38 protein-coding genes (1 of these 38 only partly in view) are annotated in these 42,457 nt (G+C 71.1%); 8 read left to right on the top strand and 30 right to left on the bottom strand.

The window, feature by feature from the left end:
- Positions 1-41 precede the first annotated feature (41 nt).
- Positions 42-587: a hypothetical protein gene (locus ACYU7L_RS21510; protein WP_460800868.1), complete on the bottom strand. Its 546-nt coding sequence runs from the start codon at positions 585-587 to the stop codon at positions 42-44.
- A gap of 121 nt (positions 588-708) precedes the next feature.
- Here ACYU7L_RS21510 and ACYU7L_RS21505 point away from each other — a divergent pair, with 121 nt between their 5' ends.
- Complete coding sequence (locus ACYU7L_RS21505) at positions 709-1,464, top strand: LysM peptidoglycan-binding domain-containing protein (protein ID WP_460800866.1); 756 nt, start codon at positions 709-711, stop codon at positions 1,462-1,464.
- Positions 1,461-1,979, top strand: a complete 519-nt coding sequence (locus tag ACYU7L_RS21500; protein ID WP_460800863.1) for an Rv3235 family protein — start codon at positions 1,461-1,463, stop codon at positions 1,977-1,979. The genes ACYU7L_RS21505 and ACYU7L_RS21500 overlap by 4 nt, the downstream gene beginning before the upstream one ends.
- Positions 1,980-1,994: 15 nt before the next feature.
- Here the strand turns inward: ACYU7L_RS21500 and ACYU7L_RS21495 are convergent, their stop codons facing one another.
- The 16 genes from ACYU7L_RS21495 to ACYU7L_RS21420 form a co-directional block, all read right to left on the bottom strand.
- Positions 1,995-2,144 (bottom strand): hypothetical protein, encoded by a 150-nt coding sequence (locus ACYU7L_RS21495; RefSeq protein ID WP_460800861.1) that lies wholly within the window; start codon positions 2,142-2,144, stop codon positions 1,995-1,997.
- A gap of 212 nt (positions 2,145-2,356) precedes the next feature.
- The gene (locus ACYU7L_RS21490) at positions 2,357-2,899 is read right to left on the bottom strand and encodes a signal peptidase I (protein ID WP_460800859.1); all 543 of its coding nucleotides are present in this window, start codon (positions 2,897-2,899) and stop codon (positions 2,357-2,359) included.
- An 85-nt stretch (positions 2,900-2,984) separates the two neighbouring features.
- Positions 2,985-3,440: a hypothetical protein gene (locus tag ACYU7L_RS21485; protein ID WP_460800857.1), complete on the bottom strand. Its 456-nt coding sequence runs from the start codon at positions 3,438-3,440 to the stop codon at positions 2,985-2,987.
- A gap of 196 nt (positions 3,441-3,636) precedes the next feature.
- A complete protein-coding gene (secA, locus tag ACYU7L_RS21480; protein WP_460800855.1) occupies positions 3,637-6,444 on the bottom strand; it encodes a preprotein translocase subunit SecA in 2,808 nt (935 codons plus the stop codon).
- Between the two features lie 82 nt (positions 6,445-6,526).
- A complete protein-coding gene (locus ACYU7L_RS21475; RefSeq protein WP_460800853.1) occupies positions 6,527-7,771 on the bottom strand; it encodes a winged helix-turn-helix domain-containing protein in 1,245 nt (414 codons plus the stop codon).
- 7 nt (positions 7,772-7,778) lie between these two features.
- Positions 7,779-8,462, bottom strand: a complete 684-nt coding sequence (locus tag ACYU7L_RS21470) for a response regulator (RefSeq protein WP_460800852.1) — start codon at positions 8,460-8,462, stop codon at positions 7,779-7,781.
- Between the two features lie 163 nt (positions 8,463-8,625).
- Positions 8,626-9,258: a ribosome hibernation-promoting factor, HPF/YfiA family gene (gene hpf / locus ACYU7L_RS21465; protein WP_460800850.1), complete on the bottom strand. Its 633-nt coding sequence runs from the start codon at positions 9,256-9,258 to the stop codon at positions 8,626-8,628.
- 497 nt (positions 9,259-9,755) lie between these two features.
- Positions 9,756-10,481: a ComF family protein gene (locus ACYU7L_RS21460; protein WP_460800848.1), complete on the bottom strand. Its 726-nt coding sequence runs from the start codon at positions 10,479-10,481 to the stop codon at positions 9,756-9,758.
- 62 nt (positions 10,482-10,543) lie between these two features.
- Entirely contained in the window at positions 10,544-12,307 is a 1,764-nt protein-coding gene (locus tag ACYU7L_RS21455) for an LpqB family beta-propeller domain-containing protein (protein WP_460800845.1), read from the bottom strand.
- Positions 12,304-13,902, bottom strand: coding sequence for an MtrAB system histidine kinase MtrB (gene mtrB, locus ACYU7L_RS21450; RefSeq protein WP_460800843.1), 1,599 nt, complete (start codon positions 13,900-13,902; stop codon positions 12,304-12,306). Before mtrB ends, ACYU7L_RS21455 begins: the two co-directional genes overlap by 4 nt.
- Before the next feature lie 44 nt (positions 13,903-13,946).
- Positions 13,947-14,639, bottom strand: coding sequence for an MtrAB system response regulator MtrA (gene mtrA, locus ACYU7L_RS21445; RefSeq protein ID WP_460800841.1), 693 nt, complete (start codon positions 14,637-14,639; stop codon positions 13,947-13,949).
- Positions 14,640-14,698: 59 nt separating this feature from the next.
- Complete coding sequence (gene ahcY, locus ACYU7L_RS21440) at positions 14,699-16,144, bottom strand: adenosylhomocysteinase (RefSeq protein ID WP_460800838.1); 1,446 nt, start codon at positions 16,142-16,144, stop codon at positions 14,699-14,701.
- Between the two features lie 75 nt (positions 16,145-16,219).
- Positions 16,220-17,221, bottom strand: coding sequence for a DUF808 domain-containing protein (locus ACYU7L_RS21435; protein WP_460800836.1), 1,002 nt, complete (start codon positions 17,219-17,221; stop codon positions 16,220-16,222).
- Positions 17,218-18,276: an SIS domain-containing protein gene (locus ACYU7L_RS21430; RefSeq protein ID WP_460800834.1), complete on the bottom strand. Its 1,059-nt coding sequence runs from the start codon at positions 18,274-18,276 to the stop codon at positions 17,218-17,220. The genes ACYU7L_RS21435 and ACYU7L_RS21430 overlap by 4 nt, the downstream gene beginning before the upstream one ends.
- Before the next feature lie 39 nt (positions 18,277-18,315).
- A complete protein-coding gene (locus tag ACYU7L_RS21425) occupies positions 18,316-18,486 on the bottom strand; it encodes a Trm112 family protein (protein WP_460800832.1) in 171 nt (56 codons plus the stop codon).
- On the bottom strand, positions 18,483-19,859 hold the full coding sequence (locus tag ACYU7L_RS21420; protein WP_460800829.1) for a phosphomannomutase/phosphoglucomutase: 1,377 nt from the start codon (positions 19,857-19,859) through the stop codon (positions 18,483-18,485). Before ACYU7L_RS21420 ends, ACYU7L_RS21425 begins: the two co-directional genes overlap by 4 nt.
- 339 nt (positions 19,860-20,198) lie before the next feature.
- Here ACYU7L_RS21420 and ACYU7L_RS21415 point away from each other — a divergent pair, with 339 nt between their 5' ends.
- Positions 20,199-21,683 (top strand): HNH endonuclease signature motif containing protein, encoded by a 1,485-nt coding sequence (locus ACYU7L_RS21415; RefSeq protein ID WP_460800827.1) that lies wholly within the window; start codon positions 20,199-20,201, stop codon positions 21,681-21,683.
- Between the two features lie 135 nt (positions 21,684-21,818).
- Here ACYU7L_RS21415 and ACYU7L_RS21410 read toward each other — a convergent pair whose 3' ends face one another.
- Positions 21,819-22,199, bottom strand: a complete 381-nt coding sequence (locus ACYU7L_RS21410) for a DUF3499 domain-containing protein (RefSeq protein ID WP_460800824.1) — start codon at positions 22,197-22,199, stop codon at positions 21,819-21,821.
- Positions 22,200-22,248: 49 nt separating this feature from the next.
- Here ACYU7L_RS21410 and ACYU7L_RS21405 point away from each other — a divergent pair, with 49 nt between their 5' ends.
- On the top strand, positions 22,249-22,746 hold the full coding sequence (locus ACYU7L_RS21405; RefSeq protein ID WP_460800821.1) for a metallopeptidase family protein: 498 nt from the start codon (positions 22,249-22,251) through the stop codon (positions 22,744-22,746).
- A gap of 31 nt (positions 22,747-22,777) precedes the next feature.
- Here ACYU7L_RS21405 and ACYU7L_RS21400 read toward each other — a convergent pair whose 3' ends face one another.
- The 3 genes from ACYU7L_RS21400 to ACYU7L_RS21390 all read right to left on the bottom strand — a co-directional run bounded on the left by ACYU7L_RS21400 (position 22,778) and on the right by ACYU7L_RS21390 (position 27,471).
- Positions 22,778-24,220 carry a DUF5719 family protein gene (locus ACYU7L_RS21400; protein ID WP_460800819.1) on the bottom strand — a complete coding sequence of 481 codons (1,443 nt, stop codon included), beginning with the start codon at positions 24,218-24,220 and terminating at the stop codon, positions 22,778-22,780.
- Positions 24,217-27,147, bottom strand: a complete 2,931-nt coding sequence (locus ACYU7L_RS21395; protein WP_460800817.1) for a glycosyltransferase family 2 protein — start codon at positions 27,145-27,147, stop codon at positions 24,217-24,219. Before ACYU7L_RS21395 ends, ACYU7L_RS21400 begins: the two co-directional genes overlap by 4 nt.
- Before the next feature lie 69 nt (positions 27,148-27,216).
- Positions 27,217-27,471, bottom strand: a complete 255-nt coding sequence (locus ACYU7L_RS21390) for a WhiB family transcriptional regulator (protein ID WP_460800815.1) — start codon at positions 27,469-27,471, stop codon at positions 27,217-27,219.
- A 246-nt stretch (positions 27,472-27,717) separates the two neighbouring features.
- Between ACYU7L_RS21390 and cofD the strand changes: the two genes are divergently transcribed.
- From cofD to ACYU7L_RS21375, 3 genes are read left to right on the top strand one after another with little or no spacing between them, the layout of a single operon-like run.
- Positions 27,718-28,719 carry a 2-phospho-L-lactate transferase gene (gene cofD / locus ACYU7L_RS21385; RefSeq protein WP_460800813.1) on the top strand — a complete coding sequence of 334 codons (1,002 nt, stop codon included), beginning with the start codon at positions 27,718-27,720 and terminating at the stop codon, positions 28,717-28,719.
- Complete coding sequence (gene cofE / locus ACYU7L_RS21380) at positions 28,716-29,738, top strand: coenzyme F420-0:L-glutamate ligase (RefSeq protein ID WP_460800810.1); 1,023 nt, start codon at positions 28,716-28,718, stop codon at positions 29,736-29,738. The genes cofD and cofE overlap by 4 nt, the downstream gene beginning before the upstream one ends.
- 40 nt (positions 29,739-29,778) lie before the next feature.
- On the top strand, positions 29,779-30,519 hold the full coding sequence (locus tag ACYU7L_RS21375; RefSeq protein ID WP_460800808.1) for a DUF3105 domain-containing protein: 741 nt from the start codon (positions 29,779-29,781) through the stop codon (positions 30,517-30,519).
- 5 nt (positions 30,520-30,524) lie between these two features.
- Here the strand turns inward: ACYU7L_RS21375 and ACYU7L_RS21370 are convergent, their stop codons facing one another.
- Positions 30,525-31,682 carry a mannose-1-phosphate guanylyltransferase gene (locus tag ACYU7L_RS21370; RefSeq protein WP_460800806.1) on the bottom strand — a complete coding sequence of 386 codons (1,158 nt, stop codon included), beginning with the start codon at positions 31,680-31,682 and terminating at the stop codon, positions 30,525-30,527.
- Between the two features lie 50 nt (positions 31,683-31,732).
- Here ACYU7L_RS21370 and ACYU7L_RS21365 point away from each other — a divergent pair, with 50 nt between their 5' ends.
- Positions 31,733-32,440 (top strand): TIGR03089 family protein, encoded by a 708-nt coding sequence (locus ACYU7L_RS21365; RefSeq protein ID WP_460800803.1) that lies wholly within the window; start codon positions 31,733-31,735, stop codon positions 32,438-32,440.
- A 10-nt stretch (positions 32,441-32,450) separates the two neighbouring features.
- Here ACYU7L_RS21365 and ACYU7L_RS21360 read toward each other — a convergent pair whose 3' ends face one another.
- The 8 genes from ACYU7L_RS21360 to ACYU7L_RS21325 form a co-directional block, all read right to left on the bottom strand.
- Positions 32,451-35,303, bottom strand: coding sequence for an FG-GAP-like repeat-containing protein (locus ACYU7L_RS21360; RefSeq protein WP_460800800.1), 2,853 nt, complete (start codon positions 35,301-35,303; stop codon positions 32,451-32,453).
- Between the two features lie 197 nt (positions 35,304-35,500).
- A complete protein-coding gene (locus ACYU7L_RS21355) occupies positions 35,501-36,277 on the bottom strand; it encodes an ABC transporter ATP-binding protein (RefSeq protein WP_460800798.1) in 777 nt (258 codons plus the stop codon).
- Positions 36,278-37,165 carry an ABC transporter permease gene (locus ACYU7L_RS21350; protein WP_460800796.1) on the bottom strand — a complete coding sequence of 296 codons (888 nt, stop codon included), beginning with the start codon at positions 37,163-37,165 and terminating at the stop codon, positions 36,278-36,280. It lies immediately after the preceding gene.
- Positions 37,158-39,215 (bottom strand): glycosyltransferase, encoded by a 2,058-nt coding sequence (locus ACYU7L_RS21345; protein ID WP_460800793.1) that lies wholly within the window; start codon positions 39,213-39,215, stop codon positions 37,158-37,160. Before ACYU7L_RS21345 ends, ACYU7L_RS21350 begins: the two co-directional genes overlap by 8 nt.
- Entirely contained in the window at positions 39,212-40,405 is a 1,194-nt protein-coding gene (gene glf, locus ACYU7L_RS21340; protein ID WP_460800790.1) for a UDP-galactopyranose mutase, read from the bottom strand. Before glf ends, ACYU7L_RS21345 begins: the two co-directional genes overlap by 4 nt.
- 36 nt (positions 40,406-40,441) lie before the next feature.
- Positions 40,442-41,347, bottom strand: coding sequence for a glycosyltransferase family 2 protein (locus tag ACYU7L_RS21335; protein WP_460800788.1), 906 nt, complete (start codon positions 41,345-41,347; stop codon positions 40,442-40,444).
- A complete protein-coding gene (locus ACYU7L_RS21330) occupies positions 41,344-42,264 on the bottom strand; it encodes a glycosyltransferase (protein ID WP_460800785.1) in 921 nt (306 codons plus the stop codon). The genes ACYU7L_RS21335 and ACYU7L_RS21330 overlap by 4 nt, the downstream gene beginning before the upstream one ends.
- 82 nt (positions 42,265-42,346) lie before the next feature.
- On the bottom strand, positions 42,347-42,457 hold the final stretch of the coding sequence (locus ACYU7L_RS21325; protein WP_460800782.1) for an LCP family protein. The gene runs 1,374 nt beyond the window's last position; the window shows 111 of its 1,485 coding nt (coding positions 1,375-1,485); its start codon lies beyond the right edge, outside the window; the stop codon is at positions 42,347-42,349.

Raw genomic sequence — 42,457 nt, 5'->3', positions numbered from 1 at the left:
CCCCACGACGCGCTCTGGCGCGGCCTGGGGCACACGACCCGTCACTGCTCAGGACTCTGCACCGCCGCCAGCCCGGCGTGGGCCACCAGCAGCCGTCGGGACGAGCGCCCCTCCCCCGTGACGGCCTCCACGAAGTCGTGCCCCACCCGGGCCAGCGTCACCTCGTATCTGCTGCCGTCGACCAGGTGCACCACGCACCGCTCCCCCGCCTCGGCGAGGCGACGCAGGGCCGATCCCAGACCGAGCCGGTGGATCGGCGACCACGCCTCCTCGGGCACGGAGCGCTCCGAGGCTCCGTGTACGGCGAGCACGGCCCCGGTACGCACGACCCAGTCCTGGCCCGGTCCCTGCAGCAGGAACCAGCCCGGCCCCACGCGCTGCAGCACGCCTCGGACCGACCCCACCCCGAGCAGCGACACCCCCACCTCCCGGTCGAGGGAGGCCATCAGCCGGCTGTCGAGCTCGACGCGCTGATACTCCGCGCGCATCCGGTCGGCGAGCTCGAGCTCGCGCTCCGCGTGGAAGAGCGAGTCCGCCTGGGACTCCAGGTCGTCGAAGAGCGCGAACAGCTGTTCCTCCCACGTCATGGGTCGACCCTTTCATGCGCCCAGCGCACCCTTCCGGCGATTCTGCTGTGGACAAACGTTTGACGAACCCCGCGAATCGTCTTTGAATGAGGCAAACAGACGCAAACGAAAGGTTTGAACGGTGTCTCGGGATCACGTTCGCGCCCCTCTCGCGCGCTGCCTCTCCGTGTGGCTGGCCGTGACGGCCCTGGCCGGCGGCCTGTCGCTGGTGGCGGTGCCGGAGCTCGCCGCTGCCCGGGATGCCTGGACCCACGGCGCGCTCGCGACCCAGCGCTTCGACACCCTGCTGGTGTGGCTGGCGGCCGCCGTCGCCGTCGGCTGCCTGGTCTGGCTCTGGCTGGTGACCACGTCGGTGGCGCTGGGCGCCGCCCGCGGACGGGGAGCGACCAAGGTCATCGCCTGTCCGGCCGCCCTGCGCCGGCTGCTGCTCGCGGCCTGCGGCGTCGCCCTCGCGAGCGGTCTCGCCGCGCCCGTGAACGCCGTACCCACGCATGTGCACGGGGACGGCGGTGGCCCCTCGGCGTTGGAGGGACTGCCGCTGCCGGAGCGGCCCGCCGATCCCTGGGGCGCCCCCCAGCATCTGCGGCCTCCTCCGTCAGAGCTCCGCGACGGTCCTGGGGCGGGTGCCCGGCGGGGGCCGCATGCCGACGCCGACGCCGACTCCGACGCCGACTCCGGGCGGGCCGCCCGGGTGGTCGTCCACAGCGGCGACACACTCTGGGGCATCGCCGCCGACACCCTGCCCGACGACGCGGGCCCCGCGGCGGTCGACGAGCGCTGGCGTGCGATCTACGCCGCCAACGCCGAGCGCGTCGGCACCGACCCCGACCTCATCCTTCCCACCACCCACCTGCGGCTCCCCAGGAGGATCCGATGACTCCCTTCCACGACAAGGTCACCCCGCTGCCCGGCCCCGTTCCCATCGCGAGCGTCCAGGGCACCCTGGCCCTCGACCTCCAGCCGCGCCTGGACCCTCCGGAGGTCCACCGCAGCGCCGTCGGTCGCGCCGGGGGCGACGTCATCTCCATCGACCTGCCGGTGCGCCGCGACCTTGAGAAGTGGGCCCGGCGCTACACCCAGGCCGTGGTCGAGATCGTGCACGGCGACCGTCCCGTCTCCCAGCTGGTGCGCTGGACTGCGCCCCGGGTGCACGAGGACCTCGCCCGACGGGCCGTGCTGGTGGCCCAGGCCGGTCTGCACCGGGCCGGACACGGGCGAGGACGACGACCGGACCTGCGCCCGCAGGTCGAGAGCATCCACAGCTGCTTCGTCTCGCGGGAGATCGCCGAGGTCAGTGCCCGCGTGAGGTACGGCGGTCGCTCGCGCGCCGTCGCCGCCCGCTTCGAGATCCTCGGCGGGCGCTGGCAGTGCACCGCGCTGGAGTTCGCCTGAGGGTGCCCGGCAGCGTCACTCGTCCACCGACGGCTCCAGCGTCCCCTCCTTGGTGGCCTCCCCGAGCTCGGGCCCCTCGTCGGTTCCCGGCACCTCGTCGGTTCCCGGCACCTCGTCGGTCTCCGGCGCCTGATCGCTCTCCGGCGCCTGGTCGCTCCTCGGCATGTCGTCCACCTCCGGGGCTGGCGGGGGATCACTCGCCGGCGAAGTGGGCAGGGATGTCGCGGGCAATCCCTCGGCGACGACCCTCCAGGTCTGGATCGGGCTGGCTGCGACCTCGAGGTGCGCAGCTGCAGCAGTCGAGTGAGGGGCCAGCCCCGGCAGCAGGAGCAGGCTCGCCACCGCGGCGCCGAGCGCCGTCACCGGCGCGCTGTGTCTCATCTTCTCGCCCCGGCGCGGGTCGCCCGGTGCGTGGCATGGCCGGCACCCACGCTCCTACGCGGGCGCGGACGTGCGTCGAGCGTGAGGACGACAAGCGTGATGAGCCCAGCAGCGAGGCCGATCACCCGGGGGTCACGCGGGAGATCGAACAGCCATGCGGAGTCCGGGACGTGGAGCCAGGCACGTCCGACGACGTCGGCGTCGGTCGGGTGCCACGGGTCGGGATCGGGGTTGTTGTCACCCTGGAGGACGTAGCCGGAGGCGCCGTCACCCCCGATGATGCGGTGGATGACCTGGCCTGTGCCGGTCCCGTTGGCGACCTCGAACGCCACGATGTCGCCGGCGCTGTAGGTGTCCTGTCGGCGCGTCACGACGAGGTCACCGGTCCGGTAGGTGCCGTCCATGCTGTGCCCGGAGACCAGGATGTACGCCGCTGGGCCATGGAACGCGGTCGGTGCCAACGTGAGGAACCAGCCCCCCAGGAGCGCGAGCACTAGCACGTTGCCGAGCATGCGTCCGCTCAGCAGATGGCGTCTCATGGCCGCCTCCTCGGGTGGAATGTCCAGAGCCAGATCGTGGTGGCGTCCCGGGTCGGGACGCCACCGGGTGATCAGGTGCGAGCGGTCACGGGTTGGTGTTGGAGCCGTCCACGGTCATGCCGGGGTAGCCGCCGTCCACGCTGATCCGGATGGCGTTCAGGTCCGCGGTGGGAACGCCGCTGCCGGGCGGGCCCGCGTAGGCCAGGCGGATGTACTGAGTGCCCGCCCCCAGGGCCGGGTCCAGTCGCTCGGACTTGAAGCGAGCGAGCTCGGTCCCGCCCGGCGACAGGGCAATCAGGTGGACGGCCTGTCCCTGGCACTCCGAGTCGGTCAGCTTGATCAGGGCGCTGTCCACGTAGGGCGGGTTGGTGTGGTCGTTGTGCCCCCACTCGACCACGCTCGCGCTGGTGGCGCACTGGAGGTCGTAGGTGTCGCCGGACTGGATGGGGGCGGCGCTGACACCGCCGACGAAACCGGCGGCCGAGGCGGCGCCGACCGCGGCGAGCACCGCGACGACGGGAACTGCGATGAGCTTCTTCATTGGTTCTCCTTGACGGGTAGCGAGGGAGGGTCCCCCGTGGCCACCTCCCTCTCGCCACGAGAAGTAAGGTGCGGACCCAATCTCCGCCCGAGCAGGCCTCACCGGCATCGTCGAATCTGGGTAGCCCAAGCAAAATGGACGAGGCCCCCTCCCTCCACGCCTGTGGAGGGAGGGGGCCTCGTTGCCCAGCCGGGACTCAGCCGTTGACGCGGGTGGTCAGGCCGGTCGGCCCACCGGGAGCGCCGTGGCACTTCTTGAACTTCTTGCCCGAGCCACAGGGACAGTCGGCGTTGCGGCCGATCCCGGCGTAGGGGTCGTCGGCCTCCTCGGTGACCACCTCGACGTCGCCGTCCTCCGTCGGCGCCGAGTAGGTGAGGTTCTGCGGGGCCGCCGGCTTGTCCAGGCCCTTGGCGCGGATCTGCGGAGCCTCACGCGGCTTCTCGAGGGCGACCGCGGGAGGCTGGCTGTCAGCCGAGTCCTCCTCGAGCTCCAGCTCGTCGTCCGGCTCCTCGTCGACCTGCACCTCGAGGTTGAACAGGAAGCCGACGGCCTCCTCCTTGATGGCGTCCATCATGACGGCGAACATGTCGAAGCCCTCACGCTGGTACTCCACCAGCGGGTCACGCTGCGAGTAGGCCCGCAGGTAGATGCCCTCGCGCAGGTAGTCCATCTCGTAGAGGTGCTCGCGCCACTTGCGGTCGATCACGGACAGCAGCACGCGCCGCTCGAGCTCGCGCATCACCTCCTCGCCGACCTCCGCCTCACGCTTGGCGTAGGCGCTCAGAGCGTCGGCGCGCAGGTCCTCGATCAGCCGCTCACGGCTGAGGTTGGTGCGCCCACCCGCGTCCTTCTCGAGCTGCTCCAGATCGAGCGAGACGGGGTAGAGCTGGCCGAGCGCGGTCCAGAGGCCGGCGAGGTCCCAGTCGTCGGGGTAGTCGGAGGTGGCGCCCCTGACGTAGCCCGCCACCACGTCGTCGATGAAGGCCCGCACCTGGTCGGCGAGGTCCTTGCCCTCGAGGACCGCCCGGCGCTCGCCGTAGATCACCTCACGCTGCCGGCTCATCACGTCGTCGTACTTGAGGACGTTCTTGCGCGACTCGAAGTTCTGCGACTCGACCTGCCCCTGGGCATTGGCGATCGCGCCGGTGACCCGCTTGTTCTCGATCGGGACGTCGTCGGGGACCTTGAGCACGGTGAGCACCCGGTCGACCCAGTCGGACTTGAACAGCCGCATCAGCTCGTCCTGCAGGGACAGGTAGAAGCGGGACTCCCCCGGGTCGCCCTGGCGACCGGAGCGACCTCGCAGCTGGTTGTCGATGCGGCGAGACTCGTGACGCTCGGTGCCGACGACGTAGAGCCCACCGAGCTCCTTGACCGCCTCGTGCTCCGTGGCGACCTGTTCCTTGATCCGCTCGACCACCTCGGGCCACGCGGCGTCGTACTCCTCCGCGGTGTCCCCGACCGGCTCCAGGCCCTTCTTGCGCAGCTCCTGGTCGGCGAGGAACTCCACCGAACCACCGAGCATGATGTCGGTGCCTCGACCGGCCATGTTGGTGGCGACCGTGACAGCTCCGCGGTGACCGGCCATGGCGACGATGGCGGCCTCGTCGGCGTGCACCTTCGCGTTGAGGACCGTGTGCGGGATGCCCTTCTTCTTCATCAGGTCGGAGAGGTGCTCGGACTTCTCGACCGACACCGTGCCGACGAGGACCGGCTGGCCCTTGTCGTGGCGCTCGGCGATGTCCTCGACGACGGCGAGGTACTTCGCCTCCTCGGTGCGGTAGACCAGGTCGGCCTGGTCCATGCGCAGCATCGGCTTGTTGGTCGGGATCTGGACCACGCCGAGCTTGTAGATCTTGTCGAACTCGGACGCCTCGGTCATCGCCGTGCCGGTCATGCCGGAGAGCTTGGAGTAGAGACGGAAGTAGTTCTGCAGGGTGACCGTCGCGAGCGTCTGGTACTCCTCACGGACCTCCACCCCCTCCTTGGCCTCGATCGCCTGGTGCAGGCCGTCGTTGTAGCGACGACCCGCGAGCATGCGGCCGGTGTGCTCGTCGACGATGAGCACCTCGCCGTTCATGACGACGTACTCCTTGTCGTTGCGGAACAGCTCCTTGGCCTTGATGGAGTTGTTCATGAACGAGATCAACGGCGTGTTGACCGAGTCGTAGAGGTTGTCAATGCCCAGGTGGTCCTCGACCTTGGTGATGCCGGGCTCGAGCACGGAGATCGTGCGCTTCTTCTCGTCGACCTCGTAGTCGACGTCCTTGGTGAGCTTGCGCGCGATCTTGGCGAACTCGCCGTACCAGCGCACCTCGTCCTGAGTGGGACCGCTGATGATCAGCGGGGTCCTGGCCTCGTCGATGAGGATCGAGTCGACCTCGTCGACGATCGCGTAGTGGTGGGGGCGCTGGACGCACTCCTCGATGGAGCTGGCCATGTTGTCGCGCAGGTAGTCGAAGCCGAGCTCGTTGTTGGTGCCGTAGGTGATGTCGCAGTTGTAGGCCTCGCGCCGCTCGTCGGGACGCATGCTCGGCAGGATGACGCCGACGCTCATGCCCAGGAAGTGGAAGACGCGGCCCATCATCTCGGACTGGTACTTCGCGAGGTAGTCGTTGACGGTGACGACGTGCACGCCCTTGCCGGGCAGGGCGTTGAGATAGGCCGGCATGGTCGCGACCAGGGTCTTGCCCTCACCGGTCTTCATCTCGGCGATGTTGCCCAGGTGCAGGGCCGCGCCACCCATCACCTGGACGTCGTAGTGACGCTGTCCGATGACCCGCTTGGCGGCCTCGCGGACGGTGGCGAACGCCTCGGGCATCAGGTCGTCGACCGTCTCACCCTGCTCGAGCCGCTCGCGGAACTCCACAGTCATGCCGCGCAGCTCCTCGTCGGTCATCTTGACGAAGTCGTCCTCGATCGCGTTGACGGCGGATGCGACGGCCTCGAGCTGTCGCAGGATCTTGCCCTCGCCGATGCGGAGGATTCTGTCGAGGATGGCCACGGGCTGAACTCCTGGATGGTGGACTGGGCGCAGCTGGTGCCGCACGGTGCGGTCGCCGCGACACGGCGATCCAGCCGTCATGCTACCCAGCGGGACCCACCGGGCCCGATCGCGGTGCTCGCGAGCCCCCCAGCGCCCACTCCAGAGCCGGCGCCAGGTCCCCACGCGACTCCACCACGACCTCCGTGAGGCCGAGCCAGCCGGCCAGCTGGGTCAGCTCGGCGGCCAGCTCCTCGGCTGTCTCCGCGGGAGCATGGTCCTCCGCGAAGGCGCCGCGCACCAGGAGACGACCGCCTGCGCGGTCCGCCTTGAGATCGACCCGCGCGACGATCCGATCCCTAAGCAGGAACGGCAGCACGTAGTAGCCGTGCACCCGCTGGGCGGCGGGGACGTAGATCTCGATCCGGTAGCGGAAGCCGAACAGCGCCTCGGTCCGGCTGCGCTCCCAGCACAGCGGGTCGAAGGGGCTCAGCAGGGCACGGGCCCGCACCTTGCGCGGCAGCCGAGCGTCCCGGTGCAGGTAGGCCGGGCGTCGCCACCCCTCGACGGAGACCGGGAGCAGCTCCCCCTCCTCGACCAGCTCCGCGATCGCAGGCCCGACCGCCCCCGCCGACAGACGGTAGTAGTCGCGCAGGCACTGCGCCGATGCGATCCCGTGCGAGCGGGCGGCGCGCCGCACGAGCTCACGGTTGGCCGTCGTCTCGTCCGGCACCGGCAGCGCCAGGACGGGTGCGGGCAGGACTCGCTCGGGAAGGTCGTAGACCACCTCGAACTGCCGGTTGCGCGAGGCGATGGCCACCTCGCCCACGAGGTAGAGGTAGTCGAGCACCTTGCGTGCCTCGGACCAGTTCCAGCCCCAGTGATCACGCGAGCGGGGCCGGCCGTCGTCCAGGTCGCGGGCGGTCACAGGTCCCCGCGCGCGGACCTGCTCCAGCACCGACGTCTCGAGCTCGGGGCGCGCCGCCATCACCGACCACTTGCCACGGCGGGCCCGGTAGTGCTCGCGCCGATGGTGCATGACCGGCCACAGGTCGACGGGCATGAGGGCCTGCGCGTGCGCCCAGTACTCCACCATCCGTCGGGGCCGGCGCTCGGACGCACGGTGCAGGAGGTCCACGTCATAGGCGCCCATCCGCGAGTAGAGCGGCATGTAGTGCGCCCGGGCGAGGACGTTGACGGAGTCCACCTGCAACACGCCGGTGCGCCGCATGGTGCGGTCCAGCGTGCGCATGGTGGGACGCGCGTGGCGCGGGTCCAGGAAGCCCTGAGCAGCGAGCACGACCCGGCGCGCCTGTGCCTGCGACAGGCTGGTCTCGCGCGCGCTCATCCGGTGCTCACGGCAGATCGAGCAGCTTCTCCCGGACGGCGTACATCACGGCCTCCATGCGGGAGTGCAGCTGGAGCTTCTCCAAGATGTTGCGCACGTGGTTCTTGACGGTGTTGTCGCTGATGAACAGCTGACGGGCGATCTCGCGGTTGTTCAGCCCGCGAGCCACCAGCCGCAGCACCTCGAGCTCGCGGTCGGTGAGTCGCAGGCCCGGCACCTGGCTGCGCTCGGGGCGCGACATCTGCTTGAACTCGTCGATGAGCTTGACCGCCATCGAGGGGCTGATCAGTGAGTGTCCGTCCGCGACCACTCGGACGGCCTGGGCGACCTCCTCGATCGAGGAGTCCTTGAGCAGGTAGCCCGCGGCACCGCTCTTGACCGCCTCATAGAGGTCGGCCTCCTCGTCGGAGACCGTGAGCATGATGATCTTGGCCGAGGGGACGGCCTCCTTGATGGCCAGGCACGCCTCGATCCCGGAGCGACGCGGCATCCGCACGTCGAGCAGCACCACGTCGGGCACGACCTCGGCGGCCAGATCGGTGCCCTCGATGCCGTCGCCTGCCTCGCCCACGACCTCGATGCCCTGCTCCACGCCGAGCAGCATCGTGAGGCCGCGTCGGAAGAGCTCTTGGTCGTCGACGACCAGGACGCGTATCGCGTCTGGCTCAGCGGTGCCGCGTTGGTCGTTCACAGAGGCATCATGCCCGTCCGCGGGGCCCGAGGACCACCCGACTCCCCCAGAGGTCGCAGTTCGGGGGTCGTGGCATCGGTGCAGAGGAGCGGGGCGGCCCCGTGGGACCACCCCGCTCCTGGGTCGCCGGAGGACCCGGCTGCGGCTTCGGCCGCTGTCAGCCTCAGCCGACGTCGGGTGCCAGAGCTGCTACCTCGAGCGAGATCACGCCGTAGTCATAGCCGCGTCGCCGGTAGACGACCGAGGGACGCTCGCTCTCCTTGTCGACGAACAGGTAGAAGTCGTGTCCCACCAGCTCCATCTCGTAGAGCGCCTGGTCCAGCGTCATCGGGGTCGCCGGGTGCGTCTTCTCCCGCACCACGAGAGGCCCGTCTCCGGTGACGGTGATCGGCCCGACCTTGCGCTCGGTCACCTCGGTGTCATCGTCCTCGGGGCTGTGCGGGATCGCGTCCGCCATGGCCTCACCGACCGAGACCGGCGTGTGCCGTCCACGGTGGACCCGACGCCGGTCGGCGGCGCGACGCATCTGAGTGGCCATCTTGTCGATGGCGAGGTCGAGGGCTCCCATCTTGTCGTCGGCCGCGGCCTCGGCACGGATCACAGGTCCCTTGGAGAACGCCGTCAGCTCGACCCGCACGCCGCGCTCGGCCTGGCGCGGGTTGCGCTCCTTCTCCACCTCGACCTGAACCCGCTGGATGCGGTGATCGTGCTTCTCCAGTCGGGCGAGCTTCTCCTCGACATGACTGCGGAACCGATCCGACACCTCCAGGTGCCTTCCCGTGACCACGACGTCCATGGTGAACCTCCCGTGCTTCTCATGTAGCAACCGATATGGCTGTTCTCCCCCGGGCACGCCCCTCAGGGACAGGCCGAGACCCGGACCGCGCACGGCCCGATGCCCGGGGGTTGGATGGAGTCCGTCCGGCCGACCTGGTCTTCGACCCCACAATCGCCTGCTGAGGCTCTCGCAGCTTGATGCCACTAGCCACCTTCTCCCGCCCGTCGCCGTATCTGACGGCGGGGGCGAGGCAGGACTTACTTCTAAGCCGCACCGTGATCAGCTGCCCGAACACCTCGGATCCCCGGAGGGACGAGGCGCGCGAGCGAGCCTTACGTGGACCGTTTTGCCTGCGACTGGCATCGGCTAGCCACCACGACGTTCGGGCTGCCCCGAGCGTCTGAGTGACGCAACCACGGACCCGAACGGACTCCATAACGTGACGTTAGTCCGTCGGACGGCCGGAAGAAAGGACGGGTGTCTGAATGTCGCCGGTGACCGTTGTCACCGGCGTCTCAGGGCCCGCGCCCGGCGCCTCCGGGAGGGGCCGGCGGATGACGTCTGCGGGTTGCGGCGACGGTCGCGATGCCGAGGACTCCCACGCCGACGGCCTCCAATGCCCGCTGGGCCTCGCGTGCGGTGGCGCCCGTTGTGAGCACGTCGTCGCAGACCACGAATCGGGCCCTCGGATGCTGGTGGGCCAGGCGCCGAAGCGACCGCGTGGGGCAGCACAGCGACCCGGCGAGGTTGGCGGCCCGCTCCTGGGCGCCGAGCCCCGACTGGTCCGCCACGCCCCGCCGTACGACGAGCACCCGGCGCGCCGTGACGTCATGGCCGCCCGCCCGCAGGAGGTTGGCCGCCTCTCGCGTCAGCGACCAGGTGGGCTCGTGACCGCGTGCGCGCACGACCGCTCGTCGCGAAGGCACCGGGACCAGCACCACCGGCCCCGAGCCGGGGCCGTTGTCGATCACCGCGAGCACCGCCCCCGCCAGCAGCCGGGCCAGAGGCCGACGCAGCGCCAGGCGCCGGTGCTCCTTGAGACCGACCACCATCTGCCGCACCGCATCGGCATACTCCGCCGCTGCCCAGGGCGGCGCGAGCCCGGGCGGCACGGGCGTGGGCCAGGCGGAGAACGCGCCGGCGGGGAGCTGGTCGGCGCACCCTCGGCACAGCAGCCGGCCCGGCCGCTCGCAGCCGACGCAGGAGGATCCGGTGAGCAGGTCGGCCAGCGCGTCGATCACGCAGCCATCGCAGCCCAACGGCGCAACCCGCACAAGGCACACCTCACTCCCTGGGGAGGGACTCAGCCGACGTAGGTGAGGGCGACGAGCTCCGGGTCGATGGTCGTGGTGCTGCGCTCGCGGTCGCTGAGATCCACGACCCCGGCGCCGGTGGCGACGTAGAGGGTCTCGCTCCGGTCGGGCGAGCTGACCAGACGCCGGACGTCCTCGCGGATCAGGAACGGCGCCGACTGGTCGTCGAGGCTCCCCGGGGACCCGTCGGCCGAGATCGTGCGGATCTCGGCGAGGTCCTCGGTGACCGCGTGCACGATGGCCAGATCGGTCGGTGTGCGCCACCCGAGGTCGCGAACGTCGAGAGGGTCGTCCTTCTGCCAGCCGATGCGCTGCGCGGGGGTGGCGCGCAGCACACTGCCGCGCTCGTCGCTGACGATCCTGCTGACCATCACCGAGTCGCCCGCCGCGGCGTCGAGCACCGCGACCAGACGGGTCCCGTCCCGCGACACGACGAAGTCGCTGACCTGCTGTCCGCTGATCCCGGGGACGTCGACGGCACGTCGGCGACCGTCGAAGACCACCGACACCTCGGCGCCGCGCCGGGTACGGTCGACCAGCCAGATCCGGTCCGCGAAGTCCCAGGCCGGCTTGAGCAGGTCGGTGCCGTCGGCCGCGGGGGTGGTGACCGGCCCGTCCTCGTTGAGAGAGGCAAGGAGCGCTCGGGTCCCGTCCCGGCTGATGCCGGCGACGTGCGTGCCCTGGAGGTCGACGGCGAAGTCACGCAACCGAGCTCCCGGAGCGCTGAGCGGCCCGTCGAGCGACTCGTCCTCCGTGCCGGGCGTCGCCAGGACGACGCGTCCCTCGCGCAGTCCGAAGATCTGAGCACTCGCGGTGAGCACCGTGGGTGACAGCTCGGTCCCGGAGGTGACCGGGAACTCGCTCGTGCCGTCCGGCGCCGTGACCGGCTCGCCGCCCACCAGGAGCCGGATCGAGCGGATGCTGGGATCCTGACGCAGGGTCCAGGCCAGCTGGGCGAGCACGAGCTCCGAGCTCTCGGGCGTCAGCGCACCGGGCTCCCCCTGCAGCGACACCTCCGCCACGCCGGTGCTGCTCACCGGCACCGACAGCTCCCAGCGGGTCCCGCTCGGGAAGAAGGTCCGCGAGACATGCGCAGGCCGACGTGCCGGGCCGTTGACGAGCCCGCGAGTCAGCGTCGTCGCGAGCTGCTCGCCCCGCGGGACATAGACGGGCTCGGGCACGAGGATGCGTGCCGTCGGGTCGAGGAAGTAGAGCGAGACCTGGCGGAAGCGCTGCTCGAACCACGAGGCGGGGACGACGAGCGCGTCCGGCGCCTCGGCGATGCGCCACTGACCCTCCTCGACGACCATGGCGAAGCGGAGCCGCCGGCGCTCGGCGGGGAGTGGACCCAACCAGGCTCCGCGTGCGTCCAGGTGGTGGGCACCGCTCAGGTCGACCTCGATGACACCCGCGCCGCTCGGGGTCGCGGCGCCCTCGTAGAGGATCGTCTCGAGCTCGGGGTTCCAGACGCCGCGGGCGTCCTTGGCCAGGAACTTGCGCGCCACACCTGTCTGCACCGGAGTGGCCGTCATCGCCTCCATGAAGTGGGTGACGATCTCAGCCGCGGACTCGCCGGGCTGCGGCGGTCGCGGCTCATAGCTGACGCCGGGGACGTCGGCACCCTGGGTCTCGGCGGTCGCGTCCCGGACCGGTCCGCTCTCGGGCAGGGTCACGCAGCCGCTCAGCAGCGCCCCGAGCAGGAGCGGGACGAGCACGAGCACGGCACCGCGCAGACGACGGTCACGCGCCCTCATCCGGTCCTCACCTGCTCCGGCTGGGGGACCAGCGGTAGCGGGCTCTGGCGCAGCGTGGCGCCGGCACGACGAGGCAGCGTCAGCCGGAACTGCGCCCCCTGCCCCGGCCGGCCCCAGGCCTGCAGCCAGCCGCCGTGCAGGTGGGTGTCTTCCAGGGCGATCGAGAGCCCCAGCCCCGTTCCGCCGGTGGTGCGGGCGCGCGCAGGGTCGGCGCGCCAGAACCGGTTGAACACCATCGCGGACTCCCCTGGTGCCAGCCCCACCCCGTAGTCGCGGACCGCGATGGCCGCCGCGTGCTCGTCGCCTGCCACGAGCACCACGATGTCGCCCGTCTCGGCATGGTCGACGGCGTTGGTCACCAGGTTGCGCACGATCCGCTCGACACGCCGTACGTCCGCCTCGGCGAGACAGGGACCCGCAGGCGCCTGCACGACCACGCGGGTGCCGCGCCGCTGGGTGAGGGGCTGGACCGAGTCGACGACACGGTGGGCGACGTCGACGAGGTTGACGTCGTCGAGCTCGAGCACCGCCGCCCCGGCGTCGAAGCGGCTGATCTCGAGCAGGTCGACGAGCAGGGTCTCGAAGCGATCGAGCTCCTTCTGCAGCAGCTCTGCGGCTCGCGCGGTCACCGGGTCGAAGGAGTCACGCGCGTCGTGGAGCACGTCGCCGGCCATCCGCACGGTCGTGAGGGGGGTGCGCAGCTCATGGGAGACGTCGGAGACGAAGCGGCGCTGCATCCGGCTGAGCTCTTCGAGCTGACGGATCTGTCGCTGCAGGTTGGAGGCCATCTGGTTGAACGACGTCGCCAGCCTCGCGAGGTCGTCCTCGCCGGTGACCTTGAGCCGCTCCTGCAGCTGACCGGCCGCCAATCGCTCCGCCACCTGGCGAGCCAAGCGGATCGGCGTCACGACCTGGCGGGTCACCAGCCACGTCAGCGCGGCGACGAAGACCAGCAGCAGCCCGGCCGCGGTCAGCAGCGCCCGCGTCACCAGGCTCAGCGTCTCTGCCTGCTCGGTGAGCGGGAAGAGGTAGTAGAGCGTGTAGGTCTCCCCGTCGGCCGGCAGGATCACCTGGGCGCCGACGGCGACGCCCGGCCCGCTGGAGGTGGTGCCCGCCTCGTCGGTGGTCAAGATCCTCGTATAGGCCCAGGCGGTGCCGCTCTCCTCCCGGAAGTGCTCCTGGAGGCCCGCGGGGACGCTGGCCGGGTCCAGGCCCTTCGTGCTCAGGGTCCCCCCGTCGGAGAGGTCGTCCCCGGTCTCCGAGGGTGGCGCCAGCACGACGGCGAAGCCGCGCCCGGCTCCGCGCAGGATGATCGGCTCGACGAGCTGGGCCCGTTGGCCCGCTGCGTCGATGTCGGTGCCGGGCACGGCCGCCAGTCGCTGATCGGCCTCGTCGGTCTCGTTGGCGGCCTCGGCCAGGACCTGATCGACGCGCTGCTCGAGCAGCCCCTCACGCGTCTGCTGGAGGAGGAACCATCCCACAACGCTGACCACCACGGCCGAGAGCACGACGGTGCTGGCCACGACGCGGGCCTGGATCGACCGACGCCAGAACGTCAGTCCCCGCCGGACGGCGGGAGGGATGCGCGCAGCCATGACGCAAGAGTGACAGGTCGTACGACGTGAGCGGGGCGATCCGCTCAGGCCGTACCGGCCTTGTAACCGACTCCGCGCACCGTCAGCACGATCTCGGGGCTCTCGGGGTCGTGCTCGACCTTGGAGCGCAGTCTCTGCACGTGCACGTTGACCAGCCGCGTGTCCGCGGCATGGCGGTAGCCCCAGACCTGCTCGAGCAGCACCTCGCGGGTGAACACCTGCCAGGGCTTGCGCGACAGGCACACGAGCAGGTCGAACTCGAGCGGGGTGAGGTTGATCTGCTCCTCACCCCGGGTCACCGAGTGACCCGCGACGTCGATCGAGAGGTCGCCGACGGTGAGCGTCTCCGGGCCGGACGAGTCGAGACGACGCACCCGGGCCCGGATCCGCGCCACCAGCTCCTTGGGCTTGAACGGCTTCACGACATAGTCGTCGGCGCCCGACTCGAGGCCGACCACGATGTCGACGGTGTCGCCCTTCGCGGTGAGCATCACGATCGGCACCCCCGACTCCGCGCGGATCTCCTTGCAGACGTCGATGCCGTCCTTGCCCGGCAGCATCAGGTCGAGCAGGAGCACGTCGGGGCGATAGTCGCGGAACTCCGCGAGCGCCTGGTCACCCCGGGTGCAGACCCGGCTGTCGAAGCCCTCCTGGCGCAGGACGATCGACAGCATCTCCGCGAGGGACGCGTCGTCGTCGACGACGAGGACGCGTCCCCGCGGCGTGAAGTCGTTCATGCTGGTTCTTCCTCACCGATGTCCCGCAGGACGTTCCTCCGGCTGATCGCCGGAGGGTGTCAGTAACGGTAGTGGTCCGGCTTGTAGGGACCCGAGACATCGAGCCCGAGGTAGGCGGCCTGCTCGTCACTGAGCGTCGTGAGCTTCACGCCGAGGGCACCGAGGTGGAGACGGGCGACCTCCTCGTCGAGGTGCTTGGGCAGCACGTAGACGCCGACCGGGTAGTCCTCGGGCTTCGTGAACAGCTCGATCTGCGCCAGCACCTGGTTGGTGAAGGAGTTCGACATCACGAACGACGGGTGGCCGGTCGCGTTGCCGAGGTTCATCAGGCGACCCTCGGACAGGATGATCACCGTGTGACCGTCACGGCCGTCGGCGGCCGGGAAGCGGAACAGGTCCACCTGCGGCTTGACGGTCTGACGCTCGATGCCGGGCCACGTCTCGAGACCGGACATGTCGATCTCGTTGTCGAAGTGGCCGATGTTGCCCACGATGACCTGGTGCTTCATCCGCGACATCTGGTCGGCCGACACGACGTTCTTGTTGCCGGTCGCGGTGATGATGATGTCCGCGGTGTCGAGGACGTCCTCGAGCGTGGAGACCTGGTAGCCGTCCATCGCCGCCTGCAGGGCGCAGATCGGGTCGATCTCGGTGACGATCACGCGGGCGCCCTGGCCACGCAGCGACTCGGCGCAGCCCTTGCCGACGTCGCCGTAGCCACAGACCACCGCGACCTTGCCGCCGATGAGGACGTCGGTGGCGCGGTTGATGCCGTCGATGAGCGAGTGGCGGCAGCCGTACTTGTTGTCGAACTTGGACTTCGTGACCGAGTCGTTGACGTTGATGGCGGGGAAGAGCAGCGAGCCGTCGCGCATCATGTCGTAGAGACGGTGGACACCGGTCGTGGTCTCCTCCGTGACGCCACGCAGCTCACCGGCGACGCGGGTCCAGCGGTCGGTGCTCTCCGCGAGCGAGGCCTGCAGGACGTCGAAGACGACCTTCTGCTCGTGGCTCTCGGCCGTGGCCGGGTCGGGCGCCTGGCCGGTCTTCTCGGCCTCGAGACCGAGGTGGACCAGCATGGTGGCGTCGCCACCGTCGTCGAGGATCATGTTGGCGAACTCGTCACCGGGCCACAGCAGGATCTGCTGGGTGCACCACCAGTACTCCTCCAGCGACTCGCCCTTCCAGGCGAAGACCGGGACGCCCTGCGGGTTCTCCGGCGTGCCCTCGCGGCCGACCACGATCGCGGCGGCGGCGTGGTCCTGGGTGGAGAAGATGTTGCAGGAGGCCCAGCGGACCTCGGCGCCGAGGTCGACCAGCGTCTCGATCAGCACGGCTGTCTGGACGGTCATGTGCAGGGAACCGGCGATGCGGGCGCCCGAGAGGGGCTTGTCCTTGCCGTAGCGCTCGCGCATGGCCATCAGGCCCGGCATCTCGTGCTCGGCGAGCGTGATCTCGGTCCGGCCGTACTCGGCCAGACTCAGGTCGGCGACCTTGTAGTCCATGGATCTCCTCAAGCTGATGCTGGCTGCCGCGCGCGACGGAGTTCGGCGTGCGCTCCAGATGACGTGCGATCCAGATTAGGACGAGTGGGGCTGCCCCGAAGAATCCTCGCTGTGCCCCTCGCCACCCTCGCTATGACCCGACTTGCCGCCGTGTCCGATGCCGAACGGCGTGAGCACGGCGACCACCAGTGCCCCGACCACCAGGCCGATCAGCGCCGAGGCGGCGGTGTTGGCCAGCCAGCCCAGTGCGGCCCCGATCGCAGGGACGGCGTCGTGGGCGGCCTCCTCGAGGTGGTGCACGAGCTCGTAGGGCGGGTGCCAGCCCAGGTCGTCGACGCCGACGAGCAGGATGTGGCCGCCCACCCAGAGCATCGCGACGGTGCCCACGACCGAGAGCACGGCGAGCAGTTTGGGCATGCCCTTGACCAGACCGTGCCCCAGCTTCTGGACGGCGCCGGAGCGCTTCGTCGTGAGCCGCAGCCCGATGTCGTCCATCTTCACGATCATCGCGACCACGCCGTAGACCAGCGCCGTGATGCCGATCGCGACGACGATCATGATGATCGCGCGGGACAGGAAGGGTTCGTCGGCGACCTCGTTGAGGGCGATCACCATGATCTCGGCCGAGAGGATCAGATCGGTGCGCACGGCGCCGCCGATCATCTGCTTCTCCCGCTCCGGACTGATCTCGGTGGCGAGCGCCTCCTCGTGCTTCTCGTGGCCGGCGATCTTGCCCCAGATCTTCTCCGCGCCCTCGTAGCACAGGAACGTGCCACCGGCCATCAGGATCGGGGTCAGCAGCCACGGGAGGAACTGGCTGAGCAGCAGCACCACGGGCAGGATGAAGATCAGCTTGTTGCGCAGCGAGCCCACGGCGATCTTCTTGATGATCGGCAGCTCGCGCTCCGCGGCCAGACCGTGGACGTACTGCGGGGTGACGGCCGTGTCGTCGATGACGACGCCGGCGGCCTTGGTGCTGGCCCGGCCTGCCGCAGCTCCCACGTCGTCGATCGAGGCCGCGGCGAGACGGGCGAGGACGGCCACGTCGTCGAGCAGGGCGAACAGACCGCCGCTCATCGCGCGTCCTCCACCAGGCCGGCGCGCAGGTACTCCGCGGCATAGGTCCCCTGGAGCAGCAACGACGCGTAGCGCGACACCTCGCACTCCTGCGCCGAGCCCTCGATGCCCGAGGTCAACGTCTCCACGCGGATGCTCCGACTCTCGGCGGCCGCGCGAAGCCGGCCACGCTGCTCACGCACCGCCGGGTCCTCGGAGCCGTCGTCCAGCACGACCAAGACCGGGCGCAGCTCACCGCCCTCGTCGGAGGGTGAGGCGAACGGGTCGTCGAAGACGTCGCGCTGGCGGGTGGCCTCGAGAACGGGCAGCAGGTGCTCGGCATCGCCTGCGAGCGCCGTACGACCGCTGGCGCGCCGGATCGACTCCGCCACCCGGCGTGCGGCGCGGGCCGCCAGGACCGAGCCACCCCACACCAGGGGGACGGCGTCCGCCACCGCGATCGCGAGCATCTTGGCCGGGTTCACCGCGAGGTCGCGCAGCGGTGCGCAGCGCACCGCGACCGCGTCGAGGGCGTCGGCCACGGCCTGCGGGTCCGTGCTCGGGCCCAGCGAGACGCGGTCGAGGAAGTCCAGCATGACGACGGCCGTGGCGAGCTGGTCACCGGTGACCGTCGGGAGGACCGTGCTGTAGCGGCCCGCGGCGTGCTCGGCGACCATCGACCGCTCGGGGCAGGCCACCACGACCTGGCAGCCACGTCGGACGGCCTCCGCCACCGCAGAGGCCGAGCCGACGTCAGAGCCCTCGGGGCAGAGCATCACGACCAGGTCGAGGCTGCCGGCCCAGCCGGGGAGCCCGGGCGCTGGCCAGGCCACGAACGGCACGGGACACCACGGCTCGAGCACCGCGCGCAGCAACCGCGAGTCCGGGCCGGCAGCCACGATCGCGCGGGGCCGCTGGTCGCCGATCCGGGCGACGGCCTCGAGCGTCGCCTGGGCGCACTCGCCGCTCTCGCGGCGCACCCGCGCGCCGGACTCCGCCAGTCGGCGGAGCGTGCCGTCGTGCTGCGCGAGCACCGACTCGTCGTCCAGTCGCGCCTCGTCGAACCAGGTGGTCACGCCGCTCGCCTCTCGCCGCTCGTCTCTCGCCCGCCCGCGTCAGGCCGGCTTGCGGGCTTCGTCGACCAGCAGCACGGGGATGTCGTCGCGCACCGGGTAGGCCAGACCGCACCCGGTGCAGACCAGCTCCCCGGCCGCGTCGTCGGTGCGCAGGTCGGCGTGGCACGCCGGGCAGACGATGATCTCGAGCAGCTTGGGGTCCAGGTTCATGCGTCTCTCCTGATCACCGCGAGCACCTCGTCGCGGATGCGGGTCATGGTCGCCTCGTCCTTGCCCTCGGCATTGAGCCGGAGCAGGGGTTCGGTGTTCGAGGCTCGCACATTGAACCACCACTCGGGATGCTGCACGGTCAGGCCGTCCAGCCTGTCGGTGGTGACGTCCTCCCCGGTCCATGCGGCCTCGAGCTCCTCGACCACAGCCGCCTGGTCGGCGACCGTGGTGTTGATCTCACCGGAGGCGACGAAGCGCTCGTACTGCGCGAGCAGCGCACTGAGCGTGCCGTCGCTCTCGGCGAGCGCGGCCAGCGCGTGAAGGGCCGCGAGCATCCCCGAGTCGGCACGCCAGAAGTCGCGGAAGTAGAAGTGCCCGCTGTGCTCGCCGCCGAAGATCGCGTTGGTCTCGGCCATCGTGGCCTTGATGTAGGAGTGCCCGACCCGGGTGCGCACCGGGGTGCCGCCCAACTCGGTCACGATCTGGGGCACCGATCGGCTGGTGATCAGGTTGTGGATCACCGTGGAGCCAGGCTCACGGGCCAGCTCGCGGGCCGCGATCAGACCGGTCAGGGTGGACGGCGAGACGGCCCTGCCCTCCTCGTCGACGAGGAAGCAGCGGTCGGCGTCCCCGTCGAAGGCGAGGCCGATGTCGGCGCCCTCCGCCAGCACCCGCTCCTGCAGGTCGACCAGGTTGGCCGCCTCGATCGGGTTGGCCTCGTGGTTCGGGAAGGAGCCGTCCAGCTCGAAGTAGAGCGGCACCATGTCCACCACGTCGCCGAGCGCCTCGAACACCGCCGGGGCGGTCAGCCCGGCCATGCCGTTGCCCGCGTCGACGACGACCTTGAGGCGTCGACCGCGCACCGGGGCCAGCGACAGCAGGTGCGCGACGTAGCCCTCGAGCACGTCCTGCTCGGTGATGGTGCCGGGCGTCGGGGCGGCCACGACGTCCCCTGCGGCGACCGTGTCCCGGATCTCGGCCAACCCGGTCTCCATGCCGATCGGGACGGCGTGGGCCCGGCACATCTTGATCCCGTTGTACTGCGCCGGGTTGTGGCTGGCGGTGAACATCGCACCGGCCTGGCCGAGATGCCCCGAGGCGAAGTAGAGCTGGTCGGTGGAGGCCAGCCCGATCAGCACGACGTCGGCGCCCGCGACCGAGGCCCCCTCGGCGAAGGCGCGCGCCATCCCCGGCGAGCTGGGGCGCATGTCGTGCCCGACGACGACCTTCGGCGCCCCCGTCACCTGGACGAACGCACCGCCCGTGCGGCGGGCGAGCTCCTCGTCGAGCTGGTCGGGGACCGTGCCCCGCACGTCGTACGCCTTGAAGATCGCGGCGAGGTTGTCGGGGTCGAGGCTGCTGGTCGACGGCATGCGTCGAGCCTAGCGCTCGGCGGCGGGAGCCCAGGCGCGGCCGAGGCGACCCCGTCGCTCGCTGGTCGAGAAGGTTGCGTACCCCCTCGGTGGTCGAGCAGGTTGCGTACCCCCTCGGTGGTCGAGCAGGTTGCGCACCCCTCGTTGGTCGAGCAGGTCGCGCACACCCTCGTTGGTCGAGCAGGTTGCGCAGCAACCGACGTCGAGACCCCACCTGTAACCCGCCCCTGTGGACAGTTGATGGGCCGCCAGAAGAACTTTCGAATGTTGTCCACAATCCGAGACCAGACCAGGTCAAACCGGGGTGCATTGTCGGTGGCACCTGTTTGAGTGATCTGCATGGCGACGACCCCGAACGGCCCCGACGACACCGGCTCCGGTGCCATCGGTGGCGCCGTCGGGATGGTCGGTCTGGCCGACCATGCGTTGGCCGGGCTGGACTCCGTGCTGTGGGCCACCCGCCCGTGCGATGACCTCCTCGAAGGCGTCTCCGCCCTCGAAGCTCTCCGTGCCCACGTCGCCGCCCTCGAGGCCGAGATGCTGGCCGAGGTCCACGCCCGCGCCGCCGCCAAGACCGAACTCGCCTGGGCCTCGACCGGGGACTGGTTCACCCACCTCGCCGGACTGCGCCGCGCCCAAGGCAAACGGGCGGTAGACCACGCCGGCCTGTTGCGCGGCGAGCGCCGCGCCACGTTGGAGGCGCTACGTCGTGGGGACGTGTCTCCCGAGCAGGCGGCCGTGATCGTGGATGCCATCGAGCAGCTCCCCACCAACCCGACCCTCCGTGCCGAGGCCGAAGCCCTGTTGTTGGCCGAGGCCGGGGTCCTGGATGCCTCCGAGCTCGCCAAAGCAGCCCGCCACCTCATCCACGTCATCGACCCTGAGCGCACCGAACGCGACCTCGAGAAAGCCCTGGACCGCGAGGAGCGCGCCGCCCACCTGGACAGGTTCCTGTCCATCGTCGACGACGGCGCCGGCGGCGTCCGCCTCAAAGGACGCGGCTCGGTCGAGGACGCCGCGATCCTCAAAGCAGCGCTCCTGCCGCTCACCAAGCCCCAACCCGCGCTCGACACCGGTGAGGAGAACGGCACCGGTGATGGCGGTTGTAGTGGTGAGGTGATCGATCCCCGCGACCACGGTGCCCGGCTCTGGGACGCGTTGATCCAGAACGCCCAACACGGCCTGGACACCGACCAGGCCCCCGAGTGCCACGGCGCCAGGCCCCGGGTCACGGTCACCATCGACTACCAAGCTCTGACCGGCCACCTTCACCGAACCGCCCCCACCACGCTTGAGGGTGGGATCGACTGGCCACTACTCGGCCTCGACACCAACGGCGTCACCACCGGAATCGCCGCGGACCTCGCTGCCGGGCTCGGGGTCACCGACGAAGGACTCGTCATGTCCGCCGCGACAGCCCGGCGTCTGGCGTGCGATGCCGACATCATCCCCGTCGCCCTCGGGGGTCCGAGTGAGCGGCTTGATGTCGGCCGGACCCACCGCCTGGTCACCCCCGCGTTGTGGCGATCCCTCGTCGTCCGCGACCACCACTGCGCGTTCCCCGCCTGCACCCGGCCACCGGTGATGTGCCACGCCCACCACATCACCCACTGGACCGACGGCGGCCCCACATCGTTGGACAACATGGTGCTGCTGTGTGGACACCACCACCGCACCATCCACCACGCGCCCTGGGAAGTACGGCTCAACCCCAGCGACGGGCTGCCGGAGTTCCAGCCGCCGCCAAGAAGGCGACAGCGAGACACCGACCGGCCACCAGCTCAACCACCCGACTGGGTCCGGCACCGACCACGCCGCGAATAGCACCCGGTGAACACGGGGGATCTCGACGTCGGGCGCTGCGCGCCCTGCTCGATCAACGAACGGGGCGGACCGCCTCCGGTCTGCGCTGCGCGCCCTGCTCGATCAACGAACCGGGGTGGATCTCGACGTCGGGCGCTAGTCGGAGGTGAGGATGCGCAGGTGGCCCCGACGGCCCGTCTCGCGGCCGTTCTCGCCGCCGATCTGGCTCGAGAGCCCGGTCTGCGCGGGTGCGGCGCTCGGCGCCGGTCGGCCGGCCTCTCGCACCGCATCCGCCAGAGCCAGCAGGTCGTCGCCCGAGGGCCCGGCGTCGCTCGTGTCGCGGGCCAGGCGCAGGACCTCCCAGCCCCGCGGGGCGGAGAGTCGCTCGCTGTGCTGCTCGCACAGGTCGTAGGCGTGGGGCTCGGCGTAGGTGGCGAGGGGTCCCAGGACGGCCGTCTGGTCGGAGTACACGTAGGTCAGCGTGGCCACGGCAGCCCGGCCACAGGCAGTGCGCGAGCATCGACGGGCGGGGTTCACGCGACGAAGGTACCCCTCCCCGCGCCCGGACCGGATTAGGCTCGCGGACATGGACTCCGTCCCCCCTCCGTCGTCAGCTGGGGCCTCCTCCCCGGACGAGCCCGTACCCGCCGCGGCGGCGCGACTCAGCCGCCGTGGACGCGACCGCCGCGGACGCGGTCAGCGAGGACCGGGCGTCCTGCCCCGACGCCCCGGCCGACCGGTCGGACGCACCCGGCGCGAGCGCTTCGACGACCTCGCGCTCAGCATCGTCACCGAGGTGGACGAGCGCTGGCAGGACCGCCTCGGCGTCGTGGAGTACGCCGTGGAGGACGCGCCGCAGATCCCCGACGACTGGTCTCCCGACACGGTGCCGCTCTCGTCACTCGTGCGCGGCAATGGCGACGAGCCGACCCGCGTCGTGCTCTTCCGGCGGCCGATCGAGCACCGCTGCGAGGGCCGCGCGGAGCTCGAGGCCCTGCTGCTGACGATCGTGGTCGAGCAGCTCGCCGAGCTGCTCGGCATCGACGCCGAGGACGTGGACCCGCGCTACGAGGGCGACGCCTAGGAAGCGCGGATCCGGGGGGCCGCAGAGCGGGCTAGCGCAGCGCAGGGACGACCGCCGGGACCAGCCCGTCGAGCACCAGCGGGCGCATCGGCAGCACGGCAGCTCCCCCGGCTCTGCCGTCCTGCTCGACCAGCACCGCTCCGGACACCCGGGCCCGCTCCGCAGAGACCCGCAGCAGCGAGGCGTCCTCGGGCAGGGCGAGCGACAGTGAGCGACCCGGAGCCACCTCGACGCGCCTGTCCGCCAGGGCCCGGCCTGCGGCGTCCCAGGTCCGTACGCTCACCGCTCCCACACCGTCTGCACCGCCGAGCAGCAGCCGCACCGAGCCCTCGGGCAGAACGAGCCCGGCCTCCTCGAACGACTCCGCACCCACTGCATGGGAGAGGTCGCCCTCGACGAAGGAGCGCACGGTCGCGCTCACCGGCGCACTGGACTCCACGAGCAGGCCCAGCGCCCCCTGCCGGATCTCCCGCTGCAGCACCTCGTCCAAGGTCACGGTGGCCACGCTCTGCGGCGCGACGCTCAGCTCCTCGACGCCGACCGGGGCGAAGGCGCTCTCCTCGGTGACCACCTTGACGGTCACCCGCACCTCGTCGTCGCCGGCGTTGGCGACGGCCAAGGTGCGCGCACCGGCGCCCGCCGGGAGCCCGAGGAGCAGGTTGGCCGAGAGCGGCTCGCTCTGGCCCGCCAGCCAGTCGCGGCTGCGAGCTCCGGCGCCGAGCTCGTCCACGTCGTCGCGCACGTGGGTGACCAGGCGTCCCCTCGAGACGAGGACCCGCAGCGCGAGCTCGTCGCGCTGAGGGACGACCTGGGCCAGGTCCAGGCTCACGGTGGTGCCGCCCGGGACCGTCACCCCCCGGAGCGCCGGGGTGTCGAGGAGACCCTCGGCACCGAGAAGCGTGATGTCGGCGACCGCCGGACCCGCATCGGGGTTGACCAGCTCGAGGACCGAGGAGTGGGAGGCCCCGGCACCGACGCCGGTGAACCACTGCTCCGGCTCCGGGGACGAGCAGACGGCCGCGGCGTTCTCGGCTGTCCCACCGATCGTCCGGACTCCCGCGAGCAGGCCGGGCGCGAGCGCGTCGCTGCCGATCAGGACCAAGGGATCCGAGACCCGCGTCAGCGCGGTCGCCATCTCCTCCAGGCGCAGGGCGTCACGGGCGGCCCCCTCCCCCTTGCCTGCCCTGCGGGTGGCCACCTCGCCCACGGCCCCCTCGACGTTGGCGACCGCGACCTGGTCGCTTCCCCCCACGGCCGACGGACAGCCCAGGGCTGTGGCCGTCAGCGGCGTGCGGTCGGGGGCATCCTTCGTGCGGGCCGGGTCTGGGCCCCCGACCAGCGCCAGAGCTCCCACGGTGAGCAAGGGCAGCAGCAGCGCGATCACCGTGAGGGGATGGATCCGCCGATTCCGACGCGCGGCTGCCCGACGGCCGGTGTCCGCGGGTGGGGGCGAGTCGTGACGGCGGGTCCTCATGGCACGTCCTTCCGGGTCGGGCCGCACAGGACGGCGACGACGAGCACGGCCAGCGCCTGGACGACGAGCAGCACGGAGCGCAGCCACGAGTCGGGGCCACTGACCGCATCGGGCGGCGGCTCCTGCGCCACCTGCCAGGCTCGCGTCGAGCGGTTCTCGGCGCTGGCCTGGGTCAGCCCGTCGGAGGCGTCCAGGGTCGCGGCCACCCGGCCGTCGGCGGGCGAGGGCAGCACGACGTACTGGATCCCCCGGTCGGCCAGCTCACCCACCACCTCCGCGGTGGGTCGCGACGAGAGGGCCCGCACGGTCGCGGTGAAGTCGGTGTCCTCGTCGGTGAGCGCGAGGATCTCGTCCTCGCCAAGCGTGGCGCCGTCCTGGCGCAGGACGCGATAGGTCAGGCCCTCCTCGATGCTCCCTCGCACGACGAGGACACCACGCTCCGGCCCCTCCAGGGCGCTCTGGCGCATGTAGACCGGGATGTCGGCCTCGGGGCTCTCGTCGAGCGAGTCGGGAGAGGAGACCAGGAACCACCCCAGCCCCCCGAGCGGTACGACGAGCGCGACCAGGGCCGCCACGACACCTGACGCCCGCAGCACACCGCTCGCGACGCGTCGCTCGCGTGCGCCCTGCACCGCCCGCACGAGGTCCTGTCCGGCCAGGGAGATCGCCACCACCGCCGCGCCCTGCAGGAGCACGACGAACAGCCCCAGGCTCGGGCCGGTGTCGCTCGTGGCCAGGTCGAGACGGAGCCGACTCAGCAGCAGGGCGCCCACCGCCGCGACCAGGGCGACGAGCCAGCAGACCACCACGGCGACCCTGGCCTGCCGGGCGAGCAGCGCTGCGGTCGCCAGAGCCCCCACGAGCGCTCCGAGCACCCAGGGCGCGCTCTGGTCAGCAGCCGCGCCGACCAGCAGACGGGTGCCGTCGATGTCCGCCACCGGCAGCCTGCCGGTCTCCAGCAGCAGCCCCGCCGACGAGCCCGTCGTGAACAGCGGGACCAGCCACGGCAGCAGGAGGACGAGGACGACGAGCAGGGCGACGACGGGCGGCCCCCACACCGACCGGTCCCGCATCGCGCGCGGAGCCAGGGCGAACGCGGTGGCGAGGACGGCGAGGCACAGCAACGCGGCGAACGGCCACGTCACCGGCGCGAAGGACGCGACCAGCGCGAGCAGCAGACCGGTGCGCCAGGCCGCCCGCCAGCGACGGTCGGCCTCGGGATCGGCGAACCCGAGGGCGGCATGGGCCAGCCAGGGCAGCAGGACGGCGGTGACGACGGTGCCGATCCGGCCCTCGCTCCAGGCTCCGCTGGTGACCGGGACCAGGGCGTAGGTCGCCGCACCCCAGGCCAGCACCCAGCGCGAGGTCCCGCGTGGGTCGACCAACCGGCTCACCACCCGCAGGAAGCGCCAAGCTCCCCACATCGCGGCAGGGACAGCGGTGAGCATGATCAGGGAGACGACCGCCCCGGCGTGGCCCAGGAGCAGCGATGCGCCCAGGGCCAGCGGCAGCAGGTAGGCCGGTGCGGGGACGTCGGTGCCCAGTGCGAGGGGGTGCCACGACTCGAGGTGCAGCCGCCACCAGTCACTCGCGCCGGCGGGCGCCGGCGACAGAGCGCCGCCGGAGACAGCGCCCAGCGCCTCGCGGGCCCCGACCACGGCCAGCACCACGAAGAGCAGCACGCTGACGGCGACCGGGTTCGTGAGGAAGCGGGCGACCAGGCCCGAGTCCTCCTCGAGCATCTCGTCGTCGACGCTGGCCGCCCGGGCCGGCCGGCGGTGCTGCGACGCGCCAGGAGGCGGCCCCTCGGCTTCGAGCTTGGCGGCACGACGACGCTCCGCGACGTCCGCGGCCTGATGGGTGGCGGCGGCCGCGAGGTCGCTCACGAAGTCCAGTCCGTGCCGGTAGGGCAGCCAGCGCGGGGCCAGCAGCGACTGCACCCGCTCCGGGTCGGCGCCGTGCAGGTCCCGGCGCGCCCGACGCGCGTCCCGGATCTGGCCGGGCCGGCGATAGATGGAGACCAGCGCGGCGAGCTCGTCGAGGGCCTCGCCCGGCGAGCGCACGAGGAGGAAGCCCACCATCCGCAGCAGCGTGCCCACCGCGAGGCGCAGGGTCCGGAAGGCGAGCGCCCGGCGCGGCGAGTTCGCGAGCAGCGTGAAGAGCGCGGCGCGGCGCTCGGCGTAGTGGGTGTGCCGCCCGGTCAGCGATGTCCGTCGTACGCCGCGGTGGGCGGCCTCCGCATGGAAGACGACCGCCTGGGGCACGCAGACCGTGCGATGGCCCGCGGCGGCGGCGCGCCAGCCGAAGTCGATGTCGTTGCCGAAGATCGGCAGCTGCTCGTCGAAGCCCCCGAGTCGTTCCAGCACGGCACGCCGCACCAGCATCCCCGCGGTGTTGACGGCCAGCACCTCGCGCACGTCGTCGTGCTGGCCCTGGTCGTACTCGCCCCGCTCGAGACCGGTCTCGCGCCGACCGGTGGCGGAGATCGTGACCCCGACCTCGAGGAGCCGACGCAGCGAGGGCCACTCCCGCAGCTTGGGTCCCAGGATGTCGGCGCTCGGATCGTCCTGCGCAGCCGCGAGCAGCGCCTCGAGCGCCCCGGGGTCCGGGGTGGAGTCGTCGTGGAGGATCCAGATCCACTCCTCGCCGGGGGCACCGTGCGACACGCCGGACACGTGGGTCAGAGCCCGCTCGACCGCGGCGGGGAAGGAGGTCGAGCTGGGAGCGCTCACCACGGCGTCGGGCCCGAAGGCCGCGCTCAGCAGCGTGGCGCTCTCGTCCCTGCTGCCGGTGTCGACAGCGACGATGCGGTCGGGGGCGCGCCTCTGGGCACGCACTCCGGCAAGGACGGTCGGGAGCCAGCGGGCTCCGTCGTGGGAGACCAGCAGGAGGGTGACGTCGGCGGGGCGGATCTCGGCATCACTCACGGCCGACCACCCTAGCCGCGTCCCTCAGAGGGGCGCGGCGCGAGCCGTCGCCCCTGTGAGGGACGCGGCTCAGACAGCCTGCTTCTTCAGCTTGCGGCGCTCGCGCTCGGACAGACCGCCCCAGATCCCGAAGCGCTCGTCGTTCATCAGGGCGTACTCGAGGCAGTCGTCGCGCACCTCGCACGTCAGGCAGACCTTCTTGGCCTCCCTGGTGGACCCACCCTTCTCGGGGAAGAACGCCTCGGGATCGGTCTGCGCACACAGTGCGCGGTCCTGCCACCCCAGTTCCTCGGCGTCCCCGTCGAGGAGAAACAGTTCTCTCACGGCATTCGCCCTTTCGACCCGGCAACCCAGGGACTCGCCCCCCGGAAACCCCCGCTTGTCGTCGTCATGTGACGCGCCTCTCATTCACCGGCGACGCTCAGTCAGCCTGCGAAGGGGAGCACGGAGTAACACTGCTGGAATTACATGCCTGTCGCACCCCGAAAGTCAAGCGCACATCTGGTATGGACCAAACCGGCGCCTGCCCCGCTAGACACCCGATACCCCCCTGTGCGGCAAGGTATCCACATGCGCGAAATCACGGTCCTCTCCGGCGGCATGGGCGGCGCTCGCTTCCTCCAGGGTCTGCTCCACGGCATCCGGGCCGGGCGGCTGCCCGGCGTGGATCCCTATGCCGAGGTCACGGTCATCGCCAACACGGCCGATGACCTGTGGGTCCACGGTCTCAAGGTGTGCCCCGACCTCGACACCGTGATGTACACCCTCGGCGACGGCATCGACCCCGAGCGGGGCTGGGGCCGACGCGACGAGACGTGGAGCATCCGCGAGGAGCTGACGACGTACGGCGTGGAGCCGACCTGGTTCGGCCTGGGCGACCGGGACGTGGCCACGCACCTGGTCCGCACGCAGATGCTCGAGGCCGGCTATCCGCTCTCGGCGGTCACCGAGGCGCTGTGCAAGCGCTGGGAGCCGGGGGTCCGCCTGCTGCCGATGACCGACGACCGGGTCGAGACCCACGTGGCCATCGCCGACCCGGACGAGCCCAGTGGCCGCCGCGTCATCCACTTCCAGGAGTACTGGGTCCGCCTGCGCGCCGAGGTGCCCGCCGAGACGGTCGTCTTCGTCGGGCTCGACGCCACGAGGCCCGCGCCCGGCGTGGTCGAGGCGATCACCGGCGCCGACCTGGTCCTCCTGCCGCCCTCCAACCCGGTGGTGTCGGTGGGCACCATCCTCGGGGTCCCCGGGATCCGTGAGGCCCTGCTCGACACCGCCGCGCCGGTCGTCGGGCTCTCCCCCATCGTCGGGAGCACCCACGTGCGGGGCATGGCCCAGCAGATGCTCACCTCGATCGGCGTCGAGGTCTCGGCAGGCGCGGTGGCCCGCCACTACGGCGCGCGGTCGTCCGGCGGGGTGCTGGACGGCTGGCTCGTCGATGAGGGCGACGCAGGGCAGGTCGAGGCGGTCGAGGCCGCCGGCATCGCGTGCCGCGCCGTCCCCCTGATGATGACCTCGCCGGACGCGACGGCCGAGATGGCGGCCGCCGCCGTCGCGCTCGCCACGCACGGATGACAGCGCCCACCCGGACCGGCGGCGCGCTGCAGGTCACGGCCCCCGACGGCGTCCCGGAGATCGAGCCGGGCAGCGACCTCGCCGGAGCGTTGCTCGCCGTGGTCGAGCTGCTCGACGGCGACGTCCTGGTGGTGACCAGCAAGGTCGTGTCGAAGGCCGAGGGCCGGATCCGCGACGGCGATCGTGACTCCGCCCTCGCCGAGGAGACCGTGCGCGTCGTGGCCCGGCGCGGCCCCACCAGCATCGTGCGGACCCGCCACGGGCTGACGATGGCGGCGGCCGGCATCGACGCGTCCAACGTGCAGGCGGGTCGGATCGTGCTGCTGCCGCTGGACCCCGACGCGTCGGCCCGCCGGCTGCGTGAGGAGGTCCGCCGGCGCACCGGCCACAACGTCGGCGTGATCGTCACCGACACGGCGGGACGCGCCTGGCGCGAGGGCCAGACCGACATCGCGGTGGGCGCCGCCGGCCTGCGCGTCGTCGAGGACTTCGCCGGCCGCGTCGACGGCTACGGCAATCCGCTCGCGGTGACCGCCCCGGCCGTCGCCGACGAGATCGCCGGAGCCGCGGAGCTCGCCCAGGGCAAGCTCGGTGGCCGCCCCTGCGCCGTGGTCCGCGGCCGCGCCGACCTGGTGCTGCCGGCTGGCGAGCACGGACCCGGCGCGGTCGCGCTGGTGCGCCGTGAGGGCGGGGACCTGTTCGGGTACGGCGCCCGCGAGGCCGTCGTCCGCGCGCTGGCGGGAGCCCCGGCCGACCGGCTCCCCTTCGGCAGTCCCGCCTCCCCCGCTGAGCTGCGCGACGCGGTCCAGCGGGTGCTGGGTCCCGACGCCCACCTGGACGCAGGCCCCGACGCGGGCCCCGACGCCGACCCCGACCCGGCCGAGCTGCGTCTGACCTCCCTGACGCCGGCGGCTCGCCCGGTGCTGGCGGCCCTGGTCTTCGCCCACGGCTGGTCGGTCGAGGCCACCTCGGACGACCAGCACCCGGTCGTGCTGCGACCGTTCGTCACCACTCCGTAAGATCTGCCGACGAAGGTCCCCTCCGAGGAAGCTGGTTTTCGTGGTCAAGCCCGCCAAGAACGATCGTCGCGCCGTCGTCGACAAGATGCGCGCTCAGCAGAAGCGCGCCGACCGGCGTCGCGGCGTCGCCATCGTCGGCGTCTGCGTCGGCATCGCCCTGCTCATCGTGGTCGCGGCCGCCTACAAGCCGCTCAAGGACCAGTGGGACCGCAAGAAGTTCGAGGACCAGGAGATCGACGCCATCGGCGCCCCCGCGAGCGCCTGCGACGACGTCATCACGAAGCCCGCAGACGGCAACCAGGACCACGTCCCGGTAGGCACCGAGCTCACCTTCGAGGACTCGCCTCCGGCCTTCGGCCAGCACTGGGACCAGTGGGACTCCATGGACCGCAAGCTCTACACCCAGGAGGACCGCCCCGAGCTCGGCATGATGATCCACAACCTCGAGCACGGCTTCACGATCCTCTGGTACGACGAGACGGCCGCCGATGACGAGCAGATGATGGACGACATCACCGGCCTGGCCACGAAGTTCAAGGGCACCGAGAACTTCCGCAACAAGTTCAAGGCCGTGCCGTGGATGGAGAAGGACGGCGAGCCGTTCCCCGAGGGCAAGCACATCGCCCTCACCCACTGGTCGATCGGCGGCGAGGGCGAGGCCGTCGACGCCGGCAAGCAGGTGGGCGTGTGGCAGTACTGCTCCGAGCCCAGCGGCGAGGCGCTCGAGCAGTTCATGCTCGACTACCCCTACCTCGACTCCCCGGAGCCCGACGCCGCCTGATCGGGTCAGGTCAGGTCGTCGCGGCCCGCCCGTTTGAGGGCCGCGACGACCGCCTTGACGTCCTGGGCCCGCTCCAGCGTGGTCACCAGGAGCGCGTCCCCGGTGTCGACCACGACCACGTCGTCGAGGCCGACCACCGCGACCGTGCGCCCACCGCCGGGGACCACGAGTCCGCGCGCATCGACCGTCTGCACCAGGCTGCGGTCCCCCAGCACCACGACATCCTCCTCGGCGGTGCGCAGCAGCGCGTCGAGTGAGTGGAAGTCGCCGATGTCCTCCCAGCCGAAGCCGCCCGGCACGACCGCGACCCGACCCACGGCCGCCGCGGGCTCCGCGACCGCGTGGTCCAGGGCGATCTTCGGCAGCCCCGGCCACCAGCGCTCGAGAGCGGCGTCGAGCGCTGCTTCGTCGGCCCCTTCGTCGCAACTGTGGGCGGCCGCCGCCAGGGCGCGCAGGTCGGCGGCGAAGTCGGGGTGCCACTGGCCCAGCAGGTCGAGCAGGACGGTCGGTCGGACCACGAACATCCCCGCGTTCCAGCGGTGCACCCCTGAGGCGAGATAGCCCGTCGCCACCTCCGCGGACGGCTTCTCGACGAAGGCCCGCACGTGGGAGGCGTCCAGGCCGGGCAGGGGGTCGCCGACGTGGATGTAGCCGAACCCCGTCGCGGGGTGCGTCGGATCGATGCCCAGCGTCACCAGCCAGTCCTCGCGCGCGGCGGCGACCGCGCGTCGTACGCACTCCTCGAACAGGGCAGGCTGCGTGATGACGTGGTCGGCGGCGAACGAGCCCATGACCGCGTCGGGCGCCCGGAGCTCGAGCAGGGCGGCAGCCAGCCCGATCGCGGCCATCGAGTCTCGTGCGGAGGGCTCCGCGACGACCGACCCAGCGCCTAGCTGCGGCAGCTGCCCGCGCACAGCGTCACGGTGCGCGGCACCGGTCACCACCAGGAACCGGTCCTCCGCGAGGGGCGTGAGCCGGTCGACGGTGTCCTGGAGCAAGGAGCGCGCGTTGCCCGTGAGGTCGTGGAGGAACTTCGGCGAGTCCGACCGCGACAGCGGCCAGAGCCGGGTGCCGGCGCCCCCGGCCGGGATCACGGCCCAGAAGTCCTCGATGGGCCCCACGGCGGGGAGGGAGGCGTCGGGGAGGGAGGTGTCGGCTGCCATGGCCCGAAGCGTAGACGTCGCGCCGGGGCCCCCACGCCTAGGCTGGGCCGGTGACCTTCGCCAGCACTCTGACCGCCCTGCTCGCCCGCGAGCCGGGACGCCCCCTCATCACGTTCTACGACGACTCGACCGGCGAGCGCGTCGAGCTCTCCGTGACCACCTACGCCAACTGGGTCGCCAAGACGTCCTCGCTGCTGTGCGAGGAGCTCGACCTCGAGCGCGGCGACCGGCTGCTGCTCGACCTCCCCACCCACTGGCTGGGGCCGGTGTTCCTCGGCGCGGCGTGGAGCGTGGGGCTGGAGGTGGTGTGGGAGGGCCCCGCAGACGCTGTGGTGTGCGGTCCGGACTCCCTCGATGCCTGGGCGCCGCAGGCGGGCGACCTGCCGGTCGTGGCGTGCTCCCTGCGCCCCCTCGGCGTCCGGTTCGCCGAGGCGGTGCCCGCGGACGTCCACGACTTCGGGATCGAGGTCTGGTCGCAGCCGGACGCCTTCACGGCGTGGGACCCGCCGAGCGACGACGACCCGGCGGTGGCCGGAGTCGCCTGGTCCCAGCTGTGGCACGGGGCGCGCGACGCCGGTCTCCTCGAGGAGGGGGGCCGGCTGCTGACCACGCTCAACCCGGCCTCCGCCGAAGGGCTCCCCTGCCTGCTCGAGCCGCTGGCGCACGCCGGCTCGGTGGTGCTGGTCGCCCACCCCGACGACAGCCGGCTCTCCACGACGTACGACGCGGAGCGTGCGACCGCGCGCCATCCCCGGTAGCGGAGACGGGCTAGCCGGCGAGGTCGTAGCCGAGCAGCCCGTCCGCGAGGAAGCGAGGCGCCTCGAACCCCCCGCGAGCGTCGTCGCGCAGCACCCACAGGCGACCGGTCGCGGACTCCCGCACGATCAGGCTCGGTCCGGCGCTCAGGGTGACGTCACGGGTCTCGATCACCCAGTCGTAGGCCGAGAGGTCCACCTTCGAGGCCCGGTCGTCGGCCACGACGGCCGGGACCCTGGCACCGAGGGCGCCGGTGCCGTTGCCCGGGTAGACCCAGGTCGCGGAGCCGACCTTGCCCAGCAGGTCCGGCCAGCCGTCCCCGGTCACGTCGCCCACCGCGGTGAGCCCCGTGACGTCGCCGAGGTTGCGTCCGATGATCTTGGGATCCGCGAACTGACCACCACCGGTGCCCAGCCGCAGCCCCAGCGCTCCCTTGCTGGCGCTGCGGGTCATCACGTCGCCGAAGCCGTCCTTGTTCCAGTCACCGACGTTGATCACCAGGTCGGCGGCACCGAGCTTGAGGTTCGTCGGGACCGGCTCACCCAGGTCGTACTCCCCGAGGTGGCGCACCACCATCAGCCGACCGGCGTGCAGGCCGACCAGGTCCGGGGCCTTGTCGCCACGCACGTGCCCGCCGCCGCTGATCGACCCGAGGTTGTCGATCTTGCCGATCGGGCCGAGGGGGTGCCCGAAGGTGCCGCTGCCGGTGGAGGGGATCACGAAGCCGATGCGGTCAGCCCTGCGCCGCACGAAGAGGTCGGCGCGGCCGTCGCCGTTGTAGTCGCCATAGCCGGTGATGACGTCGTAGGCGTCCCAGCCGGTGCCGACCTTCACCCGCCCGGCCAGCCGGCCGCCCGGCTTGCCGGCATGCAGCCACAGCGTGCCGCTGCGGTCGCGCGCCAGCAGGTCCACCACCCCGTCGCCGGTGATGTCACCGGTCGAGGTGACCCGGTTGTAGGTCCCCCAGCCCTTGGCCAGCCAGCGCGTGGCGAAGCTGCCGTTCCCGCGCCCCGAGAACAGGTAGAGCCGGCCGTTCTTGACCTTTCTCGCCACGAGGTCGTTGCGGCCGTTGCCGTCGAGGTCGCCGACCGCGGTGATCTGGTCGAAGCCTTTGAAGAGCTTGCGGATGACCTTCAGACCCCTGGTGTAGTTGCCCTTCCCGTTGCCGGCGTAGGTCCGCACGACGCCGGTCTTGCGGTGGACGGCAACCAGGTCGCTCTTCCCGTCCTGGTTCAGGTCGGGTGACACGAGGATGTTGTTGCCGGCCCACCGGCCGGCTGCCCGCGCCGGAGCTGCGAACTTGATCAGCCCGCGCGTCGGGAGGATCACGCCCTGGCTGCCCGCTGCCCGCCGCATCACGATGTCCGGGTGCGCGGTCCCGACCAGGTTCGAGTCCGGGACCGGCGTCACCCTCATCGGGACGACCGGCGTCGGAGTGGGCGTCGGGGTGGGGGTCGGGGTGGGGGTCGGCGTCGGGGTGGGGGTCGGCGTGGGGGTCGGGGTCGGCGCGGTCGGGTTGGCCTGCAGGCTCGCGGCCCGGTTCCTGATCGCCCCGAGCTTGGCATAGAGGTACTGCCCGGGGCAGGCGGTCGAGCCGGCGTCGCGGTGACCGTTGACGGCGGCGAAGGTGCGTGACCCCACCCGCTGACGCATCGAGCTGGCCGAGACGCCGTGCAGCGAGAGCTTCCACGCGAAGAGGTCGCCGTAGGCCCTGACCATGACGGCGGAGGGCTGGACCACGTCGAAGTTGCCGATCGCCGACATCGCGAACGAGTAGTCGTTGTAGCCCAGCGTGTGCGCACCCACGACCGCTCGCGCCACGCCGCCGTAGCGCCCCTCCCAGATCCGGCCGAACCGGTCGACGAGGAAGTTGTAGCCCACGTCGCTCCAGCCGCGTGAGCGCGTGTGGTAGGCGTAGATGCTCCGGATGATCCCGGGGACCTGCGCCGAGGTGTAGTCGTTGGCGTTGACGGTGTGGTGCACGAAGCCGGCGCTGATGGAGCCGTAGCGCAGCGAGCTCTTGTCCCGCATCCGCTCGTCAGCACCCCACTGGGCACGGGAGAAGATCTGCGGCTTGGCCGGCAGGCTGGCCGCCTGCAGTGCGATGGCGGGGTCCGCGGAGTGAGCCGGCTCGGCAGGCTGGTCTGCGGCGGGATCGGCGAGCGCCTCGCCCTCGAGCTCCGGGGTCTCGACCTCGGTGCCGGTTGCCTCGCCCGGCTCGATGACGGCCACCTTCATGTCCGCCGGGACCTCGGTGCCGGCCTCGGTGGTCGCCCGGACCTGCACCTGGTCGACGTCACCCACGAACAGGGGGTCGGTGCCCGGGCGAGCCTTGACTCCCTCGGGGCTGGCCGGGTCGGGGCCGTGCTCGTCGTGGTACTCCAGGGCCGTCCACTCCGACCAGCCGTCCTCGGTGCGGCTGCGCGCCTGGACGGTGATGCTCTCGTCGTCGACCTGCTCCAGGCCGCTCCAGGTGACGCCCACCGCGCCGTAGCCGTGCACCTGCTCCGGCGCGCTCACGACCTCGTCCCCCCGGACCGTCGTACGACGATCCACGCCGGGCAGCGCGTCCTGCTTGGCGGACGGCGCCTCGCCCCCCTTGTCCCCGTCCCTGCCGTCGGGGACCGCGGGCGTCAGCCGGCGCTCGCGCACCACCGGGTCGACCGGAGCCGTCGGCACGACCGCCGTCTCCGTCTGCGGCTCGGGCTCGGTGAGGGCGAGCGAAGTCTCCACGTGTCCGCTGGGACGCTGCTGCACCACGTCGAGGGAGATCACGGCGGCGGCGGGTGTCAGGACCGCGAAGACGGCTCCCAGCGCCAGTGCCTGCTGACAGGCAGTGACGTATCGGGCCTTGCTGGGACGCATCGTCTGCTACTCCAGTGCGGTGAGTAATTCACATGGGTAGCAAGTTTCACATCTGTCACACTGGTCACCGCAAGGGTTCACGAGTAACTACAAGCGTGTAATTTCCAGTCGACACGCCGACGAGTTCCGAGTTTGTCAAACCAAACGGCGGAACTGTGGGGTTTCCGACACGGAAGAGCACCCCCGCAGCTGCCGGGTCACACGTCGTTGGCGAGCTCCTCGTCCGCGATCTCCTCGTCACTCGCGGTGGGCGCGTCGTACTTGAGGTACTTGATCCCGGCGTTGACCTCGCCGTCGAAGGCGAGGCGCCCCTTCTCGAGCACCAGGACCCGGTCGCACATCTTGCGCACCGAGCCGGCCGCGTGGCTCACGTAGAAGAGCGTGCGTCCACTGCTGCGCACCTCCTGCATGCGCTGCATGCACTTCTCCTTAAAGGGCTTGTCGCCCACCGCCAGCACCTCGTCGGCCAGGAAGATGTCGGAGTCGACGTGGATGGCGACCGCGAAGCCGAGCCGGGCGAACATGCCCGAGCTGTAGTGCCCCACCGGCGAGTCCAGGTGCTTGCCCACGTCGGCGAACTCGACGATGTCGTCGAGCTTGCGCCGGGTCTCCGCCTCGGTCATGCCAAGCACCGCGGCATTGAGGAAGATGTTCTCGCGACCACTCAGCTGGGGATGGAAGCCGGCGCCCGTCGCGATCAGGCCGGCGATCCTCCCGCGGGTCAGCACCGAGCCCGAGTCGGGGCGCATGATGCCGTTGATCAGCTTCAGCAGCGTGCTCTTGCCCGAGCCGTTGAGCCCCATCAGGCCGATCGACTCCCCCTGCTCCACCGTGAAGGAGACGTGGTCCAGGGCCTGGAACTGCTCGCTCAGGGCGCGACCGCGCATGGCGGCCACCGACATCTGCTTCAGCGTCCGGTGGTAGCGCAGGGTGAAGGACTTGCTGACGTCCTCGACCACGATGGACTGGGTCATCTACAGACGCTCCGGGATCTTGTTCTCGAGACGGGTGAAGACCAGCTGGGCCACCGCGAGCAGCACCAGCGCCACGGCCACGTGCGCGAGCCCGATCGCGAAGAGGTGATCGGGCATGTGGACGGCGATGGTGGCCGCCGGGTCCTCTGTCGTCCCCACCCAGAAGCCGCGCTGGAACAGCAGGACCGCCTCCGCGATCGGGTTGAGCAGGTAGTAGTGCGCGAAACGGCCGAACCGGTCGGCCACCATGCTGTAGGGGTAGATCATCGGCACGCTGAAGGTGACGAACTGGGTCAGCACCTGCACGACGTTGCCGAAGTCGCGGAAGAACACGTTGGCGGCGCTGAACAGCAGCCCCAGCGCGGTGCCGAGGATCGCGACCAGCGTGAACCCCAGCAGCGCGGCCAGCAGCCCCACGAGATCGGGACGCCAGCCGAGGACCACGCACAGGGATGAGAGCAGCACCATGCCCGGGATCACGTGGTAGGCAGACACCAGGGTGGAGGCGACCGGGAACATCTCCCGGGGCACCGCCATCTTCTGCACGAACCCCTTGTTGCGCACGATCGAGCGGGTGCCGGCGCCGAAGGTCTCGGTGAAGAAGTGGACCATCACCATGCCCGCGAAGAGGTGGATGGCGAAGTTCTCGATGCCGCGATCCAGGATCACGCCGATCACGAAGTAGTACATCGCCAGCTTGAAGGCGGGCTGGATGTAGGACCAGAAGAGCCCGAGGAACGACCCCTGATACCGCGCCGAGACCTCGCGACGCACCAGCAGCTTGAGCAGGTAGCGACGGCGGAACACCTCGAGCATCCCGCTGTTGGCGGACGGCGGGGTGAGCGGGGCGTCCACCACCCGCACCGCCGCCTGGGGGCGCTCACTCACCGCGATGGTCCTCCGGCTTCGGGTCGGTCCACGGGCGGAAGGTCTGCTCCCACGCCTGGGGGGAAGTCACGTCGCCCAGCGCCGCGCGGTACTCCTGGGCCAGGCGCGGCCACTCGCGGTGCAGACGCTGGTGGATCTCGAGGGTACGGCGCAGCAGGTCGCGGTAGCGCTGCGGATCGCGCTGGTAGAGCGCGGCCGAGGTGCCGTCCGGCATCGACACGATCGCCGAGTCGTAGCGCGCGAGGCGGTACCACTGGGCGTCCATCGCCGGGATCTCCGCCTCGGGGTGCTGGCGCGACAGTGGCCGCGGGCGCTTGAGCTGGCGCAGCGGGGCGAGCCCGGCCGTGATCAGCAGCGAGACCCGACCCGGCAGCTCGCTGCCGTCCTTGCCCTTGCGCGGCGGCTTCGAGCGACGTACCGGCGGGAAGGCGTCGGGATCGGCCTCCAGCTGGGCGTCGGTGAACTGCTTGCGGAAGGCGTTGACCTCGGGGAGCTTCACCGCGAGGTCCGCATGCAGGCGACCCGGCCCCGCGAGCACGTCCTCCAGCGCCTGGTGGCGCAGCTCGACCGTGGAGTACTGCATGCCCACGAGCTTGCCGATCTGGTGGTTGAGGCTCTCGCGCACCATCCGCCCGCCCCGCTCGTACTGCGAGTGCAGAAGGGCCGCGACGAAGCGGTTGCGCTGATGGAAGTAGGACTGCCAGTCCAGCGCGTCGTTCTTGTCGGTCCACGGGACGTGCCACACGGCCGCACCGGGGAAGCTGACCGTCGGGTAGCCGGCGGCCTTGGCGCGCAGGCCGTACTCACTGTCGTCCCACTTGATGAACAACGGCAGCGACAGTCCGATCTCGTCGAGCACGACGGTCGGGATCAGGCACATGAACCAGCCGTTGAAGTCGACGTCGATGCGCTTGTGCAGCCACCGCGTCGAGCGCAGGTTGCGGGCCGCGAAGTCCCAGTCGGTGAAGACGCCGGGAGCCGACTGCCACCAGAAGCGCCACGGCTGGACGATCTCGCCGAAGCTGTGCATCCGCGAGCGCGCGTAGAGGCTGAACATGTGGCCGCCCACGATCGTCGGGCGCCGAGCGAGGTCGCCGAACGTGACCGCCCGGATGATGCCCTCCGGCTCGCAGACGACGTCGTCGTCCATGCACATCATGTAGGTCGCGGTGCCCTTGCGCAGCGTCTCGAGCTGACCGCGGGCGTAGCCGCCCGAGCCGCCGAGGTTGCCCTGCTCGAGCACCCGCAGCTTGTCGCCCAGCGCCTCGGTGGCCGCGGAGAAGACCGGCGAGTCGGTGACCTTCTGAGTGCCCTGCTCCATGACGAGAACCTCGTCGAGGAGCTCGTGCACGCCCTCGTCCTCGCCGATCTGGACCAGCAGGTCGGCGCAGAAGTCGGGGCGGTTCATCGTGGTGATCGCGATCGTCACCGAGCCGGGCGTGGCCCGGTCCTCGGGGACCTCGGCGTCCCAGAGGGCGGTGACCTCGACGTCGTCGTCGCCGGCCACCACGTCGTACCAGTACCAGCCGCCGTCCACGAAGGGCTTCAGCGGCAGGTCGAAGGTGAAGGTGCCGCCGTCCTGGTCGCCGGTGGTCGCCTGGTCCACGCGCTGGGAGCGGCCGTTGGCGGTGGACTTGTAGACGATCACGGAGGCGGATCGTCCGGTGAGGGTGACGGTGAGGCGCACCTGGCTGACCACCGACCACCGCCGCCAGTAGCCCGCGGGGAAGGCGTTGAAGTAGGTGCCGAACGACAGCTTGTCGCCCGAGTGGATCCGCACCGTGCTCCGGTCAAGGATCTGGTCGGGGTGGATGCTGTCGCCCGTGGAGATCGACTGGCGCAGGCCCGCGGCGTGGAGCGCGCGGGCGTTGCGGTTGGTGCCGACCTCGTACTTGTCGGCGTCCAGAGCCACCGGCTGCGTGTCGACGTACAGCGGCAGGACGTCGAGGTCCTGGCCCATCGGCAGCACCTGACGCATCAGCACCCGGCGGGGCCCGGCACCCGTCTCCTGGCCCTGGATGGTCCCGGTGGCGATCTGTGTCGTGGTCATTCGTCCACTCCCCCGCTGGTCAGCGGCGCACCCTCGGCGAAGTGCGGCTTGAGCTTGTTGTCGAACATGGACAGCGCCGAGCCGATCGCCATGTGCATGTCGAGGTACTTGTAGGTCCCGAGCCGGCCGCCGAAGAGCACCATCGGCTCCTTCTTGGCCAGCTCGCGGTACTTCAGCAGCTTGGCCCGGTCCTCCGCGGTGTTCACCGGGTAGTAGGGCTCGTCGCCCTCCTCGGCGAAGCGGGAGAACTCGTGCACCACGATGGTCTTGCCCGGCAGGTAGGTGCGCTCGGGATGGAGGTGCTTGAACTCCAGCACCCGGGTGAACGGCACGTCCTGGTCGTTGGCGTTGACGACACCGGTGCCCTGGTAGTCGTCGACGTCGAGCGTCTCCGCCTCCAGGTCGATCGTGCGCCAGGACAGCCGACCCTCGCGGTTGTCGAAGTACTCGTCGACGGGGCCGGTGTAGACGATCGGGACCTTGCCCTTGAAGTCGTCGGCGACGTCGAAGAAGTCGGTCTCGACGCGGACCTCGATGTTGGGGTGCTCGGCCATCCGGTTGAGCCACGCGGTGTAGCCGTCGACGGGCAGGCCCTCGTACTTGTCGTTGAAGTAGCGGTTGTCGAAGTTGTAGCGCACCGGGAGCCGCGTGATGATGTCGGCCGACAGCTCGGTGGGGTCGGTCTGCCACTGCTTGGCGGTGTAGCCCTTGACGAACGCCTCGTAGAGCGGACGCCCGATCAGGGAGATCGCCTTCTCCTCGAGGTTGGTCGCGTCGGCGGTGGCGATCTCGCTGGCCTGCTCGGCGATCAGGGCGCGCGCCTCGTCGGGGGTGTGCGACCTCCCGAAGAACTGGTTGATCAGCGCCAGGTTCATCGGGAAGGAGTAGACCTGCCCCTGGTACTTCGCGAAGACCCGGTGCTGGTAGTCGGTGAAGTCCGTGAACCGGTTGACGTAGGCCCACACCCTCTCGTTGGAGGTGTGGAACAGGTGCGTGCCGTACTTGTGCACCTCGATCCCGGTCTCCGGGTCGATCTCGCTGTAGGCGTTGCCACCGAGGTGGTGGCGCCGCTCGAGCACCAGGACCTTGAGGCCGAGCTCTTCGGCGCAGCGCTCGGCGATGGTCAGTCCGAAGAAGCCGGAGCCGACGACGACGAGGTCGGGCAGGGGCGGGTTGCCGGGGTCAGTCAAGGGGAGGCTCTCCTGTGGGTTGACGCGACGGTCAGTCTAGCGACGGACGATGGGACGCTCGGGCACGCGACGCATGGTCCGTGCCGAGCGGATGGCGCGGATCACGTTGGCGGCCTCCGCACGCCCGCCCCGCACGGGGCTGAGGACGACCACGGCGAGCGCGATCAGGTAGGGCTTCAGCCGGACGAGCGCGTTCTCGCCGTAGCGGAAGTGGACCACGAAGAGGTTGCGGAACATGTAGAAGCCCTTCCACGTGTCCAGCGAGTGCTGCTGGTCGAAGTCGAGCTGGCGCACCAGCACCGCGTCGCGCACGGCCAGGACGTCGAACCCTGCCCGGCGGGCGCGCACGGCGAAGTCGACGTCGTCGTAGAAGATGAAGAACGACGGGTCGGGCAGGCCGATCGCGTCGATCACCCGGCGGTGCACGAGGAACCCCTCGAAGGCGACGTTCTCGATCGCGAGGGTCGCCGGCATGGCCGCGCGGTCGGCGTACGCCGAGTCCACCGTCGCGCGCTTGGGGCGCACCGCGAGCGGGTTGCGCAGGTCGAAGTGGACGGCGGCCTTCTCGACCAGCCGTCCCGACAGGTCCTCGCGCACGGCGGCCAGACAGGGCGCGTCCTGACGCAGCAGCACCTCGAGGCAGTCGGGGGCGGGGACGACGTCGTCGTCCATCAGCCAGATCCGGTCGTGACCGGCCTCGTAGGCCTGCTGGACGCCGAGGTGGAAGCCGCCGGCGCCGCCGAGGTTGCCCTCGCTATGCGTCACGACCAGGGGCAGGTCGCTCCGGGACGCCAGCACCGCGCGCGTGTCGTCGGAGCTGGCGTTGTCGATCACGTGCACGGCGTCGGGCATCCGCGTCTGCGCGGCCAGCCCGTCGAGCATCCGGCCGAGCAGCTCGGCGCGGTTGAAGGTGACGATGACGACGGCGATGCTCTCACTCACAGGAACCTCCGGTGCCCGGTGAAGTCGCCGCGCAGGCCCGCGAGCATCGCCTGCGCGCTGAGGACGAGGCGACGCCGGCTGGGGCGGGTGAACGTGTAGAACCAGGCGGTCTTCGCCACGAACGCCAGCGCGTGCAGCGGGCCGCGGTAGGCGCGCAGGTTGACCAGGTTGTTGCGCGCCATGCAGTAGTGCTTGAGGTCGCTCGGGCTGTGGTTGTACGTCGTGCGCCCGCGCGCCATGGGCGTGCCGAGGTCGTCGGTGGCCGGGTGCCGGAAGCGCGCGTCGACGACCGTGGCCACCCGGGCACCGGCCTCGCGGGCGCGCCAGAGGTACTCCACGTCGTCGCCCCAGATGAAGAACTCCTCGCGCGGCAGGCCGATGCGCGCCACCAGCTCGCGGGTGACCAGGACCCCGTTGAACGGGATGACCACATCGGCGATCAGCCCGTCGCGGGCGGCCGCCTCGACCTCGGCCATCGCGTGCACGACCTGGGTGCCCCCGGGAAGGCGGATCGGGAAGCAGAGCCGGGAGGCGTCCTGCTCGGCGAGGACCGCGGGTCCCCAGAAGTCGAGGTCGCCGCGCTGCAGCAGCACGTCGAGGCAGTCGGGGTCGGGGATCCCGTCGTCGTCCATCAGCCAGACCAGGTCGGCGCCCCGTCCGACGGCCGCGGCCAGGCCGGCGTGGAACCCTCCGGCGCCGCCGCGGTTGTCGGGCAGGGCGATGGTCTCCACTCCCGGGCCGGCGAAGGCAGCCAGCCACTCCCCCGTGCCGTCGGTCGAGGCGTTGTCGACCACGAGCACGCCGTCGAGCCGCTCGGTCCCGGCGAGGCGCGCGAGCAGCCGCTGGAGCAGCGCCAGCCGGTTGAAGGTGACGACGACGGCGAGGACGCGCTGCGTCGGTTGGCCGTCGGGGTTCACGCCGTACACCCTAGGTCGTCGCCCGTCCCCGGCCGAAGTCGCCGGTCAGCCCCGAGTTTCTGGGTCAGCCCCGAGTCCCCGGTCAGCAGGCAGAGCCCAGGTCGTCAGACTGGTTGGCGGCATAGCCCTCGCGCAGGGAGCCCAGCGAGCCACCGGTCATCGAGGTCGGGGCCTTGCGCTTGCGCTTCGGCTT

The sequence above is a fragment of the Nocardioides pacificus genome, assembly GCF_054775955.1.
Note: the sequence above shows the minus strand (reverse complement) of the source record. Positions and strands in the feature narration are given on the sequence as shown.

Bases quoted from the DNA above. Each gene is read 5' to 3' on its own strand.
- ACYU7L_RS21510 (WP_460800868.1), bottom strand. From the start codon at position 587: ATGACGTGGGAGGAACAGCTGTTCGCGCTCTTCGACGACCTGGAGTCC.
- ACYU7L_RS21500 (WP_460800863.1), top strand. From the start codon at position 1,461: ATGACTCCCTTCCACGACAAGGTCACCCCGCTGCCCGGCCCCGTTCCC.
- ACYU7L_RS21495 (WP_460800861.1), bottom strand. From the start codon at position 2,144: ATGCCGAGGAGCGACCAGGCGCCGGAGAGCGATCAGGCGCCGGAGACC.
- ACYU7L_RS21490 (WP_460800859.1), bottom strand. From the start codon at position 2,899: ATGAGACGCCATCTGCTGAGCGGACGCATGCTCGGCAACGTGCTAGTG.
- ACYU7L_RS21485 (WP_460800857.1), bottom strand. From the start codon at position 3,440: ATGAAGAAGCTCATCGCAGTTCCCGTCGTCGCGGTGCTCGCCGCGGTC.
- ACYU7L_RS21475 (WP_460800853.1), bottom strand. From the start codon at position 7,771: ATGAGCGCGCGCGAGACCAGCCTGTCGCAGGCACAGGCGCGCCGGGTC.
- hpf (WP_460800850.1), bottom strand. From the start codon at position 9,258: ATGGACGTCGTGGTCACGGGAAGGCACCTGGAGGTGTCGGATCGGTTC.
- ACYU7L_RS21455 (WP_460800845.1), bottom strand. From the start codon at position 12,307: ATGAGGGCGCGTGACCGTCGTCTGCGCGGTGCCGTGCTCGTGCTCGTC.
- mtrB (WP_460800843.1), bottom strand. From the start codon at position 13,902: ATGGCTGCGCGCATCCCTCCCGCCGTCCGGCGGGGACTGACGTTCTGG.
- mtrA (WP_460800841.1), bottom strand. From the start codon at position 14,639: ATGAACGACTTCACGCCGCGGGGACGCGTCCTCGTCGTCGACGACGAC.
- ahcY (WP_460800838.1), bottom strand. From the start codon at position 16,144: ATGGACTACAAGGTCGCCGACCTGAGTCTGGCCGAGTACGGCCGGACC.
- ACYU7L_RS21435 (WP_460800836.1), bottom strand. From the start codon at position 17,221: ATGAGCGGCGGTCTGTTCGCCCTGCTCGACGACGTGGCCGTCCTCGCC.
- ACYU7L_RS21425 (WP_460800832.1), bottom strand. From the start codon at position 18,486: ATGAACCTGGACCCCAAGCTGCTCGAGATCATCGTCTGCCCGGCGTGC.
- ACYU7L_RS21420 (WP_460800829.1), bottom strand. From the start codon at position 19,859: ATGCCGTCGACCAGCAGCCTCGACCCCGACAACCTCGCCGCGATCTTC.
- ACYU7L_RS21415 (WP_460800827.1), top strand. From the start codon at position 20,199: ATGGCGACGACCCCGAACGGCCCCGACGACACCGGCTCCGGTGCCATC.
- ACYU7L_RS21405 (WP_460800821.1), top strand. From the start codon at position 22,249: ATGGACTCCGTCCCCCCTCCGTCGTCAGCTGGGGCCTCCTCCCCGGAC.
- ACYU7L_RS21400 (WP_460800819.1), bottom strand. From the start codon at position 24,220: ATGAGGACCCGCCGTCACGACTCGCCCCCACCCGCGGACACCGGCCGT.
- cofD (WP_460800813.1), top strand. From the start codon at position 27,718: ATGCGCGAAATCACGGTCCTCTCCGGCGGCATGGGCGGCGCTCGCTTC.
- cofE (WP_460800810.1), top strand. From the start codon at position 28,716: ATGACAGCGCCCACCCGGACCGGCGGCGCGCTGCAGGTCACGGCCCCC.
- ACYU7L_RS21370 (WP_460800806.1), bottom strand. From the start codon at position 31,682: ATGGCAGCCGACACCTCCCTCCCCGACGCCTCCCTCCCCGCCGTGGGG.
- ACYU7L_RS21360 (WP_460800800.1), bottom strand. From the start codon at position 35,303: ATGCGTCCCAGCAAGGCCCGATACGTCACTGCCTGTCAGCAGGCACTG.
- ACYU7L_RS21355 (WP_460800798.1), bottom strand. From the start codon at position 36,277: ATGACCCAGTCCATCGTGGTCGAGGACGTCAGCAAGTCCTTCACCCTG.
- ACYU7L_RS21345 (WP_460800793.1), bottom strand. From the start codon at position 39,215: ATGACCACGACACAGATCGCCACCGGGACCATCCAGGGCCAGGAGACG.